Origin of the sequence: Burkholderia sp. COPS (assembly GCF_019425585.1) — a bacterium.
GTDB classification, from domain to species: Bacteria; Pseudomonadota; Gammaproteobacteria; order Burkholderiales; family Burkholderiaceae; genus Burkholderia; species Burkholderia cepacia.
On the sequence record NZ_WIXR01000014.1, the window covers coordinates 56,014 to 112,100 of the forward strand.

53 protein-coding genes, 1 pseudogene and 1 riboswitch (2 of these 55 only partly in view) are annotated in these 56,087 nt (G+C 67.7%); of the genes and pseudogenes, 24 read left to right on the top strand and 30 right to left on the bottom strand.

The features are described 5' to 3' along the window. The 4 genes from FOZ70_RS12315 to FOZ70_RS12330 all read left to right on the top strand — a co-directional run. Positions 1–217: the end of an ExeM/NucH family extracellular endonuclease gene (locus FOZ70_RS12315; protein WP_219705957.1), read on the top strand. 1,649 nt of this gene lie to the left of the window's left edge; 217 of the gene's 1,866 nt are visible here — the last part of the coding sequence; its start codon lies off the left edge, out of view; the stop codon is at positions 215–217. Positions 218–502: 285 nt separating this feature from the next. Next, positions 503–889, top strand: a complete 387-nt coding sequence (locus FOZ70_RS12320; RefSeq protein ID WP_021157600.1) for a DUF883 family protein — start codon at positions 503–505, stop codon at positions 887–889. A 64-nt stretch (positions 890–953) separates the two neighbouring features. After that, a complete protein-coding gene (locus tag FOZ70_RS12325; RefSeq protein WP_021157601.1) occupies positions 954–1,538 on the top strand; it encodes a YSC84-related protein in 585 nt (194 codons plus the stop codon). A 250-nt stretch (positions 1,539–1,788) separates the two neighbouring features. After that, a complete protein-coding gene (locus tag FOZ70_RS12330; RefSeq protein WP_042973615.1) occupies positions 1,789–2,841 on the top strand; it encodes an AI-2E family transporter in 1,053 nt (350 codons plus the stop codon). A 43-nt stretch (positions 2,842–2,884) separates the two neighbouring features. Here the strand turns inward: FOZ70_RS12330 and FOZ70_RS38050 are convergent. The 6 genes and pseudogenes from FOZ70_RS38050 to FOZ70_RS12355 all read right to left on the bottom strand — a co-directional run. Then, positions 2,885–2,962: pseudogene (locus FOZ70_RS38050) on the bottom strand (thioesterase); the annotation flags it as partial. 145 nt (positions 2,963–3,107) lie between these two features. Next, the gene (locus tag FOZ70_RS12335; protein WP_219705958.1) at positions 3,108–4,124 is read right to left on the bottom strand and encodes an NADP-dependent oxidoreductase; all 1,017 of its coding nucleotides are present in this window, start codon (positions 4,122–4,124) and stop codon (positions 3,108–3,110) included. A gap of 37 nt (positions 4,125–4,161) precedes the next feature. Continuing rightward, a complete protein-coding gene (locus FOZ70_RS12340) occupies positions 4,162–4,950 on the bottom strand; it encodes an SDR family oxidoreductase (protein WP_113047023.1) in 789 nt (262 codons plus the stop codon). Between the two features lie 458 nt (positions 4,951–5,408). Beyond that, positions 5,409–5,999 carry a phosphatase PAP2 family protein gene (locus tag FOZ70_RS12345; protein ID WP_021157606.1) on the bottom strand — a complete coding sequence of 197 codons (591 nt, stop codon included), beginning with the start codon at positions 5,997–5,999 and terminating at the stop codon, positions 5,409–5,411. Between the two features lie 81 nt (positions 6,000–6,080). After that, complete coding sequence (locus tag FOZ70_RS12350) at positions 6,081–7,397, bottom strand: Nramp family divalent metal transporter (protein WP_042973617.1); 1,317 nt, start codon at positions 7,395–7,397, stop codon at positions 6,081–6,083. After that, a complete protein-coding gene (locus FOZ70_RS12355) occupies positions 7,346–8,398 on the bottom strand; it encodes a helix-turn-helix domain-containing protein (protein ID WP_048022221.1) in 1,053 nt (350 codons plus the stop codon). The genes FOZ70_RS12350 and FOZ70_RS12355 overlap by 52 nt, the downstream gene beginning before the upstream one ends. A gap of 498 nt (positions 8,399–8,896) precedes the next feature. Here FOZ70_RS12355 and FOZ70_RS12360 point away from each other — a divergent pair, with 498 nt between their 5' ends. Together FOZ70_RS12360 and FOZ70_RS12365 are read left to right on the top strand one after the other, a co-directional pair. Next, complete coding sequence (locus FOZ70_RS12360) at positions 8,897–9,820, top strand: LysR family transcriptional regulator (RefSeq protein WP_059591686.1); 924 nt, start codon at positions 8,897–8,899, stop codon at positions 9,818–9,820. A 133-nt stretch (positions 9,821–9,953) separates the two neighbouring features. Further along, positions 9,954–10,355, top strand: a complete 402-nt coding sequence (locus FOZ70_RS12365) for an OsmC family protein (RefSeq protein ID WP_059591685.1) — start codon at positions 9,954–9,956, stop codon at positions 10,353–10,355. Between the two features lie 105 nt (positions 10,356–10,460). Here the strand turns inward: FOZ70_RS12365 and FOZ70_RS12370 are convergent, their stop codons facing one another. Next, on the bottom strand, positions 10,461–11,342 hold the full coding sequence (locus FOZ70_RS12370) for a Dyp-type peroxidase (RefSeq protein WP_219705959.1): 882 nt from the start codon (positions 11,340–11,342) through the stop codon (positions 10,461–10,463). 491 nt (positions 11,343–11,833) lie between these two features. On the opposite strand from FOZ70_RS12370, the gene FOZ70_RS12375 reads away from it, so the two are divergent. Both FOZ70_RS12375 and FOZ70_RS12380 read left to right on the top strand, forming a co-directional pair. Then, positions 11,834–13,696: an ABC transporter ATP-binding protein gene (locus FOZ70_RS12375; RefSeq protein ID WP_059554624.1), complete on the top strand. Its 1,863-nt coding sequence runs from the start codon at positions 11,834–11,836 to the stop codon at positions 13,694–13,696. A gap of 208 nt (positions 13,697–13,904) precedes the next feature. Next, on the top strand, positions 13,905–14,618 hold the full coding sequence (locus FOZ70_RS12380) for a riboflavin synthase (RefSeq protein WP_048022213.1): 714 nt from the start codon (positions 13,905–13,907) through the stop codon (positions 14,616–14,618). A gap of 14 nt (positions 14,619–14,632) precedes the next feature. Here FOZ70_RS12380 and FOZ70_RS12385 read toward each other — a convergent pair whose 3' ends face one another. The 12 genes from FOZ70_RS12385 to FOZ70_RS12440 all read right to left on the bottom strand — a co-directional run bounded on the left by FOZ70_RS12385 (position 14,633) and on the right by FOZ70_RS12440 (position 31,366). Continuing rightward, complete coding sequence (locus tag FOZ70_RS12385; protein WP_219705960.1) at positions 14,633–15,223, bottom strand: hypothetical protein; 591 nt, start codon at positions 15,221–15,223, stop codon at positions 14,633–14,635. 218 nt (positions 15,224–15,441) lie between these two features. After that, positions 15,442–16,683, bottom strand: coding sequence for a voltage-gated chloride channel family protein (locus FOZ70_RS12390; protein ID WP_021157617.1), 1,242 nt, complete (start codon positions 16,681–16,683; stop codon positions 15,442–15,444). A 79-nt stretch (positions 16,684–16,762) separates the two neighbouring features. Next, positions 16,763–16,866: riboswitch (Fluoride riboswitch) on the bottom strand. Between the two features lie 92 nt (positions 16,867–16,958). Continuing rightward, complete coding sequence (locus FOZ70_RS12395; protein ID WP_048022204.1) at positions 16,959–17,978, bottom strand: chemotaxis response regulator protein-glutamate methylesterase; 1,020 nt, start codon at positions 17,976–17,978, stop codon at positions 16,959–16,961. Continuing rightward, positions 17,975–20,284 (bottom strand): hybrid sensor histidine kinase/response regulator, encoded by a 2,310-nt coding sequence (locus tag FOZ70_RS12400; RefSeq protein WP_048022202.1) that lies wholly within the window; start codon positions 20,282–20,284, stop codon positions 17,975–17,977. Before FOZ70_RS12400 ends, FOZ70_RS12395 begins: the two co-directional genes overlap by 4 nt. After that, entirely contained in the window at positions 20,281–21,006 is a 726-nt protein-coding gene (locus FOZ70_RS12405) for a chemotaxis protein CheW (RefSeq protein WP_059622263.1), read from the bottom strand. Before FOZ70_RS12405 ends, FOZ70_RS12400 begins: the two co-directional genes overlap by 4 nt. A gap of 45 nt (positions 21,007–21,051) precedes the next feature. Beyond that, complete coding sequence (locus tag FOZ70_RS12410) at positions 21,052–22,473, bottom strand: CheR family methyltransferase (RefSeq protein ID WP_219705961.1); 1,422 nt, start codon at positions 22,471–22,473, stop codon at positions 21,052–21,054. Further along, positions 22,470–22,985: a chemotaxis protein CheW gene (locus FOZ70_RS12415; RefSeq protein ID WP_048022196.1), complete on the bottom strand. Its 516-nt coding sequence runs from the start codon at positions 22,983–22,985 to the stop codon at positions 22,470–22,472. The genes FOZ70_RS12410 and FOZ70_RS12415 overlap by 4 nt, the downstream gene beginning before the upstream one ends. Continuing rightward, a complete protein-coding gene (locus FOZ70_RS12420) occupies positions 22,982–24,658 on the bottom strand; it encodes a methyl-accepting chemotaxis protein (RefSeq protein ID WP_042973283.1) in 1,677 nt (558 codons plus the stop codon). The genes FOZ70_RS12415 and FOZ70_RS12420 overlap by 4 nt, the downstream gene beginning before the upstream one ends. A 122-nt stretch (positions 24,659–24,780) precedes the next feature. Beyond that, positions 24,781–25,914: a hybrid sensor histidine kinase/response regulator gene (locus tag FOZ70_RS12425; protein WP_219705962.1), complete on the bottom strand. Its 1,134-nt coding sequence runs from the start codon at positions 25,912–25,914 to the stop codon at positions 24,781–24,783. A gap of 482 nt (positions 25,915–26,396) precedes the next feature. After that, positions 26,397–27,980, bottom strand: coding sequence for a Na+/H+ antiporter (locus FOZ70_RS12430; protein WP_021157285.1), 1,584 nt, complete (start codon positions 27,978–27,980; stop codon positions 26,397–26,399). 283 nt (positions 27,981–28,263) lie between these two features. After that, a complete protein-coding gene (locus FOZ70_RS12435) occupies positions 28,264–29,697 on the bottom strand; it encodes an aldehyde dehydrogenase family protein (RefSeq protein WP_059493603.1) in 1,434 nt (477 codons plus the stop codon). A 28-nt stretch (positions 29,698–29,725) separates the two neighbouring features. Next, positions 29,726–31,366, bottom strand: coding sequence for an acetolactate synthase large subunit (locus FOZ70_RS12440; RefSeq protein ID WP_219705963.1), 1,641 nt, complete (start codon positions 31,364–31,366; stop codon positions 29,726–29,728). Between the two features lie 360 nt (positions 31,367–31,726). On the opposite strand from FOZ70_RS12440, the gene FOZ70_RS12445 reads away from it, so the two are divergent. Next, entirely contained in the window at positions 31,727–32,044 is a 318-nt protein-coding gene (locus tag FOZ70_RS12445) for a type II toxin-antitoxin system RelE/ParE family toxin (protein WP_124588372.1), read from the top strand. A 3-nt stretch (positions 32,045–32,047) separates the two neighbouring features. Then, a complete protein-coding gene (locus tag FOZ70_RS12450; protein WP_021157290.1) occupies positions 32,048–32,347 on the top strand; it encodes an addiction module antidote protein in 300 nt (99 codons plus the stop codon). A 47-nt stretch (positions 32,348–32,394) separates the two neighbouring features. On the opposite strand, the gene FOZ70_RS12455 is transcribed toward FOZ70_RS12450, so the two are convergent. From FOZ70_RS12455 to andAc, 5 genes are all read right to left on the bottom strand, one after another. Next, positions 32,395–33,681: a DUF445 domain-containing protein gene (locus tag FOZ70_RS12455; protein WP_021157291.1), complete on the bottom strand. Its 1,287-nt coding sequence runs from the start codon at positions 33,679–33,681 to the stop codon at positions 32,395–32,397. A gap of 211 nt (positions 33,682–33,892) precedes the next feature. Then, positions 33,893–35,113, bottom strand: a complete 1,221-nt coding sequence (gene andAa / locus FOZ70_RS12460) for an anthranilate 1,2-dioxygenase system ferredoxin--NAD(+) reductase (protein ID WP_219705964.1) — start codon at positions 35,111–35,113, stop codon at positions 33,893–33,895. After that, positions 35,103–35,429 carry an anthranilate 1,2-dioxygenase ferredoxin subunit AndAb gene (gene andAb, locus FOZ70_RS12465; RefSeq protein ID WP_219705965.1) on the bottom strand — a complete coding sequence of 109 codons (327 nt, stop codon included), beginning with the start codon at positions 35,427–35,429 and terminating at the stop codon, positions 35,103–35,105. Before andAb ends, andAa begins: the two co-directional genes overlap by 11 nt. Positions 35,430–35,449: 20 nt before the next feature. Then, positions 35,450–35,935 carry an anthranilate 1,2-dioxygenase small subunit AndAd gene (gene andAd / locus FOZ70_RS12470; protein WP_048022184.1) on the bottom strand — a complete coding sequence of 162 codons (486 nt, stop codon included), beginning with the start codon at positions 35,933–35,935 and terminating at the stop codon, positions 35,450–35,452. Positions 35,936–35,952: 17 nt separating this feature from the next. Further along, on the bottom strand, positions 35,953–37,224 hold the full coding sequence (andAc, locus tag FOZ70_RS12475; protein ID WP_048022287.1) for an anthranilate 1,2-dioxygenase large subunit AndAc: 1,272 nt from the start codon (positions 37,222–37,224) through the stop codon (positions 35,953–35,955). A 213-nt stretch (positions 37,225–37,437) separates the two neighbouring features. Here andAc and andR point away from each other — a divergent pair, with 213 nt between their 5' ends. Beyond that, positions 37,438–38,397 (top strand): anthranilate 1,2-dioxygenase regulatory protein AndR, encoded by a 960-nt coding sequence (gene andR, locus FOZ70_RS12480; protein WP_021157295.1) that lies wholly within the window; start codon positions 37,438–37,440, stop codon positions 38,395–38,397. Positions 38,398–38,606: 209 nt separating this feature from the next. On the opposite strand, the gene FOZ70_RS12485 is transcribed toward andR, so the two are convergent. Further along, positions 38,607–39,497 carry a LysR family transcriptional regulator gene (locus FOZ70_RS12485; protein WP_021157296.1) on the bottom strand — a complete coding sequence of 297 codons (891 nt, stop codon included), beginning with the start codon at positions 39,495–39,497 and terminating at the stop codon, positions 38,607–38,609. Between the two features lie 91 nt (positions 39,498–39,588). Here FOZ70_RS12485 and FOZ70_RS12490 point away from each other — a divergent pair, with 91 nt between their 5' ends. Genes FOZ70_RS12490 through catC form a run of 3 tightly spaced genes read left to right on the top strand, consistent with a single transcriptional unit; the run spans position 39,589 to position 41,990 of the window. Continuing rightward, positions 39,589–40,722 carry a muconate/chloromuconate family cycloisomerase gene (locus FOZ70_RS12490; RefSeq protein ID WP_193094229.1) on the top strand — a complete coding sequence of 378 codons (1,134 nt, stop codon included), beginning with the start codon at positions 39,589–39,591 and terminating at the stop codon, positions 40,720–40,722. A 31-nt stretch (positions 40,723–40,753) separates the two neighbouring features. Then, a complete protein-coding gene (catA, locus tag FOZ70_RS12495; protein WP_042973294.1) occupies positions 40,754–41,656 on the top strand; it encodes a catechol 1,2-dioxygenase in 903 nt (300 codons plus the stop codon). A gap of 43 nt (positions 41,657–41,699) precedes the next feature. Further along, positions 41,700–41,990: a muconolactone Delta-isomerase gene (gene catC, locus FOZ70_RS12500; RefSeq protein ID WP_011355923.1), complete on the top strand. Its 291-nt coding sequence runs from the start codon at positions 41,700–41,702 to the stop codon at positions 41,988–41,990. 209 nt (positions 41,991–42,199) lie between these two features. Here the strand turns inward: catC and FOZ70_RS12505 are convergent, their stop codons facing one another. Beyond that, positions 42,200–42,982, bottom strand: coding sequence for an NAD(P)H-dependent oxidoreductase (locus FOZ70_RS12505; RefSeq protein WP_021157298.1), 783 nt, complete (start codon positions 42,980–42,982; stop codon positions 42,200–42,202). 86 nt (positions 42,983–43,068) lie between these two features. Here FOZ70_RS12505 and FOZ70_RS12510 point away from each other — a divergent pair, with 86 nt between their 5' ends. Together FOZ70_RS12510 and FOZ70_RS12515 are read left to right on the top strand one after the other, a co-directional pair. Beyond that, positions 43,069–43,962: a LysR family transcriptional regulator gene (locus tag FOZ70_RS12510; protein WP_021157299.1), complete on the top strand. Its 894-nt coding sequence runs from the start codon at positions 43,069–43,071 to the stop codon at positions 43,960–43,962. Positions 43,963–44,100: 138 nt separating this feature from the next. After that, positions 44,101–44,511, top strand: a complete 411-nt coding sequence (locus FOZ70_RS12515; RefSeq protein WP_027790981.1) for a DUF2471 family protein — start codon at positions 44,101–44,103, stop codon at positions 44,509–44,511. A 24-nt stretch (positions 44,512–44,535) separates the two neighbouring features. Here the strand turns inward: FOZ70_RS12515 and FOZ70_RS12520 are convergent, their stop codons facing one another. Next, positions 44,536–46,569 carry an NADPH-dependent 2,4-dienoyl-CoA reductase gene (locus FOZ70_RS12520; protein WP_219705967.1) on the bottom strand — a complete coding sequence of 678 codons (2,034 nt, stop codon included), beginning with the start codon at positions 46,567–46,569 and terminating at the stop codon, positions 44,536–44,538. A gap of 75 nt (positions 46,570–46,644) precedes the next feature. Between FOZ70_RS12520 and FOZ70_RS12525 the strand changes: the two genes are divergently transcribed. From FOZ70_RS12525 to FOZ70_RS12535, 3 genes are all read left to right on the top strand, one after another. Further along, positions 46,645–47,727 carry an AraC family transcriptional regulator gene (locus FOZ70_RS12525; RefSeq protein WP_219705970.1) on the top strand — a complete coding sequence of 361 codons (1,083 nt, stop codon included), beginning with the start codon at positions 46,645–46,647 and terminating at the stop codon, positions 47,725–47,727. A gap of 97 nt (positions 47,728–47,824) precedes the next feature. Then, entirely contained in the window at positions 47,825–48,370 is a 546-nt protein-coding gene (locus FOZ70_RS12530) for a hypothetical protein (RefSeq protein WP_175925056.1), read from the top strand. Continuing rightward, on the top strand, positions 48,367–48,969 hold the full coding sequence (locus FOZ70_RS12535; RefSeq protein ID WP_219705971.1) for a hypothetical protein: 603 nt from the start codon (positions 48,367–48,369) through the stop codon (positions 48,967–48,969). Before FOZ70_RS12530 ends, FOZ70_RS12535 begins: the two co-directional genes overlap by 4 nt. A gap of 29 nt (positions 48,970–48,998) precedes the next feature. Here FOZ70_RS12535 and FOZ70_RS12540 read toward each other — a convergent pair whose 3' ends face one another. The 3 genes from FOZ70_RS12540 to FOZ70_RS12550 form a co-directional block, all read right to left on the bottom strand. After that, a complete protein-coding gene (locus tag FOZ70_RS12540) occupies positions 48,999–49,454 on the bottom strand; it encodes a DUF126 domain-containing protein (RefSeq protein WP_060155349.1) in 456 nt (151 codons plus the stop codon). Continuing rightward, the gene (locus FOZ70_RS12545; protein ID WP_059649131.1) at positions 49,447–50,694 is read right to left on the bottom strand and encodes an aconitase X; all 1,248 of its coding nucleotides are present in this window, start codon (positions 50,692–50,694) and stop codon (positions 49,447–49,449) included. The genes FOZ70_RS12540 and FOZ70_RS12545 overlap by 8 nt, the downstream gene beginning before the upstream one ends. A gap of 185 nt (positions 50,695–50,879) precedes the next feature. Next, positions 50,880–51,308: a MarR family winged helix-turn-helix transcriptional regulator gene (locus tag FOZ70_RS12550; protein ID WP_021157307.1), complete on the bottom strand. Its 429-nt coding sequence runs from the start codon at positions 51,306–51,308 to the stop codon at positions 50,880–50,882. 91 nt (positions 51,309–51,399) lie between these two features. Between FOZ70_RS12550 and FOZ70_RS12555 the strand changes: the two genes are divergently transcribed. From FOZ70_RS12555 to FOZ70_RS12575, 5 genes are all read left to right on the top strand, one after another. After that, positions 51,400–52,320 carry a LysR family transcriptional regulator gene (locus FOZ70_RS12555; protein WP_021157308.1) on the top strand — a complete coding sequence of 307 codons (921 nt, stop codon included), beginning with the start codon at positions 51,400–51,402 and terminating at the stop codon, positions 52,318–52,320. Positions 52,321–52,427: 107 nt separating this feature from the next. Beyond that, entirely contained in the window at positions 52,428–52,859 is a 432-nt protein-coding gene (locus tag FOZ70_RS12560; RefSeq protein ID WP_042973299.1) for a MarR family winged helix-turn-helix transcriptional regulator, read from the top strand. 68 nt (positions 52,860–52,927) lie between these two features. Next, entirely contained in the window at positions 52,928–54,022 is a 1,095-nt protein-coding gene (locus FOZ70_RS12565; RefSeq protein WP_059493614.1) for an HlyD family secretion protein, read from the top strand. A 13-nt stretch (positions 54,023–54,035) separates the two neighbouring features. Beyond that, positions 54,036–55,610: a DHA2 family efflux MFS transporter permease subunit gene (locus FOZ70_RS12570; protein ID WP_059484128.1), complete on the top strand. Its 1,575-nt coding sequence runs from the start codon at positions 54,036–54,038 to the stop codon at positions 55,608–55,610. Between the two features lie 16 nt (positions 55,611–55,626). Then, on the top strand, positions 55,627–56,087 hold the 5' end (the start) of the coding sequence (locus tag FOZ70_RS12575) for an efflux transporter outer membrane subunit (RefSeq protein WP_219705972.1). The gene runs 976 nt beyond the window's last position; only the first 461 of its 1,437 coding nucleotides appear in the window; its start codon is at positions 55,627–55,629; the stop codon falls past the right edge of the window.

The window sequence follows — 56,087 nt, forward strand, 5'->3', positions numbered from 1 at the left end:
CAAAGCCGTGCACGTCTGGCACATCAACGCCGATGAACCGTCTGCACTGCAACCCGTGCCCGATTACAAAACGGCCGCACATCGGTCGTCCTATTACGCACCCGACGCGTATCGATCGTCGGACCACGATCCCGTCGTCGTCGACCTTGCACTGGACAACGGCTCGCGAATGCCGGCCGCAGGCACAAACCCTGCTCGCCCGTACAGCGTCGATTAGTGCATTTGCATCAGCCCATCGCCTGCAATGGCACTATTTACCTGGTACCCCGGGCGACGCCATATTTACCGGACATTCACTTCGTATCGCTTCTTGTTGCACGCGTTTCGCCCATTTGAGAATTTTTTTCAATCTTCGCGCGGCCCCGCGTGGCGGGGCTTTCCGGCAAATCCGCCAACGAATTGAAAATTTGTCTCGAAACTCAACCGGGCCAAGTGAATCACATTAGTTGCTGGGATTCGTCTTATCTTCAAATTGGCCTTGAATCGAAGGAGGATAAACACCATGGCGCTCACTGACTCGATCGAACACAAGCTGGACCGCGGCCTGTCCGACATTCGTCGCACGGGCCGGCGCGTGGGACGCACGACGCGCTCGGCCGCCCGCGACCTGCATGCCGACGTCACCGACGATCTGCGCGGGCTGGTCGATGAACTCGAAGATCTGCTGAAAAACGACGGCGACGGCGATATTGCCGCGCTGCGCAAGCGCGTCCAATCCAGGCTCGATGAAGCACGCGGCGCGCTCGACCATGCGTCGGGCAGCGCAGCCGCCCGGCTGCGCGATTCCGCCGAACGCGTGTCGCAGGTCGTGCAAGACAACCCGTGGCAAACCGCCGGCGTCGTTGCCGGCCTCGCGTTCGTTGCGGGCCTGCTCCTTGCCCGCCGTTGAACGGAGCCGGCCGTTCCGACGCCCGCCCCGTCCGTCCTCAATCAGACAAAGAAGGAGAAACGCCATGCAGAAGACCTTTGCCATGAAAGCCGCCGCCGCCGTCCTGCTCGGCAGCCTCGCGCTCGCCGGCTGCACGACCACGCCGGACAAGCCGGAAGGCGCCGCGGCCAGCGCGTCGAAGCGCCAGTCGATCGACGCCAGCGTCAACGCGACGCTCTCGCGCCTCTATTCGACGGTGCCGGGCTCGCGTGAACTCGTCGCGAAATCGCGCGGCGTGCTCGTGTTCCCGAGCGTGCTGCAGGCCGGCTTCATCGTCGGCGGCCAGTCGGGCAACGGCGCGCTGCGCGTCGGCGGCAGCACGGTCGGCTACTACAACACGTCGTCGCTGTCGGTCGGCCTGCAGGCCGGCGCGCAGTCGAAGGCGGTCGTGTTCCTGTTCATGACGCAGGATGCGCTCGACTCGTTCCGCAAGTCCGAAGGCTGGTCGGCCGGCGCCGACGCGTCGGTCGCGGTCGTGAAGGTCGGCGCGAACGGCGCGGTCGACTCCAACACGGCCACCGCACCGGTCGAGGTGCTGATCCTGACCAACGCCGGCCTGATGGGCGACCTGTCGGTGAACGGCACGAAGGTCACGAAGCTCAACATCTGACGATGCGGCACGCGGCGTTGCGCCGCGTTTGCTTCCCGGCAGCGCCGCGGCCCCGGCCGCGGCGTTTTCGCATGTGCCGCGCGCAGCCGCTATGATGGCGGCACCTTTGCGGGCATACTCCGGTTCGGGCCGCCTGGCGGATGGCCGCCCGCAGCGCGTTGCGCCGTGAACCCGTGACGATCGCGAACCGATCGCGCACGGGGCAACGAGATTCAATCAAACCACGCATCAATCTGCGCGAATGTCATCCATGGATAGCGGACACGACCACCAAAAATTCTTCTATTTCCTGCTGGCCGCGGTCACCGTCGGACTCTGCTGGATTCTCACGCCGTTTTCCGGCGCCGTGTTCTGGGGCACCATACTTGCGATCCTCTTCCAGCCCGTGCAGCGGTGGCTCGCCGCACGCTTCGGCAAGCGGCGCAACCTGGCCGCGCTCGTGACGCTGTCGCTGATCGTGCTGATCGTGATCCTGCCGCTCGTGTTCGTCGCCGCGACGCTCGTGCAGGAAATCGCGTACGTGTACCAGGAAATCAAGACCGCGCAGCCGAACTATTCGCAGTACTTTCAGGACATCATCCACGCGCTGCCTACGTCGATCCAGCATCTGCTGCAGAAATACGGCCTGAGCAACCTCCCGGGCATCCAGAAGAAGCTGACCGATGGCGCCGCTCAGATCAGCCAGCTCGCGGCAACCCAGGCGCTCAGCATTGGCCAGAACACCTTCCAGTTCGTCGTGAGCTTCGGCGTGATGCTCTACATGGTGTTCTTCCTGCTGCGCGACGGCGGCGAGATCGGCCGCCGCGTGCGCCGCGCGCTGCCGCTCGACGACGAGCACAAGAACCTGCTGCTGGCCAAGTTCACGACGGTCGTGCGCGCGACGGTGAAGGGCAACATCGCGGTCGCGCTCGTGCAGGGCGCGCTCGGCGGCCTGATCTTCTGGATCCTCGGGATCGAAGGCGTCGTGCTGTGGGGCGCGCTGATGGCGTTCCTGTCGCTGCTGCCCGCGATCGGCGCGAGCCTCGTGTGGGTGCCGGCCGCGCTCTACTTCCTGATGATCGGCGCGGTGTGGAAATGCGCGATCCTCGTCGCGTTCTGCGTGGGCGTGATCGGTCTCGTCGACAACCTGCTGCGCCCGATCCTCGTCGGCAAGGACACGAAGATGCCCGACTGGGTCGTGCTGATCTCGACGCTTGGCGGGATGGCACTGTTCGGCATCACCGGCTTCGTGATCGGGCCGCTCGTCGCCGCGCTGTTCATGGCGAGCTGGGACATCTACGCACGCGCCGAACAGAACGAATGACGCAACGCGTGGCCACGTGCCACGCCCCTGCCGACGCGCGCCGTCACGGATGACGAATGCGGATCACGACGGGCGCCACGGCGCCCGTCGCGTCATCCGCCGCGAGCGTCATCACGCCGCCATCTGCTGGCAATCACTTTAGGGAGACACGCCCCGACAATACATGAGACAAGTCCGAAACTTGGGCGCGGTTGATCGACCGCCTCGCGGTCGACACCCTCTCGCGGCAGCGTGCGAACGACATCGCACGCCGAGCCGCGGGCCGCTCACGCGTCCGGATCGACGCGCAGCACGAGCTTGCCGCGATGATCGCCGTCGAACAGGCGATTCAGCACGTCGGGCGCGTTTTCGAGACCGTCTGCGACCGTCTCCTCGGCCTTGAGCCGGCCGTCGCGCAGCCAGCCCGAGAGCGTCTGCACGGCCTCGCGGCTCTTGCGATAGTCGAGGATCAGGAAGCCGCGCATCGTCAGCCGCTTCGAGATCAGCACGCCGACGTCGTCCGCCGCCCGGCCGCTGTTGTAGTTCGAGATCACGCCGCACAGCGCGACGCGCCCGCCGATCACCATCCGCGACAGTACCGCGCGCATCACCTCGCCGCCGACGTTCTCGAAATTCACGTGCACGCCGTCCGGCGTCGCGGCCTTCAGCTGCTGACGGAAATCGTCGGCCTTGTAGTCGACGGCCGCATCGAAGCCGAGCGTCTCGGTCAGGTAGCGGCACTTGTCCGCGCCGCCCGCGATACCGACCACGCGCGCGCCGTGGATCTTGCCGATCTGGCCGGCGATCGAGCCGACCGAACCGGCCGCCGCCGATACCACGAGCGTCTCGCCCGGCTGCACCGGCGCGATGTCGGTCAGCCCGTAGTACGCGGTCAGCCCGCTCATCCCGCACGCACCGAGCAGCGTCGGCAGCGGCAGGCCCGACTGCGCGGGCAGCTTCACGAGCTGCGCGGCCTGGTCGGCCGGCACGACCGCATAGTCCTGCCAGCCGACGAGCCCCTGCACGAGATCGCCTTCCGCGAAACCCGCGTTGCGCGACGCCACCACGCGCCCGATGCCGAGCGCGCGCATCACCTCGCCGATCGCCACCGGCGGCAGGTATTGCGGCACGTCGCTCATCCACACGCGGTTGGTCGGGTCCATCGACAGGTACAGCACGCGCACGAGCACCTCGCCGTCCGCGAGCGCCGGCACGGGCGCTTCGGCGAGCGAGAAATGTTCGCGGCCGACCCGCCCTTCCGGGCGCGTCTTCAGCAGCAGTTGGCGGTTCACGGGTGTGGACACGATGTTCTCCTCCGGTCGTTGTGGTTCGGGATGCGCGTCAGACCGCGCACATGCCGCCGTCGATCACGAGTTCGGCGGCCGTCACGAAGCGGCTCTCGTCGGACGCGAGATAAACGGCCGCGTGCGCGACGTCGTCCGGCTCGCCGAGCCGGCGCAGCGGAATGCCCCGCGCGAGCTTGCGCGTCGCGTCGCGTTCGCCGAGCGACTGGAACAGCGGCTCGACGATCCCCGTGCGGATGAACGCCGGGTGAATCGAATTGCAGCGCACGTCGATCTCACGACGCGCGCAGTCGATCGCGACCGACTTCGTGAGCGATGCGACGGCCGCCTTCGACGCGTTGTACGCGGTGAAATCCGGTTCGACCTTGAACGCGGCGACCGACGAGATGTTGATGATCGACGCGGGATGGCTCTCGGCCAGATACGACAGCGCATGCTTGCAGCCGAGCACGATGCTCTCGACGTTGATCGCCATCACGCGCCGCCATTCGTTCAGCTCGATTTGCGCGGGCGAGCCGATCGAGCCGACGCCCGCGTTGTTGACGAGCACCGACAGCCCGCCCATCGCGTCGACCGCCTGCGCGAGCAGCGCCTGCCAGCGCGCTTCGTCGCGCACGTCCTGCGTCGCGGCGAACGCGACCGGCGTCGCATGGCCCGCGTTGAGTTCCTGCGCGAACGCGTCGAGCACCGCCGCGTCGGCGATGTCGGTCACGAACACGCGCGCGCCCTGCTCGACCATCCGGCGCGCGATCGCGCGGCCGAGGCCGCCCGCGGCGCCCGTGATGTATGCGCACTTGCCGGCAAGGCGCGAAGAAACGACTGTCATGTGACCTGCTCCTATCGTGAATCGTCGCCGCGGAACGCTGCCGCGACGGATGTTCCGTGCCGGTTCCCGCCAGCGCGGGCCGGTTGACCCTTCGCCGCCATCACGAGGCGCCGCACGGTTTCCGCGAGTATATCGAGATGAGCGTGACGCGCGCCGGACACGCCGGGCAGCCCGCCCCGGTTGAACGACAGCCAGCGTACGCGAATGCCGCCGATCGATGAAATGAATCTTCGTTATGCCCGGTCATAGGCTGGGCTCATGACCTTCGCGTATCGGCACACACGCGCAAGCCGGCGCGGCCGGTCACGCAGACCGGCCGGTTCGTCGAATCGTGTCATGGCGAGGGTCGGGTTCCGCGCAGGCGAGGAAGCAATCGGGAAGACGGGCGGCGTGGAATCGTGCAACCGCCGGGCGAATGCGGCAGGAAAGCGGCGCGGAGGCACCGCGGCCGGCGACCGTCAGAAGCCGTCGCCCGACGGCGCGCGCACGAACGCGCAGAGTTGCGGCGAATGCGTGTCGATCATCTGCTGGAACGGCGCGCGGTGCCCGTACGCGATGCCGGACACGAGCAGCAGGCACACGGCCGCGACGCGCGGCGAGAATGCGCGCTGCCGCACACCGTCGTAGCCGCGCAGGAACACCAGCGCGACCAGCGCGCCGAGCATCCAGCCGACGATCACTTCAGGAACGGTATGCGAATGATCGAACACGCGCGCGACGGCCGTGACCGCGCCGATGGCCAGCCCGGCCGCGATGCCGGGCACCTTGCCCGGCCGGAACGCCTGCCACAGCATCGACAGCGCGACGGTCCACACCGACGTCGACAGCATCGTATGGCCGCTGATCACGCGGAAATCGAATTGCGGAAGCTCGATGCCGCACCCGGCATACAGGATCTTCGTGGCGCCGACGACGCCCATGCCGGCAGCGAGCAGCACGCCCCAGCGGGCGGCGAGGCGCCAGTCGGTCAGCGCGAGCCAGGCCGCGCAGGTCAGCGCGATCGGCAAGGTCAGCGCGGCATCGCCGATGTTGCTGATTTCACTCCACATAACGGACTTCGGACGACGATCGAAAGGCCGCAGTTTACCGCATGCGCGCCGCGCGACTGTGTCAGCCTGTGACAGGCTGTATCAGCCCGCGACACCGGTAATCAGCAGCAGGTTCGTGCCGGTGATGACGACGAACAGCGCCCACGCGGCGGCCTGCATCCCGCGCCCGATCGTGTGCTCGCCCATCGTGTTGCGATCGCTGACCGAGCGGATCAGCGGCCACATCGCGAACGGCAGCTGCAGGCTCAGCAGCACCTGGCTCCACACGAGCAGTTTCCCGACCGAGCCGTCGCCGAGCCACAGCACGCCGATCAGCGCGGGCACGAGCGCGAGCCCGCGCGTGATCAGCCGGCGCTGGTAGCACGGAATCTTCGTATGCAGGAAGCCGTCCATGATCACCTGGCCGGCGATCGTGCCGGTAAGCGTCGAACTCTGCCCCGACGCGAGCAGCGCGATGCCGAACAGCAGCGCGGCCGCGCCGCCCGCGATCGGCGTAATCAGGTTGTAGGCCTGCTCGATGTCGGTCACGTTGTGCTGGCCCGTTGCATGGAACGCCGCGCCCGCGACGATCAGGATCGCCGCGTTGACGAGCATCGCGACGAACAGCGACACGCAGGTATCGATGCGCACCAGCGCGAGCGTGTCGCGGATCACCCCGCGCGCCCCGCCGACCACGCGCCGGGTCTGCACGACCGACGAATGCAGGTACAGGTTGTGCGGCATGATCGTCGCGCCGACGATGCCGAGCGCGAGCACGATCGCGTCCTTGCGGTCGTGGCCCGGATCGCCCGGCACCAGCCCGCCGGCCACCGCGTGCCAGTCGGGCGGCGTGATCGCGACCTGCGCGACGAAGCAGAACGCCATCGTCGCGATCAGCGCGAGCACGATCGCCTCGATCTGCCGGAACCCCTTGCCCTGCAGGCCGAGCACGATCACCGTGTCGAGCGCGGTCAGCACGATCCCCCACGCGAGCGGCACGCCGAGCAGCAGCTTGAACGCGAGCGCGCAGCCGAGGACTTCCGCGATGTCGCACGCGATGATCGACACCTCGGCGGTCACCCACTGCACGATGCGGCCGACCCGCCCGTAGCGGTCGTAGCTGGCCTGCGCGAGATCCCTGCCCGCCACGAGGCCGAGCCGCGCCGCGAGCATCTGCAGGAAGATCGCCGCGAGGCTCGAGAACGCGACGACCCACAGCAGCGAATAACCGAACTGCGAGCCGGCCTGGATGTCGGTCGCCCAGTTGCCGGGATCCATGTAGCCGATCGCGACCAGCAGGCCGGGGCCGAAGAAGCGCTTGAGCTTCTGCCAGCGCGGCGCGCCGGCATCGATCGTGATGCTGCCCTTTACTTCCGACGGGCAGAAAGGGGCTGTGGCGGTGGTGGGGAGGAAGGACATGGAAACCGGGGATCGAAATCGCGACAGGACGATTCTACGGGTATCCGTCCTTTTTTTTCCCGCGCGGCGGCGCACGCGGCGCATGGCTCCCCGGCACCGTCGCAGGCCTCCCCGTGCGCATCGGGTGTCGGCGCACCGCGGGTGAGGATCCGTTCACGCTCGGAGACGCGATATTCGGTCGGCGACATCAGCATGCGCTGGCGGAACAGCTTCGCGAGCCGCTCGCCGCTGCCGAACCCGGTGCGGCGCGCGACCTTGTCGGCCGGCAGCGTCGTGTGGACCAGCATGTGGCAGGCGCGCTCGAGCCGCACGTGCTGGACGAATTCGGTCGGCGTCACGCCGATCTCCTTCTTGAAGCGCCGCAGGAAATTGCGCTCGCTCATCGCGGCGGCCTGCGCGGCGTTCGCGATCGAGATGCGGTTCACGCTCTGCGCGCGCAGCCGCTGCGCCGACATCCGGATCGACGGGCTCGCGCTCAGCTCGCGAAAGGCCCACATCGACTGCGCATAGCGTTGCTCGACCGGCCGCAGCATGTTGCTGGCGATCTCCTGCGCGGCGCCGTCGCCGAGATCGACGCGGAACATGTCGAGCACCGCGGCGAACACGTCGGCTTCGCCGGCCTGCAACTCGACCGTCGTGGCGACCCGGCGGCCGGCCCGGCCCGGCCGCCCTTCGATCGCCGCCGACGGTCGCTGCATGGCCGCGAGCGTCGGCAAGTCCATCGCGTCGACGATCCAGCGTGCGTGGCGGCGGATGTCGGTGAGGCGACGCTGCAATGCGTCGTCCCAATTGACGGCCGCACGGTCGCCGTGAAGATGAAAGAACGCGAGCGCGCGGCGACCGTGCTCGTCGCCGAGCGGATCGGCCGCGATGCTCACGCCGGACGACGACTGCAACAGCCCCCCGCTTTCGGATACGTACTTCAACTGGTAGTCAGCACTGTATGCGTGCAGGCGATTCGCCAGATTGAAAGCCTCGCCAATACGCGCGGCCTGGGCCAACGAAAAACCCGTACTCAAATAGATAACGACCCATCTCTGATCTGCTGCATTCACTGGCCAAGCCCCCGACTTGTTTCGACTTCTTCTAATACCGTCGAACTGTCAGGCTTATATTTGGTTTGAATGCGTGCGACAGGACGGCTATCCCGAAATATGAAGCGACGGCATCTTAGCCGAACGGGTCGCGGCTTTGGCGCGAAATGGCCGAGGTGGACAGCATGATGGCGGATTACTACAGGCTGCCAGGGGTTGCTGGTGGGCCGGTGCGGAATTGCACGGGCCGATATCGCCAATTGTTGCGATCATGTGCATCGAAATCCGCGCATTTTCATGACGACGAATTGCGGCGGGTATCCGGATAAATGCACCGCCGAATATCGGCGCAAACGATATTCCCATGTATTCAATGCCGCCGATCGCCACGCAGGAAAGCCCGCGTATCCGTTGCCTGCGCATCCTTTAGAATCGCTCCACCATTCACCACGCCACCCGCGCCCCGTGCCCGCCGACCATCGTCTCGACCTGAACCTGTTTCGCGTGCTCGACGCCGTCTACGTGCATGGCGGCATCGGCGCGGCCGCCCGCGCGCTGCATCTCACGCAGCCGGCCGTCACGCACGCGCTCAACCGTCTGCGCGCGCATTTCGACGATCCGCTGTTCGTGCGCCAGGGCAACCGTGTGGTCGCAACCGAACGCACGCGCTCGATCATCACGGACGTGCAACTGCACCTGAAGGGCCTGCAAGGCACCGCGCGCGCGCCGTCGGCATTCGATCCCGCGACGCTCGACCTGAGCATCGCGGTGGGCATTCGCGACGTGCTCGAATCGATCGCGCTGCCGCGGATCGTCGCGGCGTTCGCCGACGAAGCGCCGGGCCTGCGGCTCGTGAGCCGGCGCATCGCGGTAGCCGGGATCGAACGCGAACTCGCATCGGGCAATCTCGATCTCGCCGTCGATCGCCGCGTGCCGACCGGCCCGCGCATCGCCACCGAACACCTGCTCGACGATTCGCTCGTCGTCGCACTGCGCCGCGATCATCCGCTTGCGCGCGAGCCGTTGCGGCGCGGCGACTATTTCGCGGCGCGGCATGTCGCGGTGTCGTCGCTCGGCGAGCCGCAATCGCTCGACGTGCTGCTCGGCAACGACGGCCGCTTTCGCGATATCCGGCTCACCTGCCAGCACTATTTCGCCGCGTGCCAGATCGCCGCGACCGGCGACCTGCTGGTCACGTTGCCGCACACCTATGCGTTGCGGATGGCCGCGATGCTGCCGATCGTCGTGCGGCCGCTGCCGTTGCGGCTCAAGCCGTTCCCGCTCCTCGCGTACTGGCACGAATCGCGCGACGCCGATCGTGCGCACCAGTGGGTACGCGAGCGCATCGCCGCGCTCGTGCGCAGCAGTGCCGGCGGCGCGGACGCGTAGCCGCATCGCGCGCGCCATCGCCATCGCCATCGGAGCGGTATGCTGACGGCTGCGCGCCGCCGCGCGGCGTCCACTTTCCGCTTCCCGGCTCCCTTATTCCCTTTTCCCTTTTCCCGCTGACCGGAGACTTGCCATGTCGCTCATCCACGCCGCCGCCGTCCTCGACGCCGATGCGCCCGATTACGTCGTCCAGCTTCAGGCCGGCACCCACGCGCTGACCGGCGACGAAGCCCCACGCGAGGGCGGCCAGGATCGCGGGCCGGCGCCCTATGAATTCGTGCTGGCCGGCCTCGCGCAATGCACGGCCGCGACGCTGCGCATGTACATGCAGCGCAAGGCGTGGCCGGCCGCGCGTATCGACGTGCGCACCGAGCTGCACGCCGATCGCGAAGGCACGCAATACGTGCGCCGTGTCGTGACGCTCGACGGCCCGCTCGACGATGCGCAACGCCAGCGCCTCGCCGAAATCTGCGAGAAGACGCCGGTCACGCAGTTCATCAAGCGCGGCACGCGGATCGACACGACGCTGAACTGACACGCAACGCACACGACACACGAGCGCCGCGCAAATCGCCGCGCAAAAGGAAACGGGGGGCCGCGCGCGATGCGCGGCCCCCCGTTCGTCGACACCGTCAGGCGCTTACAGTCCGAGCGCGGACAGGTCGAGCTTGCCGTCCTTCATCGGCGGGCACCAGAAATACGCGCCCGTCAGCGGCCGCGTGAAGCGGAACAGGCCGTCGACGATCCCGTCTTCCGCGCCGCTCATCCGGCGCATCTGCACGTCGAACGCGCGGAACGAGCAGCCGAACGCCACGAAGTAGAGGCCCGCGCGGCGCGCGTCCGACCACGGCGACGAACGGCGCAGCATGAACGCTTCGGGCTCGAAGCTTTCCTGCGCGGTGCGCTTCACGTGCGCGAACTCGGGCGCGTCGTCGAGTTCTTCGTTGTCCGAGCGGCGGCGCCCGATGATGTTGTCCATGTCGCCCGACGGAATGCGCTCCATCTGCTCGAAGTCGTGCAGCCATTGCTGGACCGCGACGAAGCTCGCACCGTCAAGCCCCGCGCCCTGCCCGGTCACGATCGCCGCGGCCACGGCTTCGTCGCCTTCCGGGTTCTCGGTGCCGTCCTCGTAGCCGGACAGGTCGCGATCGTTCGAATAGCGGAAACCGTCGACCGCATCCTGCAACGCGAACGCCGGCGCCAGCGCGCGTTCGATCGCCCGCGCGCGCAGCACGATCTCGCCGCGATCGTCGCCGCGCAGCCAGACCCACACGTCGGCCGGCGTCGCCGGCAGCGTGCGGTCCTTCACCGCGAACGCCGGGAATCCGGTCAGGCCCGGCACCAGGTGCCCGAGGTGCGCCGCCAGCGCATGCCCGAACCCGACGACCGTGTCGCGTCCGTCGACGATCTCACGCAGCGCGGCCAGCGCCGCCGCCACATTGCCGTCGTTCGACATCATGAAAGTGAGGTATCGGGCCGCCGTATCGATCGGGGTCAGGATGCCTTGCTGAACGTCGCTCATCGTTTCCTCAGGAATGTATCGTGGTGAATCTGCGAGGGTCTCGGCGCGGTGCGCCGCAAACGTCGAAGTGTAATCGATGCGTGTGCCGGCCCCTGCGCTGCCGCACTGTGGAAGGCCCGCAAAAGAAGGGCCGAAGCCCTGAATACTAACCGTATCAACGCTGCAACGCCGCATTCGTCAGACGTTGCAGGGCGCCCGGCGCTGCTGATAGAATCATTTCCACGTCTTTTCGGCGTCCTTTCAACCGTTCACTTCAGGGGAGGTGCAGATGTTCCGAATGCCAGCATCCTTCCCGAACGTGGTCCCACGGCGCAGCTGATCCAGCCCGCCGTCCGCGCCGGCTCCCGAGTTTTCCGCTAACCCGTCAGCCGCGCCGTTTCCCGACAGCCCCGTTTCGTTTCGCCGCACGGTTTCCGCGCGGCCCGGCTGTTGCGTTTTCGATGTTCGCCCAACCGGAAAGCCCCGTCGCGCGATGCGCCGGGCAACGACACATGACCAGAAAAACCACCCATCTGGGCGGCCAGGCATTCCAGGCCGTCTTCGGCTTCACCTTCCGTTACTGGCGCAAGCAGCCGGCCCGCACCGCCACGGTCGCGAGCCTCGCGCTGCTCGCCGCGCTCGCCGACGTGCTCACGCCGCTGTTCGCCGGCCGCCTCGTCGACGCGCTGTCGACCGGGTTGACCGACCGCGCCGCCGCGTGGCATGCGGCCCTCGTCGCGTTCGGCACACTCGCCGCGCTCGGCCTCGGCGCGACGGTGCTGCGACAAGGCGTCTACCTGAACATCATCACGCTCACGCTGAAGATGATGAGCGAGATCGCGGCCGCATCGTTCCATCGCGTGCAGCGCTTCTCGACCGACTGGCACGCGAACAGCTTCGCGGGCTCGACCGTGCGCAAGATCACGCGCGGCATCTGGGCGCTCGACCTGCTGAACGACACCGTCCTGATCGCGCTGTTGCCGTCGGTCACGATGCTCGTCGGCGCAACCGTGCTGCTCGGCACGCACTGGCCCGTGATGGGGCTCGTCGTCGGCGCGGGTTCGCTGCTGTACATCACGGTGACGGTTGCGGTGTCGCTCGGCATCGTCGCGCCGGCCGCCCGGCTCGGCAACCTGTGGGATACGCGCATGGGCGGCGCGCTCGCCGATGCCGTGAGCTGCAACGCGGTCGTGAAGGCGTTCGGCGCGGAAACGCGCGAGGAAGCGCGGCTCGCCCGCGTGATCGGCAAATGGCGGCAACGCACGCGCCGCACGTGGGTGCGCGGCACGCTCAACGGCGGGTTGCAGGGCGCGATGCTCGTCGCGATGCAGGCCGCGATGATCGGCGTCGCGCTGCGGCTGTGGGTGAACGACGAGGCGAGCGTCGGCGACATCGCGTTCGCGCTGACGATGTTCTTCATGCTGCAGGGCTACCTGCGCGACGTCGGCATGCACATCCGCAACCTGCAGCGCTCGGTGAACGACATGGAAGAACTCGTCGCGCTCGAACGCCAGCCGCTCGGCATCGACGATCGTCCCGGCGCGCCGGCCATCCGGATCGGGCAAGGCGAGATCCGCTTCGAGCACGTGACGTTCCGCTACGGCAACCATCCGGTGCCGCTGTACGACGACTTCTCGATGCGCATCGCGCCGGGCGAGCGGGTGGGCCTCGTCGGCCACTCGGGGTCGGGCAAGACGACGTTCATCAAGCTGATCCAGCGCCTGTACGACGTGTCGGGCGGCCGCATCACGATCGACGGCCAGGATATCGCGCAGGTCCGGCAGGATTCGCTGCGCAGCCAGATCGCGATCGTCCAGCAGGAGCCCGTGCTGTTCCACCGCACGCTCGCCGAGAACATCGCGTATGCACGCCCCGATGCGAGCCGGGCCGACATCGAGCGCGCCGCGCGGCTCGCCAGCGCGCACGACTTCATCGCCGCGCTGCCGGACGGTTATGACACGCTGGTCGGCGAACGCGGGATCAAGCTGTCGGGCGGCGAACGCCAGCGGGTCGCGATCGCGCGCGCGTTCCTCGCCGATGCGCCGATCCTGATCCTCGACGAAGCCACGTCGAGCCTCGACAGCGAAAGCGAGCTGCTGATCCAGCAGGCGATGGAGCGGCTGATGGTCGGTCGCACGACGCTGGTGGTCGCACACCGGCTGTCGACCGTGCGCGCGCTCGACCGGCTGCTGGTGCTCGACCGCGGCAAGGTGATCGAGGAAGGCAGCCACGACGCGCTGATCCGCATCGACGGCGGCATCTATCGCCGGCTGTTCGAGCGGCAGGCGCTGGAACTCGCGAAGGGGCTCGCCGATTCGCCGCGGCGCGCGGCGGACAATCGTGCCGGGCCGCTCGGCGAGCCGGCCGAGGCGTGACGCAAGAAAGGCGCGACGCGCGCCGGTGGTGCGGTCATCACCGCCGGCGCGCGTCGACAAATGGATCCGGATCGAGGCCGTGCCAGGTGCACGGCCTTTTTTTCGGCCGCGAATTCCGCCCGCCCCTCCGGAAGCCGCGCGCCGCAAGGCCGCCTCTTCCGGTATCCCTTATCATGTGGGCCAGCAAGTTTGCGACAAGGGATCGACCATGTTTACAGGAATTGTCCAGGGCGTTGCCACCATCAAGACCATCGCCGACCACGGGGAACTGAGAACCTTCAGCATCGAATTCCCGGAACGGTTTACCGACGACATCGAGATCGGCGCCAGCGTCTCGGTCGACGGCGTCTGCCTGACGGTGACGACCATCCATTCGCCGGAACTGATCGACTTCGACGTGATGCTGCCGAGCCTGAAAATCACCACGCTGGCCGACCTCACGACAGGCGCGCGGATCAACGTGGAGCGGGCCGCGAAGGACGGCGCGGAGATCGGCGGGCATCCGCTGTCCGGCCATGTCGACTTCACCGGGACCATCCGGCACATCGCATCGTCCGAGCATAACCGGATGGTGCGCATCGGCGTGCCGGACGCATTCAAGCGGTACGTGTTCGCGAAGGGTTATATCGCGATCAACGGCTGCAGCCTGACGGTGTCCGACGTCAACCGCGACGAAGGCTGGTTCGATGTCTGGCTGATTCCCGAAACGCGGCGCGCGACGACCTTCGATGCGAAGGGCGTCAACGACACGGTCAACATCGAGATCGAGCGCAGCACGCAGGTGGTCGTGGACACGATCCGGGAATCGGTCAAGGAAACGCTCGGCGAACTGAACGGTGTCGTCACGGCGTTGCTGGCCGAAAAGGGCATCGATATCGAGGAACTGCTGGCGCGCCATGTCGCGCGCCTGCCGAAGCCGTAACGGATGCCGGCGCGCTAGGTGATCCGCTGGATCACCGAGTACCGGCCGCCGTCGCAAAACACCTCGACCCACGGCTCCGCTTCCTCGAACGTCCAGAGGACGAGATCGAGATCGAGATCGAGATCGACCGGTTCGTCGTCGTCGGGCCAGTGCATGTTCCACCCGCCCGCGACGGCGACCACCCCGCCTGTGTAGAGCGGGCATTGCGCCATCCACTCACGCTCGTAGTCGTGTGCCGCGATGCCCTTGAAGTTGCCGTTGAATCCCCAGTCGCGTTGCCAGCCGTGCGCGTCGAGATAGGCGTCGATCGCGGCTGAGCCGAAGCGGAACACCGCGTCGACCGGCGGGAGCGACGTCGCGTCGGATCGGCACAGCGGGCGTTCCGACCGGACGGGTTGCGCGGCGGTTTCCACGCGGCCCGAAGTCCCGCCCTCGTCGAGATACACGTTCAGCCAGGTGCCGTCCCGCTCGATGGAGACGCACGGCGCGCCTGCTTCAACGCCATGCCAGTAGCCGGTGACGGGTTCACCGCCACTCGCGAAGCGATATTGACGGCATGGCCTGGCGAGGCGCCGCGCTTCGATCAGAAAGTCTTCCAGCGTCATTGAATGTCGTGCTCCCGGTTTCCGGCACCGCGGGTGCCGCATGGATGCGTCGGGCCGCCGCCCGCGACCGGACACGGATCGTGTTCACTCGACGGCATCGACGCCACGATGAAGCGTTCGATGTCGCCCGCCACGCGGTCGGGCGTGCCGTCGCTCGAGAACCGCCTGCAGTTCAGGCGCATGAAGGCGGGAAACCGCATCACCTTGCCTCGCCCGTGTCATTCGGCTTCGGCCTGCGCGCCCTTGCCCACCGCCACGCGCTGCGCGCGATAGATCCCCGCGTGCCCCGAGAACAGATACGCAACGACACACGCGACGATCGCATACACGCCGATATCCGCGCCGAACAGTTCGATCGCCATGATCGTCGACGCGATCGGCGTGTTGGCCGCGCCCGCGAACACCGCGACGAAGCCGAGCCCGGCGAGCACGGGCACCGGCAGCGCCAGCACCTGGCCGAGCGCGTTGCCGAGCGTCGCGCCGATGTAGAACAGCGGCGTCACTTCGCCGCCCTTGAACCCCGACGCGAGCGTGACGACGGTGAACGCGAACTTGCCCGCGAAGTCGTAGAGCGGCAACGGGCCGTGAAACGCGGCCTCGATCGTCGGGATGCCGAGGCCGAGATACTGCGGCACGTTCAACGCGGTGGCAGCCGCGGCGACCAGCAGGCCGCCGAGCACCGGCTGCAGCGGCGCATAACGGATGACGCGGCGGAACCACGCGGTCAGCGCATGCGTCGCGAACGCGAACAGCCGCCCGACCACGCCGAACGCCACGCCCGCGACGACCGTCACGGCCAGCCCCGTCGCCGACACGGCCGGCACGAACGGAATCGCATAGGCCGTGTGATGCACGCCCCACGCGCGACACACGACGTCCGCGACGATCGCCGACGCGACACAGGTCAGCAGCGCGTCGTACCGCACGCGCCCGATCGCCAGCACCTCGAGCCCGAACACGGCGCCCGCGAGCGGCGTGCCGAACACCGATGCGAAACCGGCCGCGATGCCGCCCATCAGCAGCACACGGCGATGTTCGCGATCGAGACGGAACACGTGCGTGACGCGATCGGCGAGCGCGCCGCCCATCTGCACGGCCGTGCCCTCGCGGCCGGCCGAGCCGCCGAACAGGTGCGTGACGACGGTCGCGACGAGCACGAGCGGCGCCATCCGTTTCGGCACGAGCGCCTTCGGGTCGTGGATCTCGTCGATCAGCAGGTTGTTGCCGCGCGCGACGGACTGGCCGAAGCGATGGTAGATCCAGCCGGTCGCGAAACCGGCCGCCGGCAGCCCCCACAGCAGCCACGGATGCGCGACGCGCGTGCCGGTCGCCCAGTCGAGCGCGATCAGGAACAAGGCGGAAGCCGTGCCGGCCAGTGCGCCAAGCAGGGCCGAGAGCGCGAGCCAGCGGCACACGTAGCGCACGGTCGCGAGAAGATCGGCAGAAGTCGTGAAGAACATGATTTCCAGATTCGACGGAACATCAAAACCTGGGCGGCAGAATACCGCATGGACGGCCTGCGACCTCCTGACGACCCAGGAACACGCAGGCATCATCAGCCGGGCTTACCGGCGGTTGAGGGTCGCACCGTGCGCAACGCGCCGCGTACGACCGCAGGGAGGCATGCCATCTCCGCAGGCCGCCATTGTACGCGAGTACGCGACGCTCCGCGCCGCCCGCAATGCGGCCGACGGCGCAGCGGAACGGGACGGCGTCGCCGGCCCGTTGAACGCCGTCAGTCGCGCAGCGGACGCGTGATGCGCGAGATCAGCTGGGGCGCGATCCGTTCGAGCGGCAGGATCGCCGACGCCGCCCCGATCGCGGCGGCCGCCTTCGGCATTCCGTACACGGCGCTCGTCGCTTCGTCCTGCGCGATCGTGTGGCAGCCCTTCGCGCGCATCGCCTTCAGGCCGAGCGCGCCGTCGCGCCCCATGCCCGTCAGCAGCACGCCGAACGCTTCGCCCTGCCAGCCGTCGGCGACGCTGTTGAAGAACACGTCGATCGACGGCCGGTACGGTGTCTCGACCGGATGCCGCGTATAGCCGAGCACGCCGCGCGGCGACAGGTAAAGGTGATCGTTGGTCGCCGCGAGCAGCACCTCGCCGGCCTGCGGCACGCTGCCCTGCCGCGCGACGCGCACCGGCAGCCGCGTATAGCCGTCGAGCCACTCGGCCATCCCGAGCGCGAACGCCTGGTCGACATGCTGGATGATCACGATCGCCGCCGGAAAGTCGGCCGGCAGCGCGCGCAGCAGCGCGGTCAGCGCGGTCGGCCCGCCCGCCGATGCGCCGATCGCGACGAGCGTCGGCTGGCCGCGCTCGGGCGCGGGCCCCGGCGGCACGAGCGCCGCGGAACGGCTTTCGAGCAGCCGGCCGATCTGGTCGATCTTCGCGAGCAGCGCCTGCGGCGACGCATCGGCCGACAGCCCGAGCGCAAGCGTCGGCGTGTCGACCGCATCGAGCGCACCCGCGCCCATCGCCTCGTAGACCGACGACGTGTTCGCGCTGACGCTCGCCGTCACGATCAGGATCGCGCAGGGCGCGCGCGCCATGATCCGGCGCGTCGCCGCGACACCGTCGACCTTCGGCATCACGAGATCCATCAGCACGAGATCGGGCGGATGCGCGACGCAGAAATCCACCGCCTCGTCGCCGTCGGTCGCGACCCACAGCACGCGATGGTCGGTGCGCAGCGCGATCACGCGGCGCAGCGCCTCCACGGCCAGCGGCAAGTCGTTGACGATGCCGATGTTCATCCTCGCGCGTCCCCGATCAGGTCGTGCACGGCGTCGAGCAGCGCCTCGTCGTGGAAGCTGCTCTTCGCGAGGTAGTAGTCGGCGCCCGCGTCGAGCCCGCGACGGCGATCCTCGTCGCGATCCTTGTACGACACGATCATCACCGGCACGCGCTTGAGCATCGGATCGCCCTTGATCAGCGTGACGAGCTCGATGCCGTCCATGCGCGGCATGTCGACGTCGGTGACGACGAGATCGAACGCATCGCTGCGCACCGCGTTCCAGCCCTCCATCCCGTCGACCGCGACCGTCACGTCGTAGCCGCGCTTCTCCAGCAGCTTGCGTTCGAGCTCGCGCACCGTCAGCGAATCGTCGACGACCAGCACGCGGCGCCGCCGGTCGGCCAGCGCCAGTTGCGGGTCGCGCGTGAGCCGCGCGAGCTGCCCGCCGCGCACGAGCTTGTCGACCGAGCGGATCAGGTCCTCGACGTCGACGATCAGCACCGGGTCGCCGTTCTCGAGCAGCGCGCCGGCCGCGATGTTCTGGATCTTGTGCAGGCGGCTGTCGAGCGGCTGCACGACGAGCATGCGCTCGCCGAGGAAGCGGTCGACCGCGACGCCGTACAGCTCGGGTTCCCCGCCGACGACCACGACCGCCGTGCTCGTGCGCGCGACGTCGGGCTCACCCGCGTCGAGCAGCTGATGCGCGGCGACGAGGCCCGCACGCCGGCCGTCGAACGGGAAATGCGGCTGCCCTTCGAGCACGTCGATATCGTCGTGCGAGAGTTCGAGCGTGCGGCGCACGTGCGCGAGCGGGAACGCATACGGCTCGCCGCCGACCTCGACGAGCAGGCTGCGGATCACCGACAGCGTGAGCGGCAGCTGCAGCACGAAACGCATGCCCGCGCCCGGCTCGTTGAAGATCCGCACCGCGCCGCGCACGCCTCGCACCATCTCCTGCACCGCATCGAGGCCGACGCCGCGGCCCGACACGTCGGTCACCGCATCGCGCATCGAGAAACCCGGCAACAGCAGGAATTCGAGCAGTTCGGGATCGGACAGCCGCGCGGCCGTCTCGTCGTCGGTCAGGCGCTGGCGCACGACGGCCGCGCGCAGCGCGTCCATGTCGACGCCCGGGCCGTCGTCGATCACGCTGACCAGCAGCGAGCCGGCACTGTGGCGCGCTTCCAGCGTCACGCTCGCCTCGGCCGGCTTGCCGCGCGCACGCCGCGCCTCCGGCGAATCGACGCCGTGGTCGATCGCGTTGCGCAGCAGGTGGCCGAGCGGCGCGTCGAGCAGGTCGAGGATGTCGCGGTCGACCTGCGTGCCCTCGCCGACGATCGAGAAACGCACCTGCTTGCCGAGCGAGCGCGCGAGATCGCGGACGATGCGCGGATACGCACGCGTCGCGTCGCCGAACGGCCGCATCCGGCATTGCAGCGCCTCGTCGTACAGCTGCTCGGCGATATGCGTGCTGCGCCGCTCGAAGCGGTCGAATTCGTCCATGCGCTCGGCGAGCGAGCGCTGCAGGTCGTTCAGCATGTGCCGGACTTCGTTCATCGACGCGAGCATGCCCGCATCGAGATCGTCGGCGAACTGTTCGTACATCAAATCGAGCGAGCGGGCGGCGTCGCGCTGCGCGCGCTTCACGCGCAGCATCGATTCGGCGAACGGCTTGAGCCAGCGCGATTCGACCAGCGATTCGCCGGACAGGCTCAGCAGCCGGTTCAACGTATCCGCGCGCACGCGGCGCATCGCGCCGGCGCCGGCCACGCGGCCGGCCTGGACCGGATCGGGCACCGCGCCGGAGACCGCAAGCGGCGGCACCGCGGCACTCGCCCCGACGGGCTCGTTCGCGGCACCGTCGTGCTCGCGATACGGCACGACCGTCGGCGGCGCCTGCGGCGGGACGGCGCCCGACACCTGCATCGTCTGCGCGCCGTCGGCGCCCGTGAGCGCCGCCGCGAACACGTCGATCTCCGTCTGCGTCACCGGCTGCGCCTGCGGATCGCCGACGCGCACCAGCAAATCGACGCCCGCCAGCAGCACGTCGACGTGCGTGGCCGTCAGCGCGATCGTGCCGGCCTGCGCGGCGACGAAGCACTCCTCCATCCGCCCCGCGATGTCGACGCCGAGCGGCACGCCGACGATGCGCGCGGCCCCCTTCAGCGAATGCGCGGCGCGCATGCATGCCTCGAGCGCGACGGAATCGGGCTCGCCCGACTCGAGCGCGAGCAGCCGTTCGGACAGCGCCTGGGTCTGCGTGCGCGTCTCCTCGCGATACAGCTCGAGCAGCGACAGGTGGCTCAGGTCGTCATCGCCGCTCATCGCATGCTCCGTGTGACTGCGTCGAACAGGCGGTCGTCGTCGAGCAGGCCCACCGACTTGCCGCGCCACGACAGCACGCCGCGCGACAGGCCGGCGCTCGCGCGCCCGACCGTGGCCGGCACGGGCACCCAGTCGGATGCGCCGAAACGCAACACACCCTCGACTTCGTCGACCGGAAACACGACCGGCTCGCCCTGGTGCGCGGCGACCAGCAGCCGCGTGAAGCGGCCGTCGTCACCGCCCTTGCCGCCCTTGCCGCCCTTGCCGCCCTTGCCGACATCGAGTCCGAGCAGCGCGCCGATCGAGATCGCGATGCGCAGCGTGCCGCGGATGTTGACCACGCCGCGCACGGCCGAATTGCGGCGATGCGGCAGCGAATGGATCGGCCGCGTGCCGGCGATCTCGCGCAGCACGCCGATCGGCAGCGCGAGCCATTCGTCGGCCACGCGGAACGCCAGCGCCGCATGGCGCGTATCGGCGTCGGCGTCGCGCACGTGCGGCGCGCCGGGCGCGCTCATCCGGCGCGTGGCGTCGGCCATCTCCGCCCCGCCGAGCGGGCGCTCGAGCAGCTTCGCCGCGTGATACGCATACACCGGGCAGTTCAGGCAGCGCAGGCACTCGTTCAGCCGCTCGCACGTGCGGTCGCCGCGCGTGCCGATCCGGTTCCAGCAATCGTCGACGTCGATCGTCGTCTCGTCAAAGGCAGCGGCGGCGCGGTTCATGAATTCCTCTGGTCATCGCGGTGTCGGTCCCCAACCGTAGTCTTGTCAGCCGGCCGAGCGCCGTGCACGCTCGAGCAGCCATTGCGCGCCCGCGCGATCGCCGCCGACGTCGAGCAGCGTCGCGAGATGGGTCAGCGCTTCGTGATGCGTGGGCCGCAGGTACAGCGCCTTCCTGTAGAAGTCGCCGGCTTCCGATGCGCGCCCGCGCGCATCCGCGATCAGCCCGTTCAGGTAGAACGCATCGGCATGCGGCCCGACGCGCGCCGAGAACTGCGCGAGCACGCGCTCGGCCTCGTCGAACGCGCCGGCATTCGCCAGCGCCTGTGCGTCTTCCAGCGTCGGCGCGGGGCCTTCGGCCACCGGCGCGCCCGTGGCAACGGGCGCAACCGGTTCGGCCGCCACTGCCGGCAGCTCGGCCCGCGCGTCGAACGCGGCCGTGGGCATGGCCGGCGGCGCCGCCGCGAACGGCTCGCGTGCGTCGCCGAGCCAGGCCGGCGGCGCGACCGCCAGCACCGGGCGTGTCGCCGCGGGCGGCGCGACCGTGAAGCGCTCCGCGCGCCGGTACGGCGCCGCCGCCACGGACAGCGGCGCCGCCGGCCGGGCCGCGTAGGCATCGGGCGCCGCGCCGGCGGGCTCGCGATGAAACGCGAATGCCAGCGGCACGCGCGCCGAGCGCATCCCGTGCCGCATCGCGACCCCCGTCTCGGCCGGCCCGACGAACAGCACACCGTCGTCGGCAAGACGCTCGCCGAGCGAGCGGATCACGCGATCCTGCGCGTCGCGATCGAAGTAGATCAGCACGTTGCGGCAGAACACGAAATCGTAGCGAAGGCCCGTGTCCGCCACCGGGTCGACGAGGTTCGCCTGGCTGAACTGCACACAGGCGCGTACGCGCTCGTCGAGCAGCCAGCCCTCGCGGGTCGGCGTGAAGTGCCGCGCGCGAAACTCCGTCGCGGTGCCGCGGAACGCGTTGCGCCCGTAACAGCCGAGCCGCGCCTGCTCGATCGCGCGCGGGCTGAGGTCGATCGCGTCGATCGTGAAACTGGCCGGGTCGAGCCCCGCGTCGAGCAGCGCCATCGCCGCCGAAAACGGTTCCTCGCCCGTCGAGCACGGCGCGCTCAGCACGCGGATCACGCGGCCGGGCAGCGCCGCGAGCCGGTCGGCCGCGAGCCGCGCGAGCGTCGCGAAGGCTTCGCGGTCGCGGAAGAACCAGGTCTCGGGCACGACGAACAGCTCGATCAGCGCACGCCGTTCGTCGGCCGATGCGTTGAGCTGCTGCCAGTAGGCGTCGAGCGCGTCCTGCGTCACGGGCGGCCGCGCCGCCGACGACAGGCGCTCGCCGTCCGCCTGCAGCGCGTGCACGCGCTCCGTCAGCGCGCGGGTCAGGAAATCGTTGCCGAGCGAATCGGGGTCGATGCCGGTCTCGCGCAGCAGCCAGCCGCGAAATCGCGATTCGGACTCTTTCATGCGGATTCTCCCCCGTGGCCCGGCAGGCCGTCGTCGAACAGATACAGGCGTGCAACGTCGTCGATCAGGTCAGCAACCGATACCTGCTGCACGACGCCGTCGGGCGTATTCGCGACGGGCCCGAGCCAGCGCGTGCGCGCGGTCGAGATGCCGCTCGCGCGAAACGCCGCGCGGTCGATCCGCATCGTCTGCGTCGCACGCTCGACGATCAGCCCGATCGTGCGCTCGCCGCCCGCCTCGTGCGCCCGGTAGCGGACCATCACGAGCCGCGTCGAGCGCAGTGCATGCGCGCGGCGCCCGAGCGCCAGCATCGGCACGTCGATCACCGGCACCGGCTGGCCGCCGCGCATCAGCAACCCGGCAATCCATTCGGGTGCGCCGGGCACGGCCTTCGTGACCGCGAGCGGCAGCACCTCGTCGATGCCGGCCGCGTCGAGCGCATAGCGTTCGCCGTCGAGCTCGAACATCAGGAACAGCGCGTGCGCGCCGTTCTGCGTGTCGGCGCGCGTCACGCGTCGACCTTGAAGCGCGACACGCTGGTGCGCAACTGGTTCGCGACGAGCGTCAGGTCGTCGATCGCCTGCGACGACTGGCGCAGCGACTCGGCCGTCTGCTGCGCGGCCTCCGACAGCTGCGACAGCGCCTGCGTGATCTGCTCCGCGCCGTTCGCCTGCGTCTGCATCCCTTCGTTGACCATCTGGAAGCGCGGCGAGAGCGTCTGCACCTCGGCGATGATCTGCGACAGCTGCCCGCCGACCTGCTGCACGTCGAGCATCCCCCGGCGCACTTCCTCGGAGAACTTGTCCATCCCCATCACGCCCGCCGATACCGCCGACTGGATTTCCTTCACCGTCTGCTCGATATCGTAGGTCGCGACCGCCGTCTGGTCGGCGAGGCGGCGGATCTCGGTCGCGACGACCGCGAAGCCGCGGCCGTACTCGCCGGCTTTCTCGGCCTCGATCGCGGCGTTCAGCGACAGCAGGTTGGTCTGGTCGGCCACCTTGGTGATGGTCGCGACCACCTGGTTGATGTTCAGCGCCTTCTCGTTGAGGATCGCGAGCTTCGCGTTCACCGAGCCGGCCGCGTCCATCACGCTGCGCATCGTCTCGCCCATCCGCGTGAGCCCGCTCTGGCTCACGCCCGCGAGTGTGGCCGACTGCTCCGCCACGCCGGCCACCTCGTTCATCGTGCGCACCAGGTCGCGCGACGTCGCGAAGATTTCGCGCGAGGTCGCGCCGATCTCGGTCGTCGTCGCCGCGGTTTCGTTCGCGGTCGCCTGCTGCTCGCGCGACGTCGCCGCGATCTCGGCGACCGACGTCGTCACCTGCAGCGACGACTGCTGCGCACGCGCGACGAGCTCGGTCAGTTCGTCGGCCATCCGGTTGAAGCCCGTCTCGAGCGTGCCGAATTCGTCGCGGCGGCGCAGGTCGAGGCGGCGCGTCAGGTTGCCGGTACGCATCACGTCGTGCACCTCGACGAGCCGCGCCATCGGGACGGTGACCGAACGGTACAGCATGTAGCCGAACCCGAGCGCGGACAGCAGCATGATCGCCAGCGCGGTCGCGAGCACGACCTCGGTGTCCTGCACGGATTCACGGATCAGCTTCGCCGACTGATCGGCGAACTTGCGGTTTTCCTGCACGAGAATATTCGCGTTGCGCACGACCTCGGCCCATGCGGGCTGCACCTTCGAATACCCGGCGACCGCGTCGTCGTGCGATTGACGGTGCCGCTGCACCGCTTCGTTCAGCAGCGGCAGGTAGTGGTCGTAGGTGCCCCGGAAGGTCGCGAAGCGCTGCCGGTCGTCGTCGCGAAATATCGAGTTCTGGTACTCGACCGACAACGAATCGATGTCCTTCGCCACTTCGGCGATCTTCGCGAGATCGCGCTGGACGCTTTCGGGATCGGTCTCGACGAACGTCGCCTGCTGCAGCAGCATGAATGATTCATTCACTGCGCCGCGCAGCGACGACGCGAGGTAAACGCCGGGCAGCGAATCGCGCTCGATGCTGACGGCTTCGCTGTTGATTGCACGCAAGCGCTCGTAGGACACGCCGGCTGTCACCAGCATCAGCACGAACAGCACGCCGAAGCTGAGCAGGATGCGATTGCCGAGCGTCAGCCGGGCAGCGCCGATCGTCGGATGCAGGCTTTCATTGGTCGCGCGGGGCGTCACGGTGGCCATGTTCGTTATGGGCTTTCTATATCAGCGTTGAAAAAATCCGCGCCCGCCTGCGCGCCGGACGGCGCGCCACGAGCGCATCAGGGCTTGCGGGCAGCGCGGCGCCGGCAGGCCGCGCCGTGACATCACCGCTCCGCTTGCGCCGGCAGCCGAAGCGCGACCATGAAGCCGCGCGCCGTATTGCGCATCAGGATCTGGCCGCGATGCCGCGCCGCCGTCGCGCGGACGAACGCGAGCCCGAGGCCGAAGCCGCCGCGCGCCGCGCCATGCGCGGACTCGAGCTGCACGAACGACTCGGTCGCGGCGGTGCGCTGCTCCGGCGCGATTCCCGCGCCGGAATCCTCGACGCCGATCAGCCATGCATCGTCCTCGCCGCTCAGCGTGCAGTGCACGTCCGTGCCGGCCGGGCCGTACTTCAGCCCGTTGTCGATCAGGTTCGCGACCGCGCGCGTCAGCATCATGCGGTCGCCCATCGTCACGCACTCGGTATCGGGCACGTGCGCGGTGACCCGGCTGCCGAGCCCGGCCGCCTTCTCCCACAGCTGGTCGACGGCGTCGAGCACGATCTCGTTGAGGCTCACGACCTCATGCGCGCGGCGCTCGGACCGCGCGCGGGTCAGGTGAATGAAGCCGTCGGCAAGCGCGAGCGCGCGCCGCGCATGGCCGGCAATGCGTTCCATGATCGCCGGCATCTCGCCGTGCTCGGCGCGGTAGACGTCGAGCAGCGCGAGGATCGACGTCTGCGGCGAACGCATGTCGTGCGACAGGAAATCGAGCGCCTCGTCGCGCTGCCGGGACATCAGGTACGAATTCGAGTGATAGCGGATCCGTGCGGCCAGTTCCATCGCGTCGGGGAGCTTCACCAGATAGTCGTTCGCGCCGGCGATGAACGCCTCGCGCTTGACGATCGGCTCCTCCTTCGCGGACAGCACGATGATCGGCACGCGAGCCGTGCCGGCGTCCGCGCGCCACGCACGGACGAGATCGAGGCCGTCGATCTCCGGCATCACGAGATCCTGCAGGATGACCGTCGGCTTCACGTCGCGCGCGACCGCCATCGCCCGGTGCGCGTCGGTGCACACGTGCAGGTCGATGTCGTGTTCGCCGCGCAGCGCGCGGCGGATCACCTCGCCGACGAACGGTTGATCGTCGACGAGAAGGACCGATAACCCCGATTCAAGACAATCCGAGGCATTATCAACGCTCGATTCTTTCATAAATACAGTTTCAAACGCCGATTCTCCAATCGATTCTTTCATAGGAGTTGTTTATCAGACTTGGACGCTATCTTAATTAGGCGGTTGAAAAAACCGCCCGATTCCGCCGATTTGGCCTGTCGGCATTGGCCTTGCAGGGATCCGGACGCCGATTTCTCCCCGTTGGCGGCCGCATTACCTCCGCATCCTTTCTCTCAATAAACATAACCGGCTGATTCTAAATGAAATTAGAACACAGCATCTATCTCCTTCCGGTTTAGTTTTGCCAAATATGCAGAAAGAGACGGAATCAGTAAAATCAGATCATTTCCGGATTCGAAAGACGATAACGTTTGCGAGACCGGCGCCATAAGGTTTGCATGCGCTGCAAGGCCGGTTGTCCGCCGCATTTGGGGCCGGGTTGAAATGCGCCCAATCGGCGGGCGTGACGAAGAAAAAAAGCGCGCCGGGCAACGATCTGCCCATGCGCGCTTCCGGTCGCCGGCAACGGCCGCCGGATGACGGGATGACGGCGCCGCGCAGCCCTATCCGCGCGCGTGTTGCGCGGACACTTCCTGCAGGTCGAGGTCGCGTTCGAGCGCGTGCAGCATTTCGTCGTGGATGCGGCCCGAACGGTGCAGGCGCAACAATTCGGCGCGCCCGGCCCTGATCGCGGCCAGCACGACGTCGTAGTGCGCGGTGCGCACTTCCGCCGGGTACGCCGGCTCGTCCTTCGCCCGCTCGGTCAACTCCGCGCGATACGTGTACTGCTCGAGCAGGCGCGGATGGATCACGACCCCGTTCTCGTCGCGCACGAGCGGCTGGATCGCCGCGAGTTGCGCGGCCTCGACGTACGCCCACGTCTGCGGCTCGGTCAGGTGGTGCGCCGCGCGTTCTTCGCGCTGCGGCAGGCGCAGCAGCCGGATCAGCGGCCCGATCGTCGTGCCCTGCAGCAGCACGGTGACGAGGATCACCGCGAACGACGCGACCAGGATCACGTCGCGACCGGGCATCGCCTCGGGCAACGACAGCGCGATCGCCAGCGTGACGACGCCGCGCATCCCGGCCCAGCTCATGATCGTCGCGGCCTTCCAGTCCGGCGCCTCGCCGCGCCGCGCGATCCCCCGCACCGGCCACTTCAGCGCCTCGACCGCATAGATCCACACGAAGCGCGACACGATCACCGCCGCCAGCACCGCGAACATCGGCGGCACCATCGTCGCGAGCACCTGCTCGAAGCCGCCGAGCCGGTGGATCGCACCGCGCAGCGACAGCCCGATCAACACGAACACCATCGCTTCGAGCAGGAACACGATGACCTGCCAGAACGCGGTGCCGCGCGTGCGCACGGCCGCCGAGAACACCTCGTGCTGATGCCAGCCGACGATCATGCCGGCCGTGACGGTGGCGATCACGCCGGATACCTCGACCATTTCGCCCGCGATATAGGCGATCCAGCCGGTGATCACCGCGACGGTGATCACGAGATAGTCGTCGTCGAGCTGCTTCAGGAACCACACGACGAGCTTGCCGACCACGAAGCCGATCGCCACGCCGCCGAGCCCGAGCTCCGCGAAGCGCACGACCGCGTGCTCGAGGCTGAATGCGCCGGTGAGCGCGGCCGCGACCGCGAAGCGGAACAGCACGAGGCCGGCCGCATCGTTCAGCAGGCTCTCGCCTTCGAGCAGCACCATCAGCCGGCGCGGCAGCGCGACGCGTTCGAGCACGGCCTTCGCCGCAACGGCGTCGGGCGGCGACACGATCGCGCCGAGCGCGAAGCACGCGGCCCACGGCAGCGACGGCGCCACCCAGTGCACGGCGAAGCCGACCGCGAACGTCGTGAACACGACCGCGCCGATCGCCAGCAGCAGGATGCCGCCGACGTTGCGCTTGAACTCCTCCCACACCGAGAAGTACGCGCCGTCCATCAGCAGCGGCGGCAGGAACACCAGCAGCACCAGCTCGGGATCGAGATCGATCGGCGGCAGGCCGGGGATGAACGCGATGCCGATGCCGCCGATCAGCAGCGCGGCCGCAGGCGGCAGCCGCAGCCGCTTGGCGAGGCATTCGAGCGCGACGATCGCGAGAAATGACAACAAAACCAGCTTGAATGCCGAGACGGGAGACATGAATCGACCTCGTGAAGAATGAATTCGCGCTTTCCGGCGTCGTACCCCGGTCGGCAGTTTCGCGCGATTACATCACGAGGCGAGTCCCGTAGTCGAGCGTGTTCCGGCAGCCCGCCACGCGAGGCGGGCACGATACGGACACGATACGGACACGATCCGGGCGCGATGCGAGCCCGGCGGGGCCCGGCGCCGGCACGCTGCGCGCGACGCCATGAAAAACGGCACGCGGGCCGGCCTTGCGCCCGCCCGCGTGCCGTCGCGGCACCGCGCATCCCGCCCCGCGTTACCGGCGCCGCACGACCATCAGCCGCGGCTCGGTCATGTCCTCGATCGCGTAGCGGATCCCTTCGCGGCCGAGGCCCGAATCCTTCACGCCGCCGTACGGCATGTTGTCGACGCGGAACGACGGCACGTCGTTGATCACGACGCCGCCGACTTCCAGTTCGTCCCACGCGCGCTGCGCATGCGTGAGCGAATCGGTGAACACGCCGGCCTGCAGCCCGAAGTCGCTGTCGTTCACGCGGGCGAGCGCATCGTCGAACCGGTCGAACTTCTCGAGGATCGCGACGGGGCCGAACGCCTCCTTCCGGTACAGGTCCTGCTCATGCCCGACGTTTTCCAGCAGCGTCGCTTCGAACATCGCGCCGTCGACCTTGCCGCCCGCGACGATCTTCGCGCCCGCCGCGACGGCCGCATCCATCCATCCCGACAGCCGGCGCGATTCCGATTCGGAAATCATCGGGCCGACGAACGTCGACGGATCCTTCGGATCGCCCATCTTCAGCGAACGCGTCTTTGCGATCAGCTTCTCGCGCAGCGCGTCGTACAGATCGGCATGGACGAGGATCCGCTGCACGCCGATGCAGCTCTGGCCCGACTGGTAGTACGCGCCGAACGCGAGGCGCTCGACCACGTAGTCGAGCCGGTCGCGTTGATCCGCGTCGACGATCGCGGCCGCGTTGCCGCCGAGCTCCAGCACGACTTTCTTCTTGCCGGCCTTTTCCTTCAGCGCCCAGCCGACGGCCGGCGACCCCGTGAACGACAACAGCTTGAAACGCTCGTCGGTCGTGAACAGGTCGGCGCCGTCGCGATGCGCGGGCAGCACCGAGAATGCGCCCTTCGGCAAGTCGGTTTCGGCGAGTACCTCGCCGATGATCAGCGCGCCGATCGGCGTGCGGCTCGCGGGCTTCAGCACGAACGGACAGCCGGCCGCGAGCGCGGGCGCGACCTTGTGCGCGGCGAGGTTCAGCGGAAAGTTGAACGGCGAGATGAACGAGCACGGGCCGACCGGCACGCGCTTCGTGTAGCCCGTATAGCCCTGCGCGCGCGCGGAGATCTCGAGGTTGATGATCTCGCCGTCGATGCGCACCGACTCCTCGGACGCCACGCGGAACGTGTCGATCAGCCGCGTCACTTCGCCCTTCGAATCGTTGATCGGCTTGCCGGCCTCGATGCACAGCGCCTCGGCCAGCTCGTCGAAGCGCTCGCGAAACCGCGCGACGCAATGATCGAGCACGGCCTGCCGCTTGTAGGCCGGCATCTCGCGCATCGGCTTCGTCGCGTCGACGGCCGCGGCGATCGCCGCGTCGATCGCCTTCGCGTCGGCCAGCGCGACGCGCGTCGCGACCTTGCCGCTGAACTTGTCGGTCACCTCCAGATCGGTGTTCGCGTAGACGGCTTCGTTGGCGAGGTAGTACGGATAGGTTTCCTTCAACATGGAACGACTCCTTCCTGTGAACGGGAATTCAAAGTTGCGCCGACAGGCGCTTGATCTCGCGGTTCAGCACGCGCTCGTTGTCCGAATAGTCGATCGGCACGTCGATCACGTGCACGCCCGGCGTCGAGAAACACTCGCGCAGCAGCGGCTCGAGATCGTCGGCCGATTCGACGCGGTGCCCGAGCGCGCCGTAGCTTCGCGCATACGACACGAAATCGGGGTTCTGCAGTGTCATCGCGAAATCGGGGAAATTCATGTTCTCCTGCTTCCAGCGGATCATCCCGAAGGCGTCGTCGCGCAGGATCATCACGACGATGTCGAGCTTCAGGCGCACCGCCGTTTCGAGCTCCTGAGAATTCATCATGAAGCCGCCGTCGCCGCACACGGCGATCACCTTGCGCTGCGGGTGCACGATCTTCGTCGCGATCGCCGACGGCAGGCCGGCGCCCATCGACGCGAGCGCGTTGTCGAGCAGCAGGGAATTCGGCTCGTGCGCGCGCCAGTAGCGCGCGAACCAGATCTTGTACATCCCGTTGTCGAGACAGACGATGCCGTCGACCGGCAGCGCGTTGTAAAGATCGTTGACGATCCGCACCGGATACATCGGGAAGCGCGGATCGTGCTGGCCCTTCTCCAGATGGGCGTCGAAATGCGCCTTGATCATCGTGAAGCGCGAGAAATCCCAGTGCGGCTGCGGTGCGAGCGCCTCCTTCATCTGCCACACCGCGTTCGCGATGTCGCCGACCACCTCGATCTGCGGGAAGTAGACGGGATCGACCTGCGCGCCGAGGAAGTTCACGTGGATCACGGTCTTGTCGTCGGTACGCATGAAGAACGGCGGCTTCTCGATCACGTCGTGGCCGACGTTGATGATGCAGTCCGCATGCTCGATCGCGCGGTGGACGAAATCGCCGTCGGACAGCGTCGCGTTGCCGAGCCACAGCGGGTGCGTCTCGTCGATCACGCCCTTGCCCATCTGCGTCGTGAAGAACGGGATGCCCGTCTTGTCGACGAATTCGAGCAGCATCTTGCAGGTGGTCTTGCGGTTGCCGCCCGCACCGATCATCAGCAGCGGATGGCGCGCGGCCTGGATCGCGTCGACCGCATGCGCGATCGCCTTTTCCTCCGCCACCGGCCGCCGGCTGTAGCTGCGCGGGATCGGCTTGCCGTCGCCCTCCTCGTGCGCGATGTCTTCCGGCAGCTCGAGGTGCGCGGCACCCGGACGCTCCTCCTCCGCGCGGCGGAACGCCTCGCGCACGGCCGACGGGATGTTGCCGATCGACACGATCTGCCGCGTGAACTTCGTGAGCGGCTGCATCATGTCGACCACGTCGACGATCTGGAAGTGGCCCTGCTTGCTGGACTTGATCGGCTTCTGCCCGGTGATCATCAGCATCGGCATCCCGCCGAGCTGCGCATACGCGGCGGCCGTCACGAAGTTCGTCGCGCCGGGCCCGAGCGTGGCGATACACACGCCGGTACGGCCCGTCAGGCGGCCATAGGTGGCGGCCATGAACCCGGCCGCCTGCTCGTGCCGGGTCAGCACGAGCTTGATCTTCGATCGCCGCAGCGATTCGAGCAGATCGAGGTTTTCTTCGCCGGGAATGCCGAACACGTACTCGACGCCTTCGGCTTCCAGCGCCTTCACGAACAGATCCGATGCTTTCATGGGGGACTCTCGGTTGATGCCGCCTGCCCGGCCTACGGACACGCAGCGTTCAGAACGCGCGCCGGCCTACGGCACGCGGACGCTTTACCTACTGGACACAAACCACGGCACTGCCCGCCGCGCAACGAGCGATGCGCGGCGGCGCCTCCGGATAGCGGAGGACAAACGGATCCGCCCGCGCGCGGCAAGCGCGCACGGGCGGCAAAGACGTGATTGATTGTAGACGGATTCGCAGAACTCCGACTTCGGCCGAATGGCCATTTGGCACGCAAACGAAGCGGGCAGCCCTAATGTAGCGGCTACCGAATAGCCCGATCCAACCCGACCCATCTGTGAACCATGGTTGACATGCCGCAATCAATGTCCTACAGTGCGCCTACGTTCAGCATCCGGACCACCGACGTCTTCGACGCATGGTTTGCCGGCCTGCGGGATCGCGTCGCGAAGCGCCGCATCCAGGCACGCATCGACCGCCTGTCGATGGGCAATCCGGGTGACTGGAAATCCGCGGGCTCGCCGGTCGTCGAGATGCGGATCGACCACGGCCCCGGTTATCGCGTCTACTACGTCCGGCGCGGAACGATCTGGGTCATCCTGCTCTGCGGCGGCGATAAATCGACGCAACAGGCCGACATACGCGCCGCGCACGCGATGCTCGCGCACCTCGACATGGAGTAATCGATGGACAAGATCAGCACCCGGCCGTGGGATTCGGCCGACCATCTGAAGACCGAAGACGACATGGCCGACTACTTCGAAGCGTGCCTGCAGGAAGCCGGCGACGATCCGGCCTTCATCGCGCACGCGCTCGGCGTGATCGCACGCGCACGCGGCATGTCGCAGGTCGCGCGCGACGCGGGCCTGTCGCGCGAAGGGCTGTACAAGGCGCTGTCGCACGACGGCAACCCCAGCTTCGGCACCATCCTGAAGGTCATCAAGGCGCTCGGCCTGCAACTGCACGGCGCAAAAGCGCACGCATGACGCGCGGGCGCGGCCCGTCGCGCCCTCCCGCGATATCCGTGGCCGCGTCAGTGCGGCCAGCCGGCCGCCCAGCGCGGCACCAGCGACACCAGATACAACCCGAGCCCGATCAGCCCGCCAACCAGCGTGCCGTTGATGCGGATGTATTGCAGGTCCTTGCCGATGTTCAGCTCGATCTGCCGCGACATCTCGCGCGCATCCCAGTTGCGCACCGTGTCGCGAATATGACGCATCAGGAAATCCGCGAAATCCGGCGCCATCTCGTGCACCGCCTTCTCGACATGCTCGTTCAGCGACGCGCGCAATGCCGGACTCTCCGCCAGCCGCGCACCGAGCCAGCCGCCGAGCGTCGCGGCCTGCCGGTGCAGCGCCGAATCGGGGCGCGCGAGATCGGCCTTCAGCCACGCGCGCAACTGATCCCACAAGTCGCGGACATACTCGTTGAACGCGGCGCCGTCGCGAACGTAACGCCTGATCTCCTCGCCCTTCGCGATGAACGCGGGATCGTGCTTCAACCGCTCGGTCAGCCGCACGACCGTCCGGTCGAAGCGCTGCCGCAGCTCGTGCTCGGGGTCCGCCGCCACGCCCTCCAGCACGCGGCTCACCGCGCTCGCGAGCATCCGCGCGCCGTTCTCGCCGAACCACTGCGTCGGCATGATCTTCTCGACCTTCGGGTACTGCGTCTTCAGCCATTCGACGATGAAGCCCGCGATCACCTCGCGGTTTTCTTCCTTGTCGAGCACGTCGACCACCTGTTCGATCGCGTCGTCGAGCAGCACCTGGTGACGGCCGTCCTTCGTCAGCGTGTCGAGGATCGCGCCGGCCGATTGCGACAGGTCGACCCGGTCGATCACCGCGCGAAACGCATCGTGGACGAACGACTGGATCCGCGCGTCGTCGGTCATGTCGAGAGCGAAACTCATCAGCTTCGTCACGTAGCCGCCGAGCGCGTCAGTGTTTGCCGGTTCGCCGAGCCAAGCGCCGAGTTTCTGCGCGGGATCGTGCTGGCGGATCTGCGCGGCGAGCGCGTCGGGGCCGAGGAACTTCTCGCGCACGAACACCGCGAGGTTGTCGGCGATCTTGTCCTTGTTCTTCGGAATGATCTCGGTATGACGCGACACGAACGGGATCGGCACACGGCGGAACAAGGCGACGACCGCGAACCAGTCGGCGAGCGCGCCGACCATCGCGGCTTCGGCCACGGCCTTGAAGCCGTCGACCCACGGGCCACGCGGCAGCAGGATCGTCGTGACGAACACCGCGACGGCGGCCAGCAGCAGCCACAGCGCGCGGCGCTTGCTGCGTTTCAGTTCGAGGGCTTTGTCTGGCGTCATGGCGGCAGGCGAATCGGCGATGCCGCTAATATCCCCGATTTCGCACCGGCCGACAAACGCGCGGCATGAAGCGCGACGGCCCCGCGCGACCGCCACCGGGGAAAACGTCACCCGCCACGTCGTGCAACCGTCCGGCAGGCGCGCGGCTGGCGACGTCGTCGCCGACGCCATCCGTCCACCGCGCCCGCCATACCCGCCGCGCCTGCTGCTGTTACAGGAACGTCTTCAAATTCACCGCAGGATCGGCGAGCTTCACCGGATCGGGCACCGCCCCGGCCGCGATCAGCCGGCGCGATGCGCCGATGTCGCGCCCCTGGTTCGCCGCGGCCACCGCGACGATCCTGCCGTCGTCCCCCAGCCCGAACACCGTGAACGGCCCGTTCGCCGGATCGCCGCGCACGACGATCGTGCGTTCGCTGCCGAACAACCCGAGCATCTGCAGGTTGCAGTCGTACTGATCGGACCACAACCACGGCAGCTCGGCATAGGTTTCGTCGGCACCGAGCAGGTTCGCCGCCGCGACGGCCGGCTGGTTTTCGGCCACCTGCCACGATTCGATCCGCACGTGACGCCCGAGCAACGGATTGAAGTGCATCGTCACCTCGCCCGCCGCGAAGATCGAGGGATCGACCGTACGGCAGCCCGCGTCGACGCGTATCCCGTTGTCGACATCGAGCCCCGCTGCCTGCGCGAGCTCGACATTCGGCACCACCCCGATGCCGACCACGACGAGATCGGCCGGCACGTCGCCACGATCGGTCTCGACGATCGCGCCGCCGCCCGGCGCGCGACGGATCGCGCGCGGCAGCGTCGCCATCCGGAAGACCACGCCGCGTGCGTCGTGCAGCCGATGCGCATACGCGCCGACGACTTCCGGCAACGCGCGTTGCAGCAGGCGCGGCGCCGGATCGATCACCGTCACGTCGCAACCGAGCTGGCGCGCCGCCGCCGCGACCTCGAGGCCGATGAAACCGCCCCCGAGCACCGCCACGCGGCGCCCCGGCGCGAGCTGCGCGCGCAACGCACGCGCATCGTCGACCGTGCGGACGTAATGCGGCGCGACGCCTTCGTCGATCTCACCGCCAAACGTGCGCACCCGCGAGCCCGTCGCCAGCACGAGCCGCGCATAAGGCAGCGTCGTGCCGTCGTCGAGCCGCACGCGCAATGCGTCGCGCTCGATCGCGTCGACGCGCGTGCCGAGCCGCAGCTCGATGCGCTGCGCGTCGTACCACGCGGCATCGCGCACGAACGCACGCTGCTCGCCGCCCTCGCTCAGCAGCGCATCCTTCGACAGCGCGGGCCGGTCGTACGGCAGCTCGCGTTCCGCGCCGATCATCACGATGCGCGCCGCGGCGTCGCGTTCGCGCAGCGCTTCGGCCGTGCGCCGCGCCGCATGGCCGGCGCCGACGATCACGAACGGATCAGCCGACATTGACTTCCACCTGCCCGTCGACGATCCGGATCGGATAGGTACGCACCGGCTCCGTGATCGGCGCGCATTTCGGCGCGCCCGTGCGAATGTCGATCAGCCCCTGGTGCAGCGGGCATTCGACGCAGCCGTCCTCCACATAACCCTCGGACAGCCGCGCATGGCCGTGCGTGCAGAGATCGTGCATCGCGAACAGTTCGTCGCCGATCCGGAACACGGCGATCGGCTTCTGGCCGGCGACGCGCGCCGCCGGTTCGGCTTCGGAGAATTCGTCGAAAGCGCCGAGCGGATGCCACTCGGCGAGCGTTGCTTCAGTCATGACTGTTCCTTGCTTGCGTATCAGATCGGGGTCGCGAGCAGCGTCTGCACGCGCGACGTGTCGTAGATCACCCGCTTGGTCTTGTAGCGCAGCCCGTCCGGCGTGCGCACGACCGTGTCGTAGTACTTGCCGGCCTGGTACACGTTCGACTCGCCGTTGCTGCGCGTCTGCACGACGACGTAGTTGCTCTCGGTGTCGATCTCGCCGTCACGTTGCGCGACGATCGTCAGGCCCGACGTCATGTGCCGGTACGTATGCTCTTCGTAGATGTTCGCGTGCCGCAGCGACACCACGCGGTCGCGCAGCATCCGCTGGTTCGTGCAGTGGACGATCCCGACCGGCAGCCCGAGGTCGGCGTTCTCCTTCGGCACGATTTCGTACGTGCAGTCCTCGGTGAACATCGTCGGCCACTCCTCGAGCCGGTTGTTGTCGAGATGCCCGATATAGCGGTTCTGGAGCATGTAAATCTCGAACCACGTCTTCATGTCTTCCGTCAGGTTTTCCATCGTTCCGCGCTCCCGCTTCAATAGCCCATCAGCTTCTGGTAGCCGACCCAGAACTTGCGGATCAGGCTTTCGGTGATCACCGTGTCCTGCTGGTCCGGATTGCCGCGCGACATCTCGATCACCGACGTCGCGTCGCCGTCGCGCACCGTGCCGCGCTGCACGAGCTCGGTCGCCTCCGTGTCCTCCATCGAGATATAGCCGGCCGGCCCGACGAGGTTCGCCTGCTTGATGCGCAGCGCGCGCAGCTCGGGCGTATCGTCCGCGTAGCCGAAGAAGTGGAAGATCAGCTCGAAGTTGTCGGGGCCCTTCGGCAGGATCTGGCGTGCGACCAGCGTGTTGTGGATCTGCTGGATCACGAGCTGCGGGAAGATCGGCTGGATATGGTTCGTGCAGTCCTCGTCGTATTCCGACACGAGATCGAGAATCGATTCGTCTTCCAGATGGAAACCTTCGTCGAACGAGCGAATGTTCTGCTGCTTGTACGCGGCCGACGTATCGTCGCCCGTCTTCGTCACCGTGATGATGCTGTGCAGCCCGTGGTTCGCATCCGGAATCGAGCGCGCCTTCATCCCGACGCGGAAGATGTTGAAGGTCGTATGGAACAGGTGCAGCATGCTCGCGTGATACGGGTCCTTCACGTTCTCCATGTACAGCTTCCAGTTCGACTTCGAATACTGGCGCGTGCAGCCGAGATACTCGATCGGCTTGTGGAAGATCCGGTCGATCCACGGGCGCATCTGCTCGCCGAGGTAGTCGGGCAGCGGCATCACGTCGTCGCTGAAGGTGGCGAACACGAGCCCGCGATAGCTGTCGACACGCAGCTTGCGCAGCCCGTGCTGCTTCGGGTCGAAGTCGGCCGGCATCCCGGACATCCCCTTCTGGCCGCGCCGGAACGGCACGCCGAGCAGGTTGCCCGCGTTGTCGAAGCTCCACTGGTGATACACGCACGTGTGCGAGCTCGCGTTGCCGCGCGACTTGCGGCACACCTGCGCGCCACGGTGCGCGCAGCGGTTCACCCACGCGGAAAGCGCGCCGTCCTCCGTGCGCGTGACGACCACCGGCGTATCACCGACGAACGTGCTCTTGAAATCGCCGGCGTTCGGGATTTCCGCTTCCAGCGCGACGAAGTTCCACGTCGGGCCGCGAAAGATGCGTTCCTGCTCGCGCTCGTAGACGGCCTGCGAGCTGAACACCTTGTACGGCACGCGCGAGCCGTCGTCGTGCGGAAAGCTCACGTCGGACGCGTTGTCGCGCGCGGCGAACACGACGGGCGATTCTGTCTGCTCCATGTCGGACTCCTTGGGGTTCCGTTTCATTAACAAGATGGAGTCCATTTTTGAAAGGCTAATATTCGCCGTCTATCCGGAAAGTGCGATTGCGGCGGCGCAATATCCACTTTCGGCGGATTTCTGAGCTAGCATGACGGCACACACGACCCTGCGCACGATCGCGACCCATTCATCGGATCGAAGCGCGCGTCGCTCATACAAAGGCTGAGGCCCATGTCCCCAACGTCGTTCGAGCCGCTCGCGCTGCGCGCGCACCGGCTGTTCGAATCCCGCGATCTCGACGAGACGCGCGAGCGGATCTCGCGCGTGATGCAGCCGCATGCGCTGCTGCCGACCGGCCGCACGCACGGCGCGTCGCACATGGATTTCGTCAGGCTCGGCGGACTCGGGATCGGCACGATCGCATTCGGCGACGCGATGCGCGTGCAGGTCGACGCGGTCGACGGCTACTACCTGCTGATGTTCTGCCTGTCCGGCCAGGCCGAGGTGCGCGCGATGGGGCGGCAGCTCGGCGTCGACGGCCAGACCGGCGTGCTGTGCGCGCCCGGCGAGCGCTTCGACGCGGTGCTGTCGGCCGATTGCGAGCAGTTCGTGCTGCGTATCGACGCGGCGACGGTCGGCTCGCTGACGGGCGACCCGCGCGCGACGCTCGACCCGGTGCTGCACGTCAGCGACGCCGCGCTCGCCGCGTGGCGCCAGCAACTGATGCTCGTCGCACGCTCGCCCGAACTGCTCGAGCGCGCGAACGCGAACCCGCGCGTCGCGTCGCAGCTCGAGCACCTGCTGATCGACCTGCTGATCGAAGGCCACCCGCCGTCCGTGCTGCACGCCTCGCACCGCGACCCGGCGCCGGGCTTCGTGCGGCGCGCACAGGAGTTCGTGAACGCGCACTACGCGCAGCCGCTGCAACTCGCCGATATCGTCCAGGCCGCCAACGTGCCGGAACGGACGCTGCGCGACGCGTTCCTGCAGTTCCGGGGAATGAGCCCGATGCAGTACCTGCGCGCGACGCGGCTCGACCATGCGCGCGAGCTGCTGCGCGGCGCGGCGTCCGACCGGCGGATCGCCGATGTCGCGCTCGATTGCGGGTTTACACACCTTGGCCGGTTCGCGATCGCGTATCGGGAAAAGTTTGGCGAATCGCCGTCGGAAACGCTCGACGTGAAGCGATAGCGGCGCGTTCGCTGGCGCGGCCGGTGGCTTGTGGCTTGTGGCTTGCGGCTTGCGGCTTGCGGCTTGTGGCTTATGGCTTATGGCCTTCGACCCGCAAAACCGGCGCGGCACTTGCATCGACGCGCGTGACATTACGACACCCCCTCCGCATCCACCGGTGCCCGCCGAAACAGACCGTTAGTTGCAATGCCTGAAAGCGACGACGCCCGTCAGGCCGACGCCCCGATCATCTCCCGCGCAATCGCGCAGAACGCGGCCGTGGCGGCGCTTTCGCCGTGCAGCCGGCGGCTCATGATGATCGGCGACGTCGCGGCCGGCTCCGGCAACCGCCGGTAGACCACGCCCTTCACGCGCACGCCCTCCACGCTCTCCGGCACCAGCGACACGCCGACCTGCGCGGCCACGAGCCCGAGCGCCGTCTGCAGCTCGCGCACCTCGTGCACGGCCGCCGGCACCAGCGCGCCGTCGCGCAGCGCCGACAGCTGCTGATCGGCAAAGCTCGGCCGCGGCGTGCTCGGATAAACGATCAGCGTCTCGTTCGCGATATCCGCGAGCGCGAGCGGCCGATCGGGATCGGCGAGCGGATGCCCGACCGGCAGCGCGGCGATCAGCTTTTCCTCGATCAGCGCCTCGCGCACCAGCTGGTCGTCGTCGAACCGCAGGCGGCCGAACCCGACGTCGATCCGCCCGCCCTTCAGCGCGCCGAGCTGCTCCAGCGTGAACATTTCGATCAGCGACAGTTCGACGTCCGGCTGCGCCTCGCGAAACGCGCGGATCACGTCCGGCAGCGCGCCGTACAGCGTCGACGGCACGAAACCGATCACGATCCGCTCCGACAGCTGCGCGAGCCGCCGCGTCAGCGGGCCGAGCTCGTCGGCCTGGTCGACGAGGCGTTTCGCCTGCGCATAGAACACGCGCCCCGCATCCGTCAGTTTCAGCGGCCGCGCGCCGCGCTCGAACAGCGGCAGCCCGATCTCGTCCTCGATCGCCTGGAGCTGGCGGCTCAGCGGCGGCTGCGTCATGTGCAACCGCTCGGCCGCCCGCGTGATGTTCATTTCCTCGGCGACGGCGATGAAGTAGCGGAGCTGGCGCAATTCCATTTCATGCCTCAAAGGTATGGAAGTAGTCGGAAAGAGTGTTGGACGACGCGGGGCGGGAATTCCTACCATGTGCACCAACAGGAGGAATCGCATGATAGCAACTGCCGCCACCATCGAACGCATCGAGACTTTGCTGGTCGACGTGCCGACGATCCGGCCCCACAAATTGTCGGTCGCCACGATGAATTGCCAGACCCTCGTGCTGGTCCGTATTCGATGCACGGACGGTATCGAAGGCGTCGGCGAGGCGACGACCATCGGCGGCCTCGCCTACGGCGAGGAGAGCCCCGAAAGCATCAAGGTCAACATCGACACCTACTTCGCGCCGCTGCTGCAGGGCATGGACGCGACCCGCCCGGGCGCCGCGATGGCGCGCGCGCGCAAGCTGTTCCAGGGCAACCGCTTCGCGAAGTGCGCGATCGAGACCGCGCTGTTCGACGCGCAGGCGCGCCGCCTCGGCGTGCCGCTGTCGGAACTGTTCGGCGGCCGCCGGGCCGACGCGGTGGACGTCGCCTGGACGCTCGCGAGCGGCGACACACAGCGCGACATCGCGGAAGCCGAAGCGATGCTCGACGCGCGCCGCCATCGTGCGTTCAAGCTGAAGATCGGCTCGAACGCGGTCGCCAGCGACGTCGCACACGTCGTCGCGATCAAGCGCGCGCTCGGCGAGCGCGGCGACGTGCGGGTCGACGTGAACCAGGCATGGAGCGAAACCGACGCGATCTGGGCCGGCGCACGGCTCGCGGAAGCGGGCGTGAGCCTCGTCGAGCAGCCGATCGCCGCGACCAACCGCGCGGGGCTGAAACGCCTCACGCAACTCGCGCAGGTGCCGATCATGGCCGACGAGGCGCTGCACGGCCCCGTCGATGCGTTCGCGCTCGCGCAGGATCGCGCGGCCGACGTGTTCGCGGTGAAGATCGCGCAATCGGGCGGCCTGCAGGGCGCGGCGAGCGTCGCGTCGATCGCGGCGGCGGCCGGCATCGAACTGTACGGCGGCACGATGCTCGAGGGCGCGGCCGGCACGATGGCGTCCGCGCAACTGTTCAGCACGTTCGACTCGCTGAAATGGGGCACCGAGCTGTTCGGCCCACTGCTGCTCACCGAGGAAATCCTCGTCGAGCCGCTGCGTTACGAGGATTTCAAGCTGCACCTGCCGGCAACGCCCGGCCTCGGCATCACCTTCGACTGGGCCCGCATCGAACGCATGAAGCGCGACGCCCGCTGACCCCACACGACAACCGAAACCGGAGACACACATGGACAAGCAAGCCATCGACGCCCTGCTGAAAACGTTCGACGACGCCGCGGAGAAGCCCGGCAACCCGCGCGTGCGCGCGATCGTCAACCGGATCGTGAAGGACATCTGCTACACGATCGAGGATTTCGACGTGCAGCCGAGCGAATTCTGGACGGCACTCAACTACCTGAACGAAGCCGGTCGCGAATTCGGGCTGATCGCCGCGGGCCTCGGCCTCGAGCGCTTCCTCGACGTGCGGATGGACGAGGCCGAAGCAAAGGCCGGCATCGAGGGCGGTACGCCGCGCACGATCGAGGGGCCGCTGTACGTTGCCGGCGCGCCGGAATCGGTCGGCCATGCGCGCCTCGACGACGGCACCGATCCGGGCCAGACGCTCGTGATGCGCGGCCAGGTGCTCGGCAAGGACGGCGCGCCGATCGCGAACGCGCTCGTCGAGGTGTGGCATGCGAACCATCTCGGCAACTACTCGTACTTCGATCAATCGCAGCCCGCGTTCAACCTGCGCCGTTCGATCCGCACCGACGCGGAAGGCCGCTACAGTTTCCGCAGCGTGCTGCCGGTCGGCTACAGCGTGCCGCCGGGCAGCAAGACCGAGCAGTTGCTCGACCAGCTCGGCCGCCACGGCCATCGTCCCGCGCACATTCACTTCTTCGTTTCGGCGGACGGTTATCGTAAGCTGACGACGCAGATCAACATCGAAGGCGATCCGCACATCTGGGACGACTTCGCATTCGCGACCCGCGAAGGGCTGATCCCGAAGATCAAGCAGGCCGAAGGCGCGGAAGGCAAGCCGTACGGCGTCGACGGGCAGTTCGCGCTGATCGACTTCGATTTCTCGCTGCTCAAGGAAAAGCAGGACGTGCCGGCAAGCGAAGTCGAGCGAGCCCGCGCGCAGGCGTGAGCGGCCTTCCCGTTCGACGAATCGACAACGCAAGGAGTGCAGGATGCTGTTTCATGTGGAAATGACCGTCCGCCTGCCGACGGACATGGATCCGGTCAAGGCGGCCACGCTGAAGGCGGAAGAAAAGGCGATGTGCCAGCGGCTGATGAACGAAGGTACCTGGCGTCATCTGTGGCGGATCGCCGGGCAGTATGCGAACGTCAGCATCTTCGACGTCGAGAGCGTGCAGCAACTGCATGACCTGCTGAGCCAGTTGCCGCTGTTCCCGTATATGGAGATGGAAGTGCGCGCGCTGTGCCGGCATCCGTCTTCAGTGCGGGAAGACGATCGGTAAGCAGGCGATCGAGTTCCGACAAGACGGGCGGCCCGCGACTTCATCGCGGGCCGCCCGTTTCGTTACGCCATCCGCCGGGGTGGATCGGGTTGCCACGCGGCCGGCTTCCGCTCATCCGTCGCGCCGATCTCCGGAAACGGCTCGATTCGCGCGCAGGTGTCGATATGCCCGCGCGCCGCTTTCCCGAACGGGCCCGCCATGCGTCATCACTACGCGTGCGCCAGATGCGCGGCAAACCCCACCGTCCCCGGCACGATCTCCTCCTTCAGCGTCAACGCCGGAATCTCGTAATCGCCCGCGTTCTGTCGCCGGAACGGAATCGGCGGCGCGGTCCACAACGCATCGAGACGCTTGCCGAGCGCCGCACGCGTTTCGTCGAAGCGTGCGTCGTTCATCTTGCCCGTCCGGTAGATCACGAACGGCGGCAGCACGTCGAACCCCGGGTAATACAGGATCCCGTGCTGGATCGGGAACAGCACGTCGTCGATCGGCCCGTTGATGCCCCGCGGGCTGTAGTGCGATTCCCACCCGCCTGCCGTGACGATCAGCATCGCCCGCTTGCCGGCCAGCGACCCTTCGCCGTAGCGGTTGCCCCAGCGCGTCTCCGAATGCTCGCCGACGCCATACGCAAAACCGTACGCATACACACGCTCGACCCAGCCCTTCATGATTGCCGGCATCGAGAACCACCACAACGGAAACTGCAGGATCACCGCGTCGGCCCACTTCAGCTTCTCCTGCTCGCGCGCGATATCTTCACTTTGCGTGCCGGCCGCGAATGCGTGCTTGGAGTCGAGCGACGGATCGAACCGCGCGTCGGGCGCGCGACCGGTCACGTCGTTCGCGTCGAACGCCGCCTTCCAGTTCATCGCATACAGATCCGTCACCTGCACCGCGTGGCCGGCCGCTTCGAGATGCTCGACGGCAAAGTCGCGCAGCGCGCCGTTCAGCGAACGCGGTTCGGGATGGGCATAAACGATCAGCACATTCATGTTCGTCACTCCTTTGATTGAACGACTACAGGATGCCGCCGCCAAAGGTATATTTGAAATGAATTCCTGATATTCCAGGTATAGCCATGAATAATCTCAGACGACTCGACCTGAACCTGCTCGTCACGCTGGACGTGCTGCTCGCCGAGCACAACGTCACGCGTGCGGCCGAGAAGCTGAACATGTCGCAGCCGTCGGTGAGCGTGCAGCTGCAGAAACTGCGCGACCTGTTCGGCGACCCGCTGCTGTTGCCGGGGCCGCGCGGGATGCGGCCGACCGCGCGCGCGGAAACGCTGCGCGAGCCGTTGCGCGATGCGCTCGAAGCCGTCGAACGCGCGGTCGTTCCGGCCACCCCGTTCGATCCGGCGACCGCGACCAACACGTGGCGCGTGGCCGCGACCGATTACGGCGAATCGACGATCGTGCTGCCCGCGCTGCACACGCTGCGCTCGGCCGCGCCCGGCACACGGCTCGCCGTCGTCGAACTCGCGCCGCCGCGCATCGAGCAGGATGCCGAACGAAACGGCATCGACCTCGCCTTTCATACGACAGAAGGGTCGCCGGCCGGCATGCGGCGCCTGCCGCTGTTCGTCGAGCGTTATGTGCTCATCGGCCGCGCCGGGCATCCGAAGCTGAAGCGGCGCCCCACGCTCGCGCAGTTCGGCACGCTCGAACACGTGATCGTGTCGCCCGATGGCGGCGGCTTCTTCGGCGTGACGGACGAAGCGCTCGCGAAGGTCGGTGCCGTGCGGCGCGTCGTGCTGTCCGTGCCGCACTTCCTGTTCGTGATGTCGGCGGTCGCGAGCACCGATCTCGTCGCGATGCTGCCCGAGCGACTGGTGCGCGACGTGCCTGCGCTGCGTGTGGTGGACGCACCGGTCGAGGTGCCCGGCTATGAAATGTCGATGCTGTGGCACGAGCGCGTGCATCGCGATCCGGCGCATCGGTGGCTGCGGGAAACCATCGCGGCGGCGGTCTGACACGGCCCGGTCGCCGGGCGGCTGCCATCTGCTGTCATCGGGGGCTTGAAAGTGCGCCGATCACTGTATATATTTACAGTGTTTCTGCGTCATTTGACCCGAATTCCGTCCCCCGAGACGGTCTTTAGTGAGGCGACCATGTTCCAGTCATCCGCATTCGATCCCGAGCAACCCGGCTTCAATCCCGTCCACTTCGAGCGCGCCGCGCGGCAGGCGGTCGTCGATCTTCAGCGTGTCGTCGGCGGCCCCGCGCAGCGGGCGCTCGGCTTGCGGCGCCGCAGCCATCCGGCCGCCGTCCGCACGATGAGCTGGCAGGCGCTGCTGAATGTCGAGGAGCTGGCGTTCTCGAACTCCGGCTTCCTGAACCGCAACGATCCGACGGTCGTCGACGCCTTCATCCGGCTGCGCGACAGCCGGATGGTCGCCGCGGACGTCGAGGAAGCCGTCGACTGGAAGCGCGACGACGACGATTTGCCCGCCGTTTACCTGATCGTCAAGGCGATGCTGGAAGCGGAAGAGCGTGAGACCCAACACGCCGAAATGGAGTGACGGCGGCGACGCGCGGCCGTCCCGTTACAGCCGCGCCGCGAGGCGCGCACCCTGATCGATCGCGCGCTTCGCGTCGAGTTCGGCGGCCAGTTCCGCGCCGCCGATCAGGTGCACGGAACGCCCGGCCGCCTGCAACGGCGCGAGCAACGCACGCTGCGGCTCCTGCCCCGTGCAGAGCACGATCGTGTCGGCTTCGATCAGCTCGTGATCGGTGCGCTGCTCGCCGTACGACACGTGCAGCCCGCGCGCATCGATCAATTCGTAGTTCACGCCGCCGATCATCTTCACCTGCTTCATCTTCAGCGTCGCGCGGTGAATCCAGCCGGTCGTCTTGCCGAGCCCCTTGCCGAGCGGCGCGGCCTTGCGCTGCAGCAGCGTCACTTCACGCGCGGGCGGCGTGACCTGCGCACGCGTCACGCCGCCACGCGTCGCGGCCGGGTCGGTCACGCCCCACTCGGCCTTCCACTCGTCCAGATCGAGCGCCGGCGATTCGCCGTCCTGCACCAGGTACTCGGCGACATCGAAGCCGATCCCGCCCGCGCCGACCACCGCGACACGCCGTCCGACCGGCTGCCTGCCCGCGAGCACGTCGATGTAGCTGAGCACGTTCGGCCCGTCCTGCCCCGGAATCTTCGGGTCGCGGGGCGCGACGCCCGTTGCGAGCACGATTTCGTCGTAGCCGCCTGCGATCAGGTCGCTTGCGTCGACGCGGCGGTTCAGGTGCAGGTTCACGCCGGTCAGCTCGACCTGGCGGCCGAAGTAGCGCAGCGCTTCGTGAAACTCCTCCTTGCCCGGAATCCGCTTGGCCATGTTGAACTGGCCGCCGATCTCGGCTGCGCCGTCGAACAGGTCGACCCGATGGCCGCGCTGCGCGAGCACGGTCGAGCACGCGAGCCCGGCCGGCCCCGCGCCCACCACCGCGATGCGCTTCGGCTGCGATGCGGGCGTGTATTTCAGCTCCGTCTCGTGGCATGCACGCGGATTCAGCAGGCACGACGCGATCTTGTTCTTGAACGCATGATCGAGGCACGCCTGGTTGCAGCCGATACAGGTGTTGATCTCGTCGGCACGGCCCTGTGCGGCCTTGACCACGAACTCGGCATCCGCGAGCAGCGGGCGGGCCATCGACACCATGTCCGCGCAGCCGTCCGCGAGGATCTGCTCGGCCACTTCGGGGCGATTGATCCGGTTGGTGGTCACGAGCGGAATGCCGACCTCGCCTTTCATCTTCTTCGTCACCCACGCGAACGCGCCGCGCGGCACCGACGTCGCGATCGTCGGCACGCGCGCCTCGTGCCAGCCGATCCCCGTGTTGATGATCGTCGCGCCCGCGCGCTCGACGGCCTTCGCGAGCTGCACGGTTTCGCTCCAGTCGCTGCCGTCCGGAATCAGGTCGAGCATCGACAGCCGGTAGATCAGGATGAAATCGCGGCCGACCGCTTCGCGCGTGCGTTCGATGATCTCGAGCGGCAGCCGGATGCGGTTCTCGTACGACCCGCCCCACTGGTCGGTGCGCTTGTTCGTATGCATCGAGATGAACTGGTTGATCAGGTAGCCTTCGGAGCCCATGATCTCGACGCCGTCGTAACCGGCTTCACGCGCGAGCTTCGCGCAACGGACGAACGCGCGGATCTGCCGCTCGACCCCGCGCGCGCTCAGCTCGTGCGGCGCGAACGGCGAAATCGGCGACTTGATCTTCGACGGGGCGACCGCAAACGGGTGATAACCGTAGCGGCCCGTATGGAGGATCTGCAGCGCGATCTTGCCGTCCTCCGCATGCACGGCCTCCGTGATCTCGCGATGGCGCCGCGCGGCGCCCGACGTCATCAGCGTGCCGCCGAACGGCTTGGTCCAGCCGGCCACGTTCGGCGCGAAGCCGCCCGTCACGATCAGGCCCACGCCGCCGCGCGCGCGTTCCGCGAAATATTCGGCAAGCCGCGGCAGCGTCTTGCGGCTGTCCTCGAGGCCCGTGTGCATCGAGCCCATCAAGACGCGGTTTTTCAGCGTCGTGAAACCGAGATCGAGCGGCGCGAGCAGGTGGGGAAAGGGTGTCGTCATGATGATCGTGCCAGTAAGCGATGCGTGACATCGTAGGCGCGCGCCGCCTTGAACGTGAGGGGGCAAACAGCCATAATGCTTGTCATTTCCGGCCAAAACGACATGACTTCCCCTCCCGCCAAGGACCGCCTCGGGCTGCGCCGGCCGACGATTCCGGTCGCCTACACGCGCCTGCTGCTGCAGGCGCTGGCCGCGCGCGGTGTCGACCTGGCCGCCGTGCGCGCCGGCACGGGCCTGCGCGATGCGGTGCTGGCCGAACCGGACGCGCGCGTCGCGCCGTCGCAATGGGGGCGGCTCGTGCTCAATGCGATCGAGATCGGCGGCGATCCGGGCATCGGGCTCGCGTTCGGGCTGCTGCTGAAGCCGACCGTGCACGGCTTTCTCGGCTACGCGACCCTGACCGCGCGGGACATCCGCGACGCGCTATCCGTCACGCAGCGTTACTTCCGGATGCGCAACCGCCAATATCGCCTGACCTATGCAGAAGACGAACGCGGCGCGACGCTCGAACTGCACGGCGTGCAGGCGAGCCCCGTATTGCAGCATCACGTGATGTTCGAGTTCGTGCTGACCGGGCTCGCGCAGAACATCTCGCAATGGGCCGGGCGCGCGTCGCCGCCGATCGCGCTGCAATTCACGTGGCAGGAGCCGCCCTATTTCGCACGCTATCGCGACCAGTTGCCGCCGGTCGAATTCGGTTGCGCGGCCAACGCGCTGTGGATCGCGCGCGACGTGCTCGACTGGCCGCTGCCGCTCGCCGACGAAGTCGCGCATCGGCAGGCGCTCGTCCAGGTGGAGCGTGAGTATGCGCAGGTGCGCCAGGAGGAAGGCGATCTGGTCGAACGCGTGCGTGCGGAGCTGGCACGCGGCGCCGGCGATTACCCGGGGCCGGAGACGCTCGCCGATGCACTGCTGGTGTCGACCCGCACGCTGCGGCGCCGGCTCGAGGAAGCCGGGTCGGGCTATCGGCAGTTGCTCGACGAAGCGCGGTTTCGCGACGCGAAGCAGTTGCTCGCCGCGTCGGATCTCGACCTGAAGACGATCGCCGAGCGGCTGCAATTCACCGACCCGGCGAATTTCACGCGCGCGTTCCGGCGCTGGGCCGGGCAGACGCCGAGCGCCTATCGGGAGGCGGCTGCGGGCACGGCACGCGACTGATGCAGGGCCGCGACCGGCACGAGGTGCCGGCCCGTGATTTCATCGGTATGATCAATCCCACGCCCAAGCGGCGCCGACCGGCGCACTCTCCCGCCCCATGCCCAAGCACACCACGCTGATCGAGTCGACGATCGACCGTATCGATACGAACCTCGTCCGGATCAAGGCCGACAGCAGTAAGGTGCCGCTTTATCGCCTGACGATGCGGAACGCCTGCTACTTCATCGCCGCCGACGATTTCGACGCGGAGGCGTTCAAGCAGATCGATCGATTGAAGCCCGGGATGGCCGTGCGCGCGTGCATCTTCGACGATCGCGGCCGTCGCCGGATCGCGTGGCTCAGAAGCAGCGACCTGGCGATCGCACCCTACGATGCGCTCGGACAAAGGGACAGCAACCTGACGCTGCTCACATGGGCGTCGATCGTTTTCGTGCTGAGCCTGCTGATCGGTGCCGCCGTGTTCAGATCGGGCTGGGCGTTCGTCGGCGTCCTGGCCTTGCTCGCGAGCATCATCAGCCTGCTGGGCATCCTGCTCGCGACTGCGGGGCTGTCCGATCTGGTGTTCCGGCCTCAGCGTCGCGAGGCGCAGCAAAAGTGGCAGTACGAACCCGCCGGGTTCACGACGGAACGGAGCAACGGATGACCGGCCGCACCATGCAAGTCGCATCCGGCCGCGTGACATCCGTCAGCCAGAAGACGATCACTACGCAGGTCTGGAGCAACAATCTCGGCTGGACGACGCAAGGCATCGAGGAGATCGCGCTGCAGCTCGACACGTTCGACGCGCCGCTCACGCTCGTGACCGGCGCCACGCGCAGCCTGTTCATCGTCGCGGGCGATCGGCTGGAGGTGGCGTACGCCGAAGGCCCGGATCGCCCGGCCATCTACGGCATCCGCAACGCGACCGACGCCTCGGTGTATCTGGTTCGACCCGCGAAAGTCGCCGGGGCCCGCATCGATGTGTTCGCGGCGCTATTCCTGCTGGTCGCCTTCGTCTTCATTCTCGGCATCATGTCCGCGGTGTCGCGCAGCTTCGACGGGATGCTCGACACGTTCGCGTGGTTCGGCGGGGGCGCGATCGGGTTCTTCCTGCTGAGCACGATCCTGCGCACCGTGTTCGGCGTGGTCGTGTGGCCCGAGATCCGGCGGCTCAGGCAGCCCGGCGGCAAGCGCGAGATGAACGCCGCAAGGCAGGCGCTGTCGCTCGCGAACGACGATACGCCGAACATCCGTTTTCTCTGACTTCTCCGACGCGATACGCACGCGACGCGTCAGCAACCGACGACGATCCGCGCGCCGCCGTCACCCTCGCTCGCCTCGATCCGCACCTCGCCCGTCGCGGCGACGATCGCGTCGTACACGTCGTCGGTCACGCACACCACCGGCACCGCGATCGCATACAGCTCGGCCGCCACGATCGCGCCGATCGAGATGATCAGGTCGCGCTCCTTCAGCACGATCCCGACCGGCCCCGTGCCGTTGCGCACGGCTTCCGCGAGCACGCTGCTGCTCGAACTCGAGCCCTTCGCGTGCGGCATCACCATCACCTTGCCGGCGAGGCTCGCACCGGCCTGCGGATGCCCGCGATCGACGATCTTTCCCGCGCCCGAGTCGTAGCCGCCCCAGAAACTGAGCGGCTTGTCGAGCACGAACGCGCGCGCGCATGCGCTGCCCGGCACGAGCGTGTCGCCCGTCAAGCCCTTGCCCGTCGCCGTCGCTTCAGTCATCGAATCGCACCTTTCCTTCGAACGCCGACCGCACGCATTCGCGCATGCTGCCGTACGCGACCGTCACGCCGATGTTCGCGGGCGCATACGACGCCCATTTCCCCGAATTGGTCATCACCAGCCCCGACAGTTGCTTCATCACCGGCGTGATGTACGTGCAGGTGTCGACGACGATCTGAATGCCGCGCGCGGCGAATTTTTCCGCAAGGCCGGCCTCCTCTAGTTCCCACAAGATGAAGCGGCTCGTGTTCACGTAGAAATCGCAGGCCGGCTTGCCGTCGAACGCGTCGAGCAAGGTGCCGAGCGTGCGGAATTCGGCCAGCGAGAAATGCGGCGTGCCGAGCGCCACCGCGACGAGTGCATCGCCGGCCGCGCCGTGGTTCAGCGTGCGGCGAATCTCGTCGAGGTCGGCCATCGCGACATCGACCGTGCGTTGCGCCGCCTTCCCGTGCAACGCCGCGTCGAGCGTCGGCGCCTCGGGTGTGATGCCCACCGCATGGAACAGCGCGACGGCGCCGCTCGATGCGGCCGCCGCGCCCAGCGCCTTGAGTTCGTCTTCGGTGGTATCCGCCGGCAGCCCGACGATCGCCGGCACGACCGCGCCCGCGATCCTGCCGATCAGCAGACCGAGCGCGGCGAAATAAATGTCGCGCGACGGCAGGCGGCTGAAGTCCGGCGCGTTGAACACGATCCGCGCGGCGCGATTCGCTTCGACATGCAGCCCCGCATAAGGCGCGCGCCCGGTGATCGCCGCAGCCAGGTCGAGAAAATCGCCATACCGGCTCGTGCGCGCGCCGAGCACCGAGTTCGCGAACACGATCGCGTTCGATTCGGCCCACGCGATCTGCTCGCCTTTCGCGGGACGGTTCTTCAGTTGATACGGCGCGCACGTGAAGCTCGACTCGCAGCCGAGTTGCAGATGCGCGTCCATCAGGCGCTGCGCGTCGCGCTGGATCGTGCGGTCGCCGTGGTACAGCTCGGGATGGATCAGGTCGAGCGACCCGACGTTCAGCGTGGTCGGCACCGCGACCTTCGCACCGGTGTCGACGAAATATTCGACGAAGTCGAGGCTCGTCCGGCCGTGGTAAAGGCAGCCGTCGATATGCGCGGACGTGATGTCGATCAGGTGCGGCGCGGACATCACCTGCGCCGTGCGTGCGACGATCCGCATCGCGCGCGCGACGCCATCGCCGTCATCCCCGCGCAGCATGGCGCTGTCGCGGTCACTCAACTGCAGCATCGGTTGCTCCTCTGACGCGTGCCGGCGGCGCCGGCCCGTGAAATCCGTCAGGGGACTCTACAACTGGAAATAAAAACTGTCCAGATCCACGTCGATCCGGACAGTTTAAAAAACCAATTTCAGCGTTGTAGCGCCACCGAAGTGGGCAATGGATCGAATTTCGCTCCAGTTTGCCGCCGGTTCGTCTAGCGTTCCGCGGTCACGCTGAACAGCTCGTCGCGCAGCGCCTTCGCGCGGTCGCGTCCGAACTGCGTCTCGAATTCGTCCTGCGCGGCCTGCCACGCAACCAGCGCCCGCGCGAACGTGCGCTCGCCCGGCTTCGTGAGGCTCAACGCATGCGCACGCGCATCGTGCTCGGACGCGGCCGTCGCGACGAAGCCGTCGCGCTGCAGCGGCTTCAGCGCGCGCAACAGGGTCGTGCGATCCATCACGAGGCGATCGGCGAGTTCGCTCATCAGCAGGCCGGGCCTGCGCGTCAGGTTCGACATGATCGAGAACTGGGCGGGCGTGACGCCAACCGGGGCCAGATGGCGTTCGTACAGTTGCGTGACGAAGCGCGCCGCCTGACGCAGCGCGAGACAGTTGCACGCCTGGGCAATCGAGGTGTCGTTCATGCCTCGCAATTTATATGTGCATATGCATAAAGTCAATGTACACTCCGCCGTAACCAGGCCGGTGGCCGGCCCGCGCGTCAAGGAGACGGACATGGACTACATCGACAAGCTGAGGATCTTCCGGTCGGTGGTGGAGCTGCGCAGCTTCACGCGCGCAGCCGACATGCTCGGCCTCGCCCGGCCCGTCGTGTCGCGCGCGGTCGCGGATCTCGAAGCGCGCTTCGGCAGCCGGCTGCTGCACCGGACCACGCGCCAGGTGTCGCTGACCGAAACCGCCGAGCGCATCTACGAGCGCTGCGCGGCCGTGCTGGACGAGCTCGACTCGCTCGAAGCGGAAGCGCAGGCGCCGACACGCGAGCCCGAAGGCCTGTTGCGGCTCGTCGCGCACACGACGGCCGCGCTGAACCGGCTGGTGCCGCTGATCGCCGGCTTCAAGGCCGCGCACCCGAAGGTGCGCCTCGACGTGACGCTGACCGAGCGCCCGGTCGATCTCGTCGGCGAAGGCTACGACATCGGCATCGTCGTGCCGTACATGCTGACGAGCGAATCGACCGTCGTGCGGCTGATCGAACGCATTCCGGTCGTGATCGTCGCGACGCCCGCGTATCTGCAAGCGCATGCGCGCCCCGAGACACCGGCCGACCTGGCCGATCACCCGTTCGTGCCGATCTCGCCTTCGCTGCGCCGCCCCGCCCTGTCGTTCCGCATCGACGGCGACCTGCTGACCGTGCCGTTCCGCTTCGACATCTCGTCGAACAGCCCCGTCTTCAACCGCGAAATGGTGATGCACGACTTCGGCATCGGCGTCGTCCCGAAAACGCTCGTCCAGGCCGAACTCGCGTCGGGCGCGCTCGTGCAGCTGCTGCCCGACGCCGACCTCGTCGACGCATCCGTCGAGATCAAGCTCGCGTACGCGAACCGCGCGCTGCTGCCCGCGAAGGTCAAGGCGTTCATCGACTACACGGCCGCCTACTGCGACCGCGAAGGCTGGATCGTTCCCGCCGCGGCCTGACCGGGCGCGCGAACGCGCCTCGTTGCAGCCGATTGGTACAGCCACGACACCAATCTGATCCCGCCCCGCCCATCGCTTCACGCGATCCCGCGCCCTAACATGTGCACATGCACAAGACCACGCTCACCGACGACGATTGCTTTGCGGTCCGGCAAGCCGCCCGGCGAATCTCGCAGTTCTACGAGCGCTATCTGTCACGCGCGGGTGTCACGCCATCGCAATACAGCATTCTCGCGCTGCTGCGCGACCAGCCCGGCCTGACGATGGCGACCTTGTCGAGCATGCTGGTGATCGAACGCACCGCGCTGCTGCGCGCGCTCAAGCCGCTCGTCGGCGCGGCGCTGGTGGCGGGCCGGATCGAGCCGCCGTGCCGCGGCCAGACGTTCGCGCTCACCGCGCACGGCGAAACCAAGGTCGCCGATGCGCACGTGCACTGGCTCGCCGCGCAGGAAGCATTCGAGCGGTGTTTCGGGTCGGCGCAGGCGGCCCGCCTCAGAGACGAATTGTTCCGGATCACGCACAACCTGCCGGAACGCTGATTGACGACTTCCCCGACGGACGGCACGCCGTCTTTCGTTTTGATACGTGCATATACATAGGTGAATCGATGGAAACGACCCAAGCCGCTGCCGCGTCACGCGAAGCAGCCACAACCGACCAACCCGCGAAGCAACAGCGCCGCGTGCCGTGGATGCGCATCGCGGTGGGTGCCGTCGTCGTCGTCGTGGCCGCCGCCGCGCTCGACTGGCTGTTCGTGCTGCGCTTCCAGGAAAGCACCGACGATGCCTATGTCGGCGGCGACGTGACGGTGCTCGCGCCGAAGGTCAACGGCTTCGTCGACAAGATCCTCGTGACCGACAACCAGCGCGTGAAGGCCGGCGACGTGCTCGTGCAGCTCGATGCGCGCGACTACGACGCGAAGCTCGCGCAGGCCAGCGCCGAAGTCGACAGCGCGCGCTCCGCCGTGACCGAACTCGAGGCGAAGCAGCAACTGCAATATGCGGTGATCGGACAGCACGCAGCGGACAAGAACGCTTCGTCGGCCGAGCTGACGCGCGCCGCATCGGATCGTGTGCGCTACCGCGAGCTCGTGAAATCCGACGCGGTGTCGAACCAGATCGTCGAACGCGCGGACGCCGATTACTCGAAGGCCGGCGCCGCCGTCGAACGCAGCGACGCCGCGCTGCTCGCGTCGAAGCGGCAGCTCGACGTGCTCGGCGCGCAGCTCGCCGACGCGCGGGCGCGCGTGAACACCGCGCTCGCCGCGCAGCGCGTCGCCGCGCTCAACGTCGAATACACGACGATCCGCTCGCCGGTCGACGGTTACGTCGGCAATCGCACGGGCCGCGTCGGGATGCTCGCGAACGTCGGCGTGCCGCTGCTGACGATCGTGCCGGCTTCCGGACTGTGGATCGACGCGAACTTCAAGGAAGACCAGCTGCGCAAGATGCACGCGGGCGATCGCGTCGACGTGTCGCTCGATGCGTCGAGCACGCGCCTGCACGGCCGCGTCGACAGCCTCGCGCCCGCGACCGGCGCGACCTTCAGCGTGCTGCCGCCCGAGAACGCGACCGGCAACTTCACGAAGATCGTCCAGCGCGTGCCCGTGCGCGTGCATCTCGATCCGCAGCCGGGCCTCGAGCACGTGCTGCGCCCCGGCCTGTCCGCGGTCGTGACCGTGCATACCGGCCGCGCGAGCTGAACGGGAGACGACGATGACCACCGCGTTTTCCGGCGACCCGGCGTCGCAACCGACGAAGCAGCGCGTTTTCGCCTTCGCGCTGATGTGCGTCGGCTTCTTCATGGCGACGCTCGACATCCAGATCGTCGCGTCGTCGCTGCGCGACATCGGCGGCGGCCTGTCCGCCAGCCAGGACGAATTGTCGTGGGTGCAGACGGCCTACCTGATCGCCGAGATCATCGTGATCCCGATGTCGGGCTGGCTGTCGAAGGTGATGTCGACGCGCTGGCTGTTCGTCGCGTCGGCCGTCGGCTTCACGATCACGAGCATGCTGTGCGGGCTCGCGTGGGACATCAACTCGATGATCCTGTTTCGCGGGCTGCAAGGCGCGCTCGGCGCCGCGATGATCCCGACCGTGTTCACCACCGCGTTCGTGCTGTTCCCGGGCAGGCAGCGGCTGATCGCGTCGACGACCATCGGCGCGCTCGCGTCGCTCGCTCCGGCGATCGGCCCCGTGATCGGCGGCTGGATCACCGATCAATGGTCGTGGCATTGGCTGTTCTACCTGAACCTCGTACCGGGCATCGCGGTGGCCGCACTCGTGCCGCGCTACGTGCATATCGACGAACCCGATCTCAGCCTCATCAAGCGCGGCGACTACCTCGGCATCGTGCTGATGTCGGGTTTCCTCGGCTGCCTCGAATACGTGCTGGAGGAAGGCCCCCGCAAGAACTGGTTCGGCGACGATGCGATCGTGATCTGCGCGTGGATCTCCGGCATCTGCGGCTTCCTGTTCCTCGTGCACGCGCTGACCGCCAAAGATCCGATCGTCGACCTGCGCGCGCTCGCCGTGCGCAACTTCGGGATCGGCAGCCTGCTGTCGTTCGTGACCGGCATCGGGATCTTCGTGACCGTGTTCCTGACGCCGCTGTTTCTCGCGCAGGTGCGCGCGTTCAGCTCGCTGCAGATCGGCATCGCGCTGCTGTCGGTCGGTGCGTTCCAGTTGATCGCGCTCTGCGCGTATGCGTTCGCCGCGCGCTTCTTCAGCCTGCGTGCGTTGCTCGTGTTCGGGTTGATCTGTTTCGGACTCGGCTGCTACCTGTACACGCCGATCACGCACGACTGGGGCTGGCGCGAATTGCTGCTGCCGCAGGCGCTGCGCGGCATCGGCCAGCAGTTCAGCGTGCCGCCGATCGTGACGATGGCGCTCGGCTCGCTGCCGCAGTCGCGGCTGAAATCGGCGAGCGGCCTGTTCAACCTGATGCGCAATCTCGGCGGCGCGATCGGCATCGCGGTAAGCGCGACGATGCTCAACGACCGGCTGAATTTTCACTACCTGCGGCTGAACGAGCACGTGAGCGCCGGCGAACCGCAGATCGCGTCGCTGCTCGATCGACAGGCGGCTTACTGGGGCTCGGTGGCCGGCAATACGCTGAATACCGCGCAGGCCGGGCTCGCGAACCTGCATCGGCTGATCTATCGCGAAGCGCTGACGCTCACTTATGCGGATGCGTATTACGTGCTGTCGCTGTGTTTCGTCGTCGCGCTGTTTGCCGTCGTGTTTTCCAAACCCATTACGTTGAACGCGCCGCCGCCGGACGCGCACTGAGGCCAGGGTCATCATCATGAAAAAGCTACTCGTCGCGCTGGCTGTCAGCGCATTCGCCGCCGGGTGCGCGGTGCAGCCCGCGCAGCATCCGGCGCTGTCCGAATCCGTCCAGACGCTCGCCCCCGCCGCATGGGATACCGACGTGCCGCGCGCGGACATCGACGCCGCCGCCTGGTGGGCGCAATTCCACGATCCCGTGCTCGACCGGCTGATCGCGGCCGTGCTCGACGGCAACCCCGATCTGCAGGCCGCCGCCGAACGCGTGAAGCAGGCGCAGGCGCTGACCGTGCAGAAGCGCGCGGTGCTGCTGCCCGAACTCGACGCGACCGCGCATGCGGCCGACGCACGCCAGAACACGCCACCGCCGCTCGGCTACGTGCGGCAGGCCGGCGCGGGGCTCGCGCTGAGCTGGTCGCCCGACGTATTCGGCGGCGAACGGCTCGACCTGCTCGCCGCGCAGGCGGAACTCGTCGGCCA

Bases quoted from the DNA above. Each gene is read 5' to 3' on its own strand.
- andAd (WP_048022184.1), bottom strand. From the start codon at position 35,935: ATGGAAAACCTGACGGAAGACATGAAGACGTGGTTCGAGATTTACATG.
- FOZ70_RS12570 (WP_059484128.1), top strand. From the start codon at position 54,036: ATGACCACCGCGTTTTCCGGCGACCCGGCGTCGCAACCGACGAAGCAG.
- andAc (WP_048022287.1), bottom strand. From the start codon at position 37,224: ATGGAGCAGACAGAATCGCCCGTCGTGTTCGCCGCGCGCGACAACGCG.
- FOZ70_RS12505 (WP_021157298.1), bottom strand. From the start codon at position 42,982: ATGAATGTGCTGATCGTTTATGCCCATCCCGAACCGCGTTCGCTGAAC.
- FOZ70_RS12565 (WP_059493614.1), top strand. From the start codon at position 52,928: ATGGAAACGACCCAAGCCGCTGCCGCGTCACGCGAAGCAGCCACAACC.
- FOZ70_RS12430 (WP_021157285.1), bottom strand. From the start codon at position 27,980: ATGTCTCCCGTCTCGGCATTCAAGCTGGTTTTGTTGTCATTTCTCGCG.
- FOZ70_RS12440 (WP_219705963.1), bottom strand. From the start codon at position 31,366: ATGAAAGCATCGGATCTGTTCGTGAAGGCGCTGGAAGCCGAAGGCGTC.
- FOZ70_RS12350 (WP_042973617.1), bottom strand. From the start codon at position 7,397: ATGTCCTTCCTCCCCACCACCGCCACAGCCCCTTTCTGCCCGTCGGAA.
- FOZ70_RS12390 (WP_021157617.1), bottom strand. From the start codon at position 16,683: ATGTTCTTCACGACTTCTGCCGATCTTCTCGCGACCGTGCGCTACGTG.
- andR (WP_021157295.1), top strand. From the start codon at position 37,438: ATGTCCCCAACGTCGTTCGAGCCGCTCGCGCTGCGCGCGCACCGGCTG.
- FOZ70_RS12530 (WP_175925056.1), top strand. From the start codon at position 47,825: ATGCCCAAGCACACCACGCTGATCGAGTCGACGATCGACCGTATCGAT.
- andAa (WP_219705964.1), bottom strand. From the start codon at position 35,113: ATGTCGGCTGATCCGTTCGTGATCGTCGGCGCCGGCCATGCGGCGCGG.
- FOZ70_RS12425 (WP_219705962.1), bottom strand. From the start codon at position 25,914: ATGAAAGAATCGATTGGAGAATCGGCGTTTGAAACTGTATTTATGAAA.
- FOZ70_RS12510 (WP_021157299.1), top strand. From the start codon at position 43,069: ATGAATAATCTCAGACGACTCGACCTGAACCTGCTCGTCACGCTGGAC.
- FOZ70_RS12515 (WP_027790981.1), top strand. From the start codon at position 44,101: ATGTTCCAGTCATCCGCATTCGATCCCGAGCAACCCGGCTTCAATCCC.
- FOZ70_RS12555 (WP_021157308.1), top strand. From the start codon at position 51,400: ATGGACTACATCGACAAGCTGAGGATCTTCCGGTCGGTGGTGGAGCTG.
- FOZ70_RS12380 (WP_048022213.1), top strand. From the start codon at position 13,905: ATGTTTACAGGAATTGTCCAGGGCGTTGCCACCATCAAGACCATCGCC.
- andAb (WP_219705965.1), bottom strand. From the start codon at position 35,429: ATGACTGAAGCAACGCTCGCCGAGTGGCATCCGCTCGGCGCTTTCGAC.
- FOZ70_RS12375 (WP_059554624.1), top strand. From the start codon at position 11,834: ATGACCAGAAAAACCACCCATCTGGGCGGCCAGGCATTCCAGGCCGTC.
- FOZ70_RS12545 (WP_059649131.1), bottom strand. From the start codon at position 50,694: ATGCTGCAGTTGAGTGACCGCGACAGCGCCATGCTGCGCGGGGATGAC.
- FOZ70_RS12445 (WP_124588372.1), top strand. From the start codon at position 31,727: ATGTCCTACAGTGCGCCTACGTTCAGCATCCGGACCACCGACGTCTTC.
- FOZ70_RS12435 (WP_059493603.1), bottom strand. From the start codon at position 29,697: ATGTTGAAGGAAACCTATCCGTACTACCTCGCCAACGAAGCCGTCTAC.
- FOZ70_RS12395 (WP_048022204.1), bottom strand. From the start codon at position 17,978: ATGAACATCGGCATCGTCAACGACTTGCCGCTGGCCGTGGAGGCGCTG.
- FOZ70_RS12320 (WP_021157600.1), top strand. From the start codon at position 503: ATGGCGCTCACTGACTCGATCGAACACAAGCTGGACCGCGGCCTGTCC.
- catA (WP_042973294.1), top strand. From the start codon at position 40,754: ATGGACAAGCAAGCCATCGACGCCCTGCTGAAAACGTTCGACGACGCC.
- FOZ70_RS12560 (WP_042973299.1), top strand. From the start codon at position 52,428: ATGCACAAGACCACGCTCACCGACGACGATTGCTTTGCGGTCCGGCAA.
- FOZ70_RS12370 (WP_219705959.1), bottom strand. From the start codon at position 11,342: ATGAGCGACGTTCAGCAAGGCATCCTGACCCCGATCGATACGGCGGCC.
- FOZ70_RS12400 (WP_048022202.1), bottom strand. From the start codon at position 20,284: ATGAGCGGCGATGACGACCTGAGCCACCTGTCGCTGCTCGAGCTGTAT.
- FOZ70_RS12525 (WP_219705970.1), top strand. From the start codon at position 46,645: ATGCTTGTCATTTCCGGCCAAAACGACATGACTTCCCCTCCCGCCAAG.
- FOZ70_RS12540 (WP_060155349.1), bottom strand. From the start codon at position 49,454: ATGACTGAAGCGACGGCGACGGGCAAGGGCTTGACGGGCGACACGCTC.
- FOZ70_RS12330 (WP_042973615.1), top strand. From the start codon at position 1,789: ATGGATAGCGGACACGACCACCAAAAATTCTTCTATTTCCTGCTGGCC.
- FOZ70_RS12550 (WP_021157307.1), bottom strand. From the start codon at position 51,308: ATGAACGACACCTCGATTGCCCAGGCGTGCAACTGTCTCGCGCTGCGT.
- FOZ70_RS12325 (WP_021157601.1), top strand. From the start codon at position 954: ATGCAGAAGACCTTTGCCATGAAAGCCGCCGCCGCCGTCCTGCTCGGC.
- FOZ70_RS12405 (WP_059622263.1), bottom strand. From the start codon at position 21,006: ATGAACCGCGCCGCCGCTGCCTTTGACGAGACGACGATCGACGTCGAC.
- FOZ70_RS12490 (WP_193094229.1), top strand. From the start codon at position 39,589: ATGATAGCAACTGCCGCCACCATCGAACGCATCGAGACTTTGCTGGTC.
- catC (WP_011355923.1), top strand. From the start codon at position 41,700: ATGCTGTTTCATGTGGAAATGACCGTCCGCCTGCCGACGGACATGGAT.
- FOZ70_RS12535 (WP_219705971.1), top strand. From the start codon at position 48,367: ATGACCGGCCGCACCATGCAAGTCGCATCCGGCCGCGTGACATCCGTC.
- FOZ70_RS12450 (WP_021157290.1), top strand. From the start codon at position 32,048: ATGGACAAGATCAGCACCCGGCCGTGGGATTCGGCCGACCATCTGAAG.
- FOZ70_RS12410 (WP_219705961.1), bottom strand. From the start codon at position 22,473: ATGAAAGAGTCCGAATCGCGATTTCGCGGCTGGCTGCTGCGCGAGACC.
- FOZ70_RS12365 (WP_059591685.1), top strand. From the start codon at position 9,954: ATGTCGCTCATCCACGCCGCCGCCGTCCTCGACGCCGATGCGCCCGAT.
- FOZ70_RS12345 (WP_021157606.1), bottom strand. From the start codon at position 5,999: ATGTGGAGTGAAATCAGCAACATCGGCGATGCCGCGCTGACCTTGCCG.
- FOZ70_RS12485 (WP_021157296.1), bottom strand. From the start codon at position 39,497: ATGGAATTGCGCCAGCTCCGCTACTTCATCGCCGTCGCCGAGGAAATG.
- FOZ70_RS12455 (WP_021157291.1), bottom strand. From the start codon at position 33,681: ATGACGCCAGACAAAGCCCTCGAACTGAAACGCAGCAAGCGCCGCGCG.
- FOZ70_RS12385 (WP_219705960.1), bottom strand. From the start codon at position 15,223: ATGACGCTGGAAGACTTTCTGATCGAAGCGCGGCGCCTCGCCAGGCCA.
- FOZ70_RS12340 (WP_113047023.1), bottom strand. From the start codon at position 4,950: ATGACAGTCGTTTCTTCGCGCCTTGCCGGCAAGTGCGCATACATCACG.
- FOZ70_RS12520 (WP_219705967.1), bottom strand. From the start codon at position 46,569: ATGACGACACCCTTTCCCCACCTGCTCGCGCCGCTCGATCTCGGTTTC.
- FOZ70_RS12420 (WP_042973283.1), bottom strand. From the start codon at position 24,658: ATGGCCACCGTGACGCCCCGCGCGACCAATGAAAGCCTGCATCCGACG.